The organism is Acinetobacter wuhouensis (assembly GCF_001696605.3).
GTDB classification, from domain to species: Bacteria; Pseudomonadota; Gammaproteobacteria; order Pseudomonadales; family Moraxellaceae; genus Acinetobacter; species Acinetobacter wuhouensis.
Genome location: NZ_CP031716.1, coordinates 1,730,144 through 1,787,814 on the forward strand (window position 1 = coordinate 1,730,144; position 57,671 = coordinate 1,787,814).

A 57,671-nucleotide genomic window follows, 5' to 3' on the forward strand; every position below is an offset into this window, starting at 1 on the left:
GCTTTAGGTCTTCCTGCTTCTACTTTATTCCGTGCACCAGTTCAACCTGCTGCAACTGGTAAAGGCTTCACTCAAGCTCAAAAAATGGTTGGTCGCGCTTGTGGTCTTCCTGAAGGTCAAGGTGTACTTCCAGGTACTTACTGTGAACCTAAAATGACGACTGTTGGTTCGCAAGATACAACTGGTCCGATGACTCGTGACGAATTGAAAGACTTAGCTTGCTTAGGCTTCTCTGCTGACTTAGTTATGCAATCTTTCTGTCATACAGCTGCGTATCCAAAACCAGTTGACGTTCAAATGCAACACTCGCTTCCTGATTTCATCATGAACCGTGGTGGTGTATCACTACGTCCAGGTGACGGTATTATCCACTCTTGGTTAAACCGTATGCTTCTTCCAGATACAGTTGGTACTGGTGGTGACTCACATACTCGTTTCCCAATCGGTATTTCATTCCCAGCAGGTTCTGGTCTTGTAGCGTTCGCTGCTGCAACTGGTGTTATGCCACTTGATATGCCTGAATCTATTCTTGTTAAGTTCAAGGGTAAAATGCAACCTGGTATCACTTTACGTGACCTTGTACATGCAATCCCTTATGTTGCGATCCAACAAGGTGACTTAACTGTAGAGAAGAAAGGTAAGAAAAACATCTTCTCTGGTCGTATCCTTGAGATCGACTTAACAGAAATGGAAACTGACTTAACTGTTGAGCAAGCATTCGAACTTTCTGATGCTTCTGCTGAACGTTCTGCTGCTGGTTGTTCTATCACTCTTTCTGAAGAGAAAGTTGCTGAATACCTTAAATCAAACATTACTATGTTGAAATGGATGATTTCTGAAGGTTATGGCGATGCGCGTACTATGGCTCGTCGTGTTGAGAACATGGAAAAATGGTTGGCGAATCCATCACTTCTTAAAGCTGATGCAGATGCTGAATACACTAAAGTGTATGAAATCGACCTTGCGACAATCACTGAGCCAGTTCTTTGCTGTCCAAACGATCCAGATGATGCGAAATTGTTATCTGACGTTCAAGGCGTGAAAATTGACGAAGTATTCGTTGGTTCTTGTATGACTAACATCGGTCACTTCCGTGCTGCTGGTAAATTACTTGATAAAGTACCTGGTGGTTCATTGTCTACTCGTTTATGGTTGGCTCCACCAACTCGTATGGACGAGCGTCAATTGATGGAAGAAGGTTTCTATAACATTTATGGTAAAGCTGGCGCGCGTACTGAAATGCCAGGTTGTTCATTATGTATGGGTAACCAAGCACGTGTAGCTCCGAACACGACTTGTGTGTCGACTTCTACTCGTAACTTCCCGAACCGTTTAGGTCAAGGTGCGAACGTTTACTTAGCTTCTGCTGAACTTGCTTCTGTTGCTGCTGTACTTGGTAAATTACCAACTCCAGAAGAATATCAACAGTATGCAGCTCAAATTGACAGCATGTCTGCTGACATCTATCAATACTTAAGCTTCGACAAAATGGAAACGTATACTGACGCTTCTAAAGAAGTTGATACTAAGAAAATTGCTGCTGCTCAATTGTCTTAATTGATTAAGTAGTTAAAATAAGGGCTGATTATTCAGCCCTTATTTTTATGCAAAATTATTATGAAAAAAAATTTGAATCTCTCGTATTTGAGTTTGATTCTGTGGTAGCAAAAGAAAAAATTGTAGAAGAGCTTTTATATAAAAGTTCACAGCCAAAATTTGAAAATTATAAAAATAAATTTGATATGTTTTGGCAATCAAATTTTATAAACTTACTTACAGAAGATAATGTAAGGCATGAAAATTATATTCTCGCATTAAGCCAATATATACGGTTTGGCATTACTGATAAAAATATTTGTATAAATTATTTAAAACGAAATATTCAAAGTTTTATTTTATCGGTGCGTTATTCTGGGTTAATCCTTCGATCAGATCATAATTCGTGGTGTGTTCTAAATGAAATTGAACAAGAAATAGAAAATGAAATACTACATGCTTTTTTTCAGACAGTACAATATTTACAATCACAATATAAGCATCGACTAGAAATTTATGAAGATATAAAAAATAAGCTTAATATAGGTCAAGTCACTGCTATGGTTTTTGGCAGTTTATATGCTTATGAGTATTTGATACCTAATCAAGATTATTTTGATTATTTACCTTATCAGTTTGACATAATCGAAAAAAATTCAGCGGAAACAGTTTGGAAAGCTTTTGATGAGATTGTTAAAACATCTAAAAAAAATACTAGAAGATTAACTGAACAATCAATCGCTTTAGCTTTAAAAAATAAATTAATGCCTTTTTTGATTGATGAGGGTATGACCTTACTGCTTCAAGAGCAATATGAACTTTATAAAAAACTTGTGGCTATTAAAATTGAGATTATTAATTATAAAAGAAATGTACTAGAGTCGTTTTGTTTTGATAAGCAGGTAAATTACAAGCTAAACAATTCAGAACTGATTTATACAAATACAGAAGAGAATAAGGATAATTGGTCAGAGAAAAATGCGTTATTAATAAACTATTGGTTTAGTGTTGGTGCTGAAAAATTACTAAATTCTGATGCAATATACAGCATTATAAATACGGGTGATAATTTAGAGGCTAATGCAGTTGCACTATCAAAAGCGTTTGGTATACAAGAGCAGTTATCTAAAGTTTATGGGGTCTCACAATTCAGTATTAATAATCAAAAGCTCGATGCTTATGAAACAATGATCACCATGACTTTGTCACAAGCTCATTATTTAAAAGATCATATAGAAAAATTTATGTGTTTTTCACCTAATGCAAAAAGTAATTTGCATGCATTAGCACAGATGACTATGCATGGTTTTGCGATAGGTGAAAACAGAATGCCTTTCACATTTGCGAAACGTGAAGATAAAATTAAAAGAATGTCTTCTTGGGTAAAAGGAAGTTCAAATACTGTCAAAAAAAAGAAAATGGCTCAAATCTTAACTTTTTGGAGTTGTGATTTATATCATGAGAATGATATTTCTACCTTTCAACAAAAGCCATTCTATAAAATTGATGATTTTATTTTTCAATTTCCTTGGTTAACAGCATTTCAAAATGTGAACACAATGATGATTAACTATATTCGTAAACTTCATAAAAATCGTTCAGAGCTTAGAAGTGAAACTGATAATATTGAATTAAATCTGGCTGATAAATTTAAAAATGCTGGATTTCAAGTGTTTTGCCAATATCAGCCTCAAGATAGAGAGGTTGGTGAGATTGATCTTATAGCGCTATACGATAACAATGTGATTGTGGCAGAGGTTAAATCGACATACATTAAAAGCAGTATTCAAGAAATTTACGAATATAGAAACTTCACTTTAAATAAGGCAGCTTATCAACTATCAAAAAAAGTAGCCTACGTCAGAAATGAATTTTTAAATCAATATTTTGAAAATGTAGACGACGTAAAAATTCACTCTTGGATTATAGATACAACTTTAGAATTTGATCATCAGTATTTAGGTAATCATCTTAAAATATCTATGGATGAAATAATTATATCCTTAAATGGAAAAGTTGATTTTATGGATTCGATTGTAGATGGTTTATTGGATGAAGAGGGAGTTGTAAATAATATTGATCCACTTAAGTTTATTGATGATATTGAGAATGATAAATTTTGGACACATCAAATTGGTAATTATGATGGTTTTATGAATCGGATGTTGAGCAAATTGAATGTCTAAACAATCCCGCTTCCTCTGTATAGGAGGCTTCCTCAACGGAACTCAAGTCAAAGACCAAGGCGACAGTTTTGTCTGTATCAAAAACGGCAAACATGTGACGTATTTCAAAAAAGCAATATTCAACCAAGATTCTTATATCTGTGAAACAATCAGTAATTCAGATGTTATAAATTGGGTTTATGACATAAAGCTAGAAAGAGAAAGATGAGCAAATGCTTGTCTTTTTCATTATTTATAAGGTGATGTTTATAGATTTAAGCAATTAAACTCATTAAATCTTTGTTGTAAAACAGTCGTCATACGCTCAACCAATGAGTCAATCAAACCGTTACGATCCCATGCATAAATCGAGATTGAGATGGGATTAACAGAACCAAACTGTGTATATTGACGGACACGATAATTCTTTGTTGTTGCAATAGGTAAAAGAGATAAACCTAAACCTGCTTCAACACTAACTAATATATTGGAGATACTATTACCAGTAAAAGCAATGTACCAGTTTTGCTGTTCACGTTCCAAAAACTCAAACATCTCATCCCGATACAATCCACCTTGAGGAAAAGCCACAAGGGCAAGGGGATTTTGCCAGTTTTCGCCATGATCAATACTTTCAAACCATGCCAAAGGCTCTGGAAATGTCGCACGATAATCTGCACTGGCAGCAGATTCCTTAACAATCACAATATCAAACTGACCATTACGATAATTCTCCATTAACTCACGACTTAGCCCTGATGTAACTTCAAGATGCACATTCGGATTGACTTCAGTAAAACTCGCTAAGATCAGCGCCATTTCACTATTCATAATATCCTCAGGCAAACCAATACGAATAGGAATCGTACCTGTAGGATCATCTAAAATTTGTTGAGCTTCTTGCTGTAGAGCCAAAATTCGTCGTGCATAACGAATAAGCTGTTCACCTGATGCGGTCAGTTGTAAGGGACGAGATTGACGATCAATTAACGGTTTTCCAACAACATCTTCAAGACGCGCCAGTTGTTGACTGATCGTAGATTGGGTTATGTGCAGGCGTTCAGCAGCCAAAGTAAAACTGCCTGCATCGACAATGCTGACAAAAGCGCGAAGAAGACGTGGATCAAACATGAAAAGCCACCATTCTATAAAAAGATAAACAGGCAAATGTGCATCAGATACTATTTAATATCTTAATGCATTTGATTAAATAATTTAATTTCTAAATAGTCATTTATTTGGCTATCCTGAGTCATATTCACTGAAATTCAAATATTTTGATGCGCGCTGAGTGCTGTTTATAAGGAAGATGATGCAATGTATAAATCATGGATAATCACGCTATGTGCTGTTGCAGTGAGCGCATGTGGTCATGCAACTTCAGGAGCTTCAATGCAAACAGAAACTTTACATCAAGCAGCAGAAACGAATAATGTTGCAAAAATTTCACAATTATTGTCAGAAAAAGCACCGATTGACGCACGTGATTTATCAGGCGCAACCGCATTATTGGTTGCTACACATGAAAATAATGTTGATGTGGCAAAAGCATTGATTGAAGCAGGAGCAGATGTGAATGCTAAAGATCTTATTCAGGATAGTCCTTATCTCTATGCAGGCGCGCGAGGTCATTTGGAAATTTTAAAAATGACCTTGCAACATGGCGCAGACTTGAAAAGTACCAATCGTTATGGCGGTACGGCACTGATTCCGGCAGCTGAACGTGGGCATGTGGAAACGGTACGCACTTTAATTCAGGCGGGCGTGGATGTGAACCATATCAATAATCTTGGTTGGACTGCCTTAATGGAAGCGGTGGTTTTGGGGGACGGTAGCCAAAAGTATTTAGATATTATCAATCTGCTAATTCAAGCAGGGGCAGATGTGAATATTCCTGATCGTGAGGGAGTGACTGCATTACAACATGCGCAAGCACGTCATTATTCTGCTATTGAAAAAGCATTGTTGAATGCAGGTGCAAAATAGTTTAAGTGGAGTGTAACTGTGAAAAATATAGAAAATTTTCTTAAGCAAGCGATTGAATTGGCTTATCAAAACTGTGAAGTCGGTGGACGTCCATTTGGGGCAGTCTTGGTCAAAGATGACAATGTGATTGCAACAGGTGTCAATCAGATTATAACTACAAATGATCCTACAGCACATGCTGAACTTTTGGCTGTCCGTGCAGCAAGTCAGCAGTTGGGTACTGCCAATTTAGCAGGTTGTTCGGTTTTCGCCAGTGGTCAGCCATGTCCAATGTGTATGGCTGCGATGCGTATGGCAGGCGTGGAAGCAGTTTACTATGCACATTCCAATGAAGATGGAGAAGCATTTGGTTTGTCTACTGCGGGGATTTATGCAGATCTTGCCAAGCCTTTTGCTGAACAAAGTATGAATATTCAATATATTCCTGTACGGATTGAGCATAAGCCAGATTTATATGCATTTTGGAAAGCATCTACGCAATGAAATTTAAGCTGGATAAAAGCTGAACGATATAAAGGTTCAATAATCATCGTAGCAGAACCTAAATGCAATCAACTGAAATAAATGTAGAACTATGAAATTCCTCAATCATCGCAGCATGTTAGTCATCACAGTGGCTTTGGTCGGCTTAAATCTGCGCCCATTTATGACCAGTATCGGTCCTGTAATACATCAAATTCGCCACAGTACAGGATTAAGTTTACAAGGTGTTGCTTTACTAACTTTAGTGCCGATGTTGCTGATGGGAATCATCGCATTTATTGCACCCGCCATACAAAATTTATTGGGTGAACGAAAAGCGATTCTCAGTGCATTGATACTGATTGCTTTAGGCTGTGCTTTACGTTTTGTTGTGCCTAATGGTGCGGTATTAATTTTAACTGCGGCTATCATCGGATTTGGTGTTGCCGTGATTCAGGCAATCTTTCCGAGTTTAATCAAACGAGAATTTATTCAGCACTTAAGCCCGATGATGGGATTATATTCCGCCATGCTCATGGGTGGAGGGGCATTGGGTGCTTTGCTTGCACCTGCTGTTGCTGAAAGTCGTGGTGACTGGAAAATGGGATTGGCAATTTTCATCATCCCTGCAATGATTGCTTTGTTTTTTGCCTATGGCTTTATTCAACCAAATTCAACAGCAACCAAAGCTATGCCTAAGGTTAGGATTTTGCTCAAACAGCCACGAACATGGTTATTGATCAGTTGTTTTGGTTTAATCAATGGGGGATATTCTTCAATTGTGGCATGGCTCGCACCTGCATTTCAGGATTTGGGTTGGAGCACTACGGCCAGTGGGCATTTAATGGCAGTGCTTACTTTAAGTCAAGCTGCGGCAGCATTACTTTTACCTTATTTATCTCGTCATGATAAAGACCGTCGTAGCTGGCTTGCTTTGACTTTGGTTTTACAATTGGCTGGTTTTGCTGGTTTTGCTGGTTTTGCTGGTTTTGCTGGTTTTGCTGGTTTTGCTGGTTTTGCTGGTTTTGCTGGTTTTGCTGGTTTGGCATTGCGACCTGAATGGATGCCGTATTTATGGGCAGTGACATTAGGCGCGGGTTTAGGTGGTTGCTTTGCATTGTTGATGGTGGTGGTTTTAGATCATTTGCCTGATCCTACACATGCAGGTCAATTATCTGCTTTAATGCAAGGTGGTGGTTTTATTCTGGCTGCGATGGCACCTTGGTTGCTGGCAGTTTTCCATAGTTTAACGGGTACGTATGTGATGGGTTGGATTTGGCATTTCTCTATGGTGATTGTAGTGGGTGTATTGATGATCAGGTTGAATCCGCAACATTATGATAAAGTAATACGCTTAAACTAAGTGCTGATAGTTGAGCTTCTACATGCCTTCACAATCCCGATTCCTCTGTATAGGGGGCTTCCTCAACGGAACACAAGTCAAAGATCAAGGCGATAGCTTTGTCTGTATTGAAAATGGCAAACAAATCACTTATTTCAAAAAAGAAATTTTCAATCAAGATGCTTGGGATCATGATTACTATGTCTGTGAAACAACCAGTGATTTAGACGCTAAAAAATGGGTTTTTGACATCGAATAATTGTTCTTGTTAAAGCGAAATATTGAATTGTAAAAGCAAATTTTAGCCATTAAAAAGCCCCATATTTCAGGGGCTAGTCGTATCACTCGCGTGATACTCATATAAGGCTCATCTCATACTGGATCTATTAGAACACAAAACGTAAAATTTATCATTCTAAAGTTAAAACAAAAAGCATATAGATTAAAAAAAAGCCATGTAGTAACATTACTACATTAAACTAATTTATGAAAAAAAGGAGACTCCAAATGCAAATAAGTAGTCGAGAGTTTAATCATGATATAGGTAAGGCAAAAAAGTCGAGTCTTGAAAACCCAGTGATTATCACAGAACGTGGTAAACCATCACACGTGTTACTGAGTTATCGTGACTATGAAAAACTCATTATGAAACAATCTAGTATGGCTGATTTGTTAAGCTCTGATGATAATATAGAGATAGAGTTTAAAAAACTTAATGTACAAGCTAAAGCTGTGGAGTTGGATTGATGCTACTCCTTGATACCAATGTTATTTCTGAGTTTAGAAAAATATCCAAAGGTAAAGCAGATCCTCATTTTGTGGCTTGGCAGAGAGAGATACTCCCAAGCTTATTTTATATCTCAGCAATAAGTATAATGGAGATAGAATTAGGAATTCTCAAAATACAAAGAAAGGATCATACTCAAGGTGAAGTTTTGCGTAAATGGTTAGAATATAAAGTGATTCCTGCATTTGACTCGCGCATTTTAAATATTGATGTGAGTGTAGCACGTGTGTGTGCAAATTTGCATGTACCAGACCCACGTTCAGAGCGAGATGCTTTAATCGCAGCAACTGCCATAACAAATGGAATGAGTCTAGTCACAAGAAATACTAAAGATTTTAAGGATATGGGGCTTAATCTTATAAATCCTTGGGAATAATTTAAATCATTCAATCATCATCAAATCGGATTTATTCTCAAGCTTCAAAGGACGCAAAGCAAAAATAGAACGAGTATGACGTATGCCTTTCATTGAATATAAATTTTTACGCAAAAAACGTTCATAATGTTCAGCATTCTTCACAGCGACCTTGACTAAATAATCATAATCTCCCGTCACCAAATGTGCCTCGACTACTTCAGGCATCTGACTCAATGCATCACTAAATTGTTCTAAAATTTCATCATCATGCCGTTCAAGTGTGATTTCAATAAAGAATAATTCATTGATCCCAATTGCTTTGGCATTAATATTTGCTGTATAGCCTTCGATGACATTCATCGACTCAAGGCGCTTCACACGTGTCCAACATGGAGAAGATGACAGCCCAACAATCTCTGCAAGTTGAGCGACTGTTAAACGACCATCCTGACGAAGTGCCGATAAAATTTTTCGATCAATGCGATCTAAAGTGTACTGACTATCATTCATGAGCTATACCACAGAAAATATTTTCGTGAATAATCCTAAAAAAGAAAAATCATTCCGAAAAGAATCAAGAATTAGGTGAAATACGGGAAACATTCTAGTCAGAGACAAGCTAAAATAAACATATTAAATCAAAGACATTTGGGAGACTGGCTTTGATTTTGCAGTGTGTATCTTTAAGGGAAGGGTGCCTTTAACGATACACACTGTATACCTATTTTAGAACTCAAACTTTATTCATTAAACTTTTTACTGAAGATTTACAGCAAACTTAAACATGAAATTAAGTATTTTGATTCACCTGTTTTGATTTTAACCAATAAGCAAAAGTTAAACACAGCAACCAAAAAGGGATTAAAATCACTGCGATTCGCATATCAGGTGTCATCCACATCACCATTAAAATGCACAACATAAAAATAACACAAATATAATTGGTGGTTGGATAAGCAATAGCAGGAAATAACGTCACTTTCTTTACGTCTTGCATCCGTTGTTTAAATTTTAAATGCGTTAGTGCCAACATCATCCAATTGATTACGATCGCTGATACAACCAAACTCATCAATAATTTAAACGCTTTTTCAGGAAATACGTAATTCAAAACGACGCAAATCAAAGTCACCAAAGCAGAAGTCAAAATCGCAGCGTATGGAATACCACGTCGATTAATCTTGCGTAAGAATTTTGGTGCATTGCCTTGTTCCGCAAGCCCAAGCAACATACGACTAGTACCATAACTGGTGCCGTTATAAACCGAAATCGCCGCAGTCAATACTACAAAGTTTAAAATGGTGGCAACGCCCTGACTACCGAGGGAATCAAAAATTAATACAAAAGGGCTACCACCTTCCGCAATTTGGTTCCAAGGATATAATGATAATAAGACCACAATAGTGAGCACATAGAACAATAAAACACGATAAACAATCTGGTTCACTGCTTTGGGAATAGTTTGAGTTGGATCTTTGGTTTCTGCTGCAGCGATGCCGACCAATTCAATTCCTCCAAAAGAGAACATGATGATCGCCATTGCCATGATCAAACCCGTCAAGCCATTCGGGAAAAATCCACCCAAAGCCCATAAATTGGAAATAGAAGCAGTTTCACCTGCATGACCACTTGCCAATAACCATGCGCCAAAGCCAATCATGCCAATGATTGCAGCAATTTTGATGATCGAAAATAAGAACTCCATTTCACCAAAAACTTTGACATGGAGTAAATTAATCACATTGATCAAAATAAAAAAGCCAAGTGCGGACACCCAAGTCGGAATTTCTGGCCACCAGTACTGTACATATAAACCGATTGCACTGAGTTCAGCCATACAGACCAAAACATTGAGTACCCAATAGTTCCAACCTGACATAAAGCCTGCAAACGGATTCCAGTATTTATAAGCAAAATAACTAAAAGAGCCACTGACAGGTTCTTCAACCACCATTTCACCGAGTTGACGCATCATAAAAAATGCAATTAAACCTGCAATGGCATAGCCTAAAATAACTGATGGGCCAGCAAGTTTGATGGTTTGTGAAATACCTAAAAATAGCCCAGTTCCGATAGAGCCACCCAATGCAATCAATTGTATATGGCGGTTACTCAAACCATGTTTGAGTTGGCTCGAATTTTGTGCAGACATAAATGATCCATTTATGTGATAGTCGCTGAGTAGTTCAGCGATAGAGAAAATGTAAGGGGCTTACTATAATAAAAATTTATACATAAATAAAATTTAATTTATAATTGATGGGTTATTAAGCAACTTGCGCTCATTTAATGAGAATATGCTTAAAATAATTTCACTAAAAATTGTCAAGTTGGATTCTTGCGTATTAACATGAACTACACTCCAATATAAGTACAAGACATGAGAATTAGCGCTTGGTACAGCCTTAGAAAGTTTGTTTATAACAATTTACATAATGATGATTACGAAACTCAATTTAGCCGTTCGATCAATTTCTTATTAATTTTTCTCATTATTGGCAATGTGATTGCAGTACTTTTAGAGTCGATCAATGACGTTTATAAGGTATATAAAATTTATTTTGATACCTTTGAAAATATTTCAATTGTGGTTTTTACTTTGGAATATATCTTGCGCTTTTGGAGTGTCGTTGAAAAAGATCCTTTTGAAACCGAATGGAGACAACGCTGGAAATATGTGATCAGTGGCGCAGCAATCATTGATCTATTGGCAATTTTACCAGCATATATCAATTTCTTTGTTCATATCGATTTACGGTTCCTACGAATCTTAAGATTATTACGTCTATTAAAATTAACCCGCTACTTTGTCTCATTACAAATTCTTCTGCGGGTCATTGAACGCGAAAAAGGTTCGTTTCAAGCGGTCATTTTTATTTTACTGATCATGATTGTTATGGCTGCTGCAGGAATATATGTGGTAGAAAGCCGAGTACAACCTGAAGTATTTAGTTCAATTCCTGCCTCGATGTGGTGGGCAGTAGTGACATTGACGACTGTCGGTTATGGAGATGTCACGCCAATTACACCTTTAGGGCGCTTTTTAGGTGCTTTAATTACGATATTAGGTGTTGGTCTGGCTGCATTACCCGCAGGTATTTTGGCTAACGGTTTAGCCAATGAGCTTGAACTTAGAAAACAACAGCTTGAATTAAAATTTAGAGATTTATTAGAAAGTTGTGAAATTGACATTATTGATGATGAAGAAAAAATAGAAAACATTCGTAAAGAGGTCGGTTTATCCACTGAACAGACTCAAGATATTGTTTTGCAGTTGATTCGAGAACGTAAAGAAGACGCTTTGGAAAGGGAAAAGAATAAGTATTGTTTTTGTCCGCACTGTGGGCATAAATTGCCAGAATGATCGTAATTAAATCATTATGATAAGGCTAAAAGGGAAGTAAGATGAGTTACGATATACAGTTATTTCATATCCAGACGATGCACAACTATGAAAACTCGAATGATGAAGAATTTTTTGAGCATGTGGAAAATTTTACAGCATTTTCGCAGGATCAATTTGACGTTTTAAAAGCAAGTTTACTGAACTATGATTATGAGGTTATACGCATCGATGATGATGCATTGCATTTTAAAAAGTCTGATGATGAAAGTTCTGCGGTGGCATATCTAACACGATATGCGATTTATTTTTCCGCAAGTTTTAATCAAGAAGACAGTTTTGAAATCTCAATGACAGCCTCTGATTTTACTGATACAGGTGAGTTTGCAAAGTATGATCCGCAATTGGGAGAATGGGAATTTTGAATCTATGATGAAGTGATGTATAAGCATTTGACTCATTATAAAAACATAAATTTCAGATACAAATAGGCTAAATGGATACAGTTTTAAATCAGGTTTTATAAGTTGATTTTACTTATTTTATGGAGTTGTTGTATTCAAGTGGTACTGAATAAATCTAGTGAAATTACACTTATCTAGCTGAAAAATTATTCAAATTTGAATTAAATATATGCATAAATTCGAATAAATGGATAAATCATGACATTTGAAATAGATGCATTCGGTACAATTGTAATTGCTGTTTTTGTTTTATTTATCGGGCGCTTTTTAGTTCAAAATATTCCCTTTTTACGCAATTATAATATTCCTGAGCCTGTTGTAGGTGGTTTGATCGCTGCACTTTGCTCCTATTTAGCTTATAAATTTTTGAATATTAGTGCGACTTTTAATGCTGATATTCAAAAAGCACTGATGTTAATGTTCTTCACTTCAATTGGTTTGAGTGCAAGCTTTATCAAACTCAAAGAAGGTGGAAAGTCTTTGGTGATTTTCCTATTTTGTGTGGCAGGTTTTGTCTTGGTACAAAATGCTGTAGGCATGAGTTTGGCAAAAGTGCTGGGACTAGATCCTTTAATCGGTCTCATTGTCGGTTCTATTACTTTGACGGGCGGGCATGGAACCGCAGGTGCTTGGGGTACCATTCTTGAAAATGAGCATGGTATTCATGGTGCTGTTGTCTTGGGCATGGCGAGTGCAACCTTTGGTTTGATTATTGGTGGTGTGATTGGTGGTCCAGTTGCTAAATTTCTAATTAAAAGACATAAGCTTGCGACTGAGATTGGTGATGTAGATCATGATGATACGCCTGCGGCAGAAGGAAGTGCAGCATTTGAATATCCACATAAAACACGTTTGATCACCTCAAGTAATGCCATCACGACGTTAGGGATGTTTGCACTGTGTATCTTTGTTGCCAATTGGATGACAACAGTCAGTAAAGGGCAGTGGTTTGAATTACCGACATTTGTTTGGGCATTGGCATGTGGCGTATTACTTAGAAACTTCTTAGAACACGTTGTAAAAGTGAAAATCTTTGATCGAGCAATCGATGTTTTTGGAAATGCTGCATTGTCCCTCTATTTGGCAATGGCGTTGTTATCTCTACAGCTTTGGTTATTAGCTGATTTGGCAGGACCATTGGTGATTATTCTATTGCTTCAAATGGTGACGTTGGCACTGTATACCAGTATCGTGACTTTTAAAGTGATGGGAAGTAATTATGATGCAGCAGTTTTGGCAGCTGGACATTGCGGTTTCGGAATGGGAGCAACGCCAACAGCAATCGCGAATATTCAGGCTGTGACCAATACTTATGGTCCATCACATAAAGCCTTTTTAATCATTCCTTTATGTGGTGCATTTTTTATTGACATCATCAATGCAGTGGTAATCCAAACGATTATTAAGTTTTTTTGATGTGTGAAGATTGAATTTCACTAGACCATCAATTCTTTGTGTCTAGTTCATCATTTTAGCTTTATCAGTAAAGCCTCTATTCGATAGAGGCTTTATGCTGTCTAGATATCAGATGTTAACAAGTTGTGATCGTTATGGTGAATTAAATTCATTTATTTTTTAATTTAGCATATTAATATTCAACTATAATGAAATTCACTCATGTTTTGATATAATGAATTTTATTCATTTTATATTTTGTTTGAGCCTCGCCCTCAAAGCATAGCTTCTCGTCTTGTGCTCGGGTAAAGCGTTGCTTTTAATGAAAGGATTGTTGTTTAAATCCTTTATGTAATTTTTTAATTTATGTTTTGCTTAAGCCTCGCCCTCGAAGCATAGCTTCTCGTCTTGTGCTCGGGTAAAGCGTTGCTTTTGATGAAAGGATTGTTGTTTAAATCCTTTATGTAATTTTTTAATTTATGTTTTGCTTAAGCCTCGCCACTCGAAGCATAGCTTCTCGTCTTGCGCTCGGGTAAAGCTATTTATTTTAAGTCCTTCGCACTTTCAGCACAGCTGAAAGTCTTGCACAAGGACAAAACGTTGTTTTGTTGAGACCTTGTTCATGCTTGAGATTCGTCATTTAAAAACATTAACTGCATTGCGTGAGCATGGTTCATTGGTTGCTGCTGCAAATGATCTATGTCTAACACCATCTGCAATTTCTCATCAACTCAAAGAGTTAGATCATTGGTATGGTGTAGAGGTGGTGAATCGTCGTAGTCGCCCTGTGACATTTTCCAATGTGGGACAACGGTTGTTGAAACTCGCAGATGATGTTTTGCCACAAATTCAAATTGCACAAACCGACATTACCCGTATTGTGCATGGGCAAACTGGAAGAATTATTTTCTCTTCAGAGTGTCACAGTTGTTTCGATTGGCTGATGCCTTTGTTGAATCAATATCGTCAACAATACCCAGATGTTGATCTTGATTTTGCTTCAGGTTTTGAGGCAAATCCGCATGAGCTTTTACAAAATGCTGAATTCGATTTGCTTATTACTGCGGATCCAATCGCATTAAAAGGGATTGAATATTTCCCAATCTTTGAATATGAATCACGTTTAGTTTTGTCCAATACTCATCCATTGGTACGTGTTGAAAAGATTACTGTACAAGCATTGGCGGAAGAAACTTTGATTACTTATCCTGTCGATAAGCATCGTTTGGATATTATGGCGAAGCTCTTTATTCCTGCGAATATTTTGCCTAAACAAATTCGTACAACGGATTTAACTCAGATGCTTATTCAGCTTGTAGCAAGTGGACGTGGTATAGCTGCACTTCCAGATTGGGTGGTAAATGAGTACGAACAAAAGGGTTGGGTAACTTCTAAACGTTTAGATTGTGTGGCGGAAAATGGTTTACGCCGTACTTTGTATGCAGGTTATCGTACTGATGAAAAAGAGAAAAGTTACTTCGAAGGCTTTTTAAAGCAGTTGGCGAAGTTTTCACAACAGCGCAATCGATACTATTAATTCATTGAAGTCTTGGTTTCTTTTCATGGGTAGAAGAACATCAGCCCATGAATTTTTATTCATTCACATATTGAGGATGATCAGTTGACCGTGAAGCTTGTCACCGAGTTGGGCTACATTCTATGGCAGTCGTGCCATTGATTCATTTGGATGAACCGATTGGTGTTTTGAAAATTTATTCTGAACAAGTCAATGCATTTAAAGACAGTGATATTCATTTATTGGGCTTGATGTCTGAACTGATCGCTGCCGCAATGTATCATGCAACTAAATTTGGTGCGCAAGAACTGTATAAATTAGCAACACAAGATCATTTAACAGGATTGGCAAATCGAGCATTATTCCTTGATTGTTTAAGACAAGGCGTAGAAAAAGCCAAACGTTCTGGAAAAAATCTGGGTATTTTGATGATTGATATGGATGGTTTAAAGCCGATTAATGATCATTATGGACACCGTCTTGGGGATGAAGCTTTAAAAGAAATTGCCAAACGAATTGATGGTTCGACACGTAAAGAAGATTTAGTGGCTCGTTTAGGGGGTGATGAGTTTGCTGTGATTTTAACTTCTGTTGCAGATCAAGAGCTTGCGAAAAATGCGATGAATAGGATTGTTGAGGCATGTGGATTACCTTTTGTTTTTGAAAATATTAAGCTGAATATGGGCGCGAGTGTTGGTTTGGCACTATTCCCAGAAAATGCCATAGAATTGAATCAGTTAATTGAATTTGCAGACTTGAAAATGTATGAGAATAAAAGAGCAAGAAAGGCTGTAATATTGAAAGAATAGTTTTGATGTATCAATTTCTCAATGGTGATTTTCAAGCAGTAGATATGCTGAAAAGCCTTGTATGACGAGATTCATTTGTGATCTAAATAGGGTACAGCTACGCCCAAATTTACGGACATTAGAAAAACAAATATTTAAACAGAATAGTTACGTTGTTTTATCGACATTTGCTCATATTCATGGCTTAATCTTTGTTCAAGGAAATAAGGTGTATTAAAAATAGATAGGATAAAAATACGAATTCGGCACTTTAGTCTAATTTCGGCATTTTGAAATTTTTATACACTGTAAAAAGCTTTCCAAGTTGATGATATTGTCGCATTTTTGATCATTATTTTTTAAGATAATGTGTATATTTATTTTAATGAAAATGATCACTATTTAGGAATGTGATAATACTATTCAGCATGGTTTAAATCGGTATACTAGAAACTCTTGTTATAAAAAGTAGCAATATCAGGAAAGACAATGACTGCACGTATTCAAAAAGGCAAGTTAGCGATTGCTAAAGAACTTTACGATTTCATCGAAAATGAAGCACTACCAGGTTCTGGTTTAGACAGTGAAACTTACTGGAAAAACTTTGAGCAAGTCGTTGTTGATCTTAGTCCTAAGAACAAAGCGCTTCTAGCAAAGCGTGACGACCTTCAGGCTAAAATTGATGAATGGCACCGCAACAACAAATTTGAACTCGAAGCTTATAAAGCTTTCCTTACCGAAATTGGCTACTTATTACCAGAAGTAGAAGATTTCCAAATCAGCACAGAAAATGTAGATGAAGAGATCGCATTATTGGCTGGTGCGCAGTTGGTAGTACCTGTGCGTAATGCACGTTACTGCTTAAACGCTGCTAACGCTCGTTGGGGTTCTTTATACGACGCACTTTACGGTTTTGATGTGATCCCTGAAGATGGTGGCGCTGAAAAAGGTAAGGGCTATAACCCAGTTCGTGGCGACAAAGTAATTGCATTTGCTAAGAATTTCTTAAATGAAACTTTCCCATTGGCAAATGGTTCGCATGCTGATGCAACTAAATATGCTGTTGAAGGCAAAAAATTAGTTGTTAGCCTAAAAGATGGTTCAACAACGACACTTGCTAAAGAAGCTCAGTTTGTTGGCTTTAATGGCGACGAAGCTGCTCCAGTAGAAATCGTACTTTTAAATAACGGTTTACACGTAATCATCGAAGTTGATGCTACAAGCCCAATCGGCAAAGCTGATGCGGCTGGCGTAAAAGACCTTGTTCTTGAAGCTGCTGTAACTACGATTCAAGATTTGGAAGACTCAATCGCTGCTGTTGATGCAGAAGAGAAAGTTGAAGGCTACCGTAACTGGTTGGGCTTAATGAAAGGTACGCTTGAAGAGTCTATCGAGAAAAATGGTAAAACCATTACTCGTACACTGAATAAAGACCGTACACACAAAAACCTGATCGGTGGTGAAACTAAACTTCACGGTCGTTCATTGATGTTGCTTCGTAACGTAGGTCACTTGATGACAAACCCTGCGATCCTTGTAGATGGTGCTGAAATCTACGAAGGTATCATGGATGCGTTGATCACTCCGTTGCTTACATTTGCAGACATCAAAGGCGAAAACGAGAACAAGAACTCACGTAAAGGTTCTATGTACATCGTGAAGCCAAAAATGCATGGTCCTGAAGAAGTTGCATTTGCAGTTGAATTGTTTGAACGTTCAGAACAAGCGTTAGGCTTACCTGCAAAAACTTTAAAAATCGGCATCATGGATGAAGAGCGTCGTACTTCTGTGAACTTGAAAAACTGTATCGCACAAGCGAAAGATCGTACGATCTTCATCAATACAGGTTTCATGGATCGTACAGGTGATGAAATTCATACATTCATGGAAGCTGGTCCATTCGTTCGTAAAGGCGAAGTAAAAGCTCAAATCTGGTTCCCAGCGTACGAAAACCGTAACGTGATGGTTGGTTTACAGTCTGGTTTACGTGGTAAAGCACAGATCGGTAAAGGCATGTGGCCTAAACCAGACATGCTGTTAGACATGTACAAAACCAAGATTGAACATCCAGAAGCGGGCGCAAGCTGTGCATGGGTTCCATCTCCGTCAGGTGCTGTAATTCACGCGATTCATTACCACCAATGCAACGTGTCTGCACGTCAGCTTGAGTTGTTAAAAACTGATGCATTGCCATTAGATGACTTATTAACTCCTCCTTTGGCAACAGATACGAATTGGACTGCAGAAGAGAAAACCAAAGAACTTGAAAATAACTTACAAGGTATCTTGGGTTATGTGGTTCGTTGGGTTGACTTGGGCGTAGGTTGTTCTAAAGTTCCAGACATCAACAACGTTGGTTTGATGGAAGACCGTGCAACTTTACGTATTTCTTCACAACACGTTGCCAACTGGTTACGTCACGGTATTGTGACTAAAGAGCAAGTTGAAGAAGTGATGCAACGCATGGCGAAAATTGTGGATGAGCAAAATGCGAATGATCCAGAATATACAGCTATGGCGCCAGGTTTTGATGGCTATGCTTACCAAGCAGCGTATGACTTAGTATTTAAAGGTGGTGAACAGCCATCAGGTTATACTGAGCCATTGCTACACGCTTATCGTTTAAAATTAAAAGGTTATACAGGTGACTAACTTCATTCTTTAGAATGATTTATTCAACTGAATAATATTTAAAAAACCAGTTATTTCGATAGCTGGTTTTTTGTTGGGATTTTATGATTAAACAGTGTAATGGCAAAATTTCATTTATAATTATAGTTAATTTAAGAAAATAAGAATTTAAATATGAAAGTTAAAAACTTAAGCTTAATCAAAATTTCGACGATGTCGATATTGAGCTTGTCTGCGATCGCATGCAGTTCAACTGAACCGCAGCAGAGCAGTCAAAGTAAATATGCACCGCCTCCAAAGCAACAAGCACAGACAAAAATTTTGGAAGCGAATGAGCAAAAGTCACCAGTAGAGCATCCTTTTGATCCAAAAGATTGTCCCGCGTGTGGTATGGGGTAAATAAGTAATGAAACCGTTACTCGGTTTGTCTATTTTTCCCCAATTGAGTTTTTTGAACACATGTTTATCATTATTTGAACAAGAGAAAGTTGAGGTTTTGGAGTGGTCATTCGATCATTGCCATTATGAGAATAGACCTGAGTGGTTTAATTTATTGCTCAAAGATTATAGCGAAGCAGGGCGTTTGCTTGCACATGGTGTGCATTATTCGGCATTTACTGCGCAGATGAATGAATTGCACGATGAGTGGTTAGCATTGTGGGAACAGGAACAACAACAGCTTAAATATGTACACGTTTCAGAACATATTGGTTATAAATCACAACTTAAACAGAACTCAGGATTTCCATTACCTTTAGATTATCACTTGGTCGATGTTCAAGACTTTCAACAACAGGTGGTGGCTCTTCAATCTGCTTCAAAAATACCTTTAGGCTTTGAAATTTTGGCTTTGTCTTTGAGTTATCAGCAAGTTGTTGAGCAAGCAAAGTTTGTTACAGGATTGTGCCAAAAATTTAATACTTTTATCGTTTTGGATTTGCATAATCTTTATTGTCAAGCATTCAATTTTAATCTTGAGATCGATGCTTTAATCGCACTTTATCCTATTGAATATATTCGAGAGATTCATATCTCTGGGGGAAGTTTTAGTTATAGTGACTTAGCTGATAAACAGGTTCGCCGTGATACGCATGATGGTGCTATTCCCAAAGCATTATTTAAGGTATTACAAGATTGGCTACCACGTTTTAAACATTGCCAATATATTATTTTTGAGCAATTGCCAGAAAGTCTGAAAACTACTCAAGCGCAACAACAATTTATCTCTGACTATGATCAGTTAATGCGTGTTCGTGATCAATTTTCTGTTGAAGCACTTGAGCAGCCTAATAAGCTATTACATGTGGAAAACCGTTCATTACCCCCACATGAGTTGTTTAACGATAGAGAAACTTTATTTGAGGAACAGTACTTATTGGCGAATGCATTGATGCAAGTAAAAACTCCACAAGATTTACAAGTAATGACGTTCAAATACTTTAATCATCAGGATTGGTCACTGGCGATGATTGAAACTGCAATAAAGCTCAGTCAACGTTGGAATGTAAATAGTGAGTAACGTAGTTGATACTCAATAGGTGAGAATTCTTTGTTAAAATCAAAAAGGTTAATAATTTAGTTGAATCAAAATGACATCAGTACTTAAGTTAGATGCATTAAAAAATGCGGAAGTCTGCAATACACCATATCCATATTTTATTGTAGAAAATTCAATCGTAGAAAGTGAAGTACAAGCCGTCGTCGCAGATTTTCCTAAGCTGACCCAAGGGGGAAGCTACAACTTGGAAGATGTTGAAATTAAGCCTAATTTCGATCGTTTATTGAAATCTGTAGATACGCCTGAGTTTCGCCAAATCTTAACTGATAAGTTTGGTGTCAACGTCATGGAACATCCGATGATGATCACTTTGCGTGGTTTTTCACGTCAAAAAGATGGTCGTATTCACAGTGACTCAAAAAGTAAATTACTCACTATTTTGATTTATTTAAATGAATCATGGGATGCTGAAACAGGTCGTTTACGTATTTTGAATGATAACCAAGACATCAATAATTATGTCGCTGAAATCAATGCGGGACCAGGTTCACTAGTTGCATTCAAAGTGACAGATAATGGTTGGCATGGTTATATTCCATATGAAGGGCAGCGCCAGTCGATTCAAATTAACTTTTTAACCAGTGAAAAAGCCAATGCAAAACATAAGTTTTTCCATGGTTTGAGTGCTAAAGTAAAGAAAATTTTTGGTTAATCTAGTTTTACAAATAGATTCAAAATCAAAGCAAGTTTCGACTTGCTTTTTTTTAAACACAAAATTTTATAACGATGGTATTAAATCATGTGTGCCAATTTCAAAGCAATTACACATCAACAGGCGCTACAACTAGGCTTGCCAAATATTGTCTTTGAATATGACGATGAAATTTTTCCGAGTTTTCAAACTCCTTTGCTATTTAAGTCTCAAAAAGGACTTGAATGGCGTTCAGTCAATTTTGGTTTAGTACCGAAATGGTCTGAAGATATGGAAATTGCAAAACATACCTATAATGCTAGAAATGAGACGCTTTTAGAAAAGCGAAGTTTTGCAGAAGCCTTTACTAAGTGCCAATTTGGTGTGATCCCAGTATCTGAGTTTTATGAGTCTAAATATATCAATGGCAAACCACAACGTTGGGCGGTGCGACGTAAAGATGGTCAGGCTTTCTATATTGCAGCTCTATATGAAGTTACGCGTTTAAAAGATGGCGAGATTGTTCGTTCGGCAACGATGATTTCTATGGATGCTCATCAACATGAGATGATGAAAGAATTTCATGAACCACGAACTGATAAGCGATCAGTCGTTGTCATACCACATCATCGTTTAGATGAGTGGTTAAGCTTAAAGCAGGTTGATATTTCAAGCTTTATTGAGGGTTTTCCTGTGGATGAGTTTGAATCTCTATATTGCCCGAAACAACATCACGATAAAAACTCCCCACAGATGGATATGTTTGATTGAAATCAAAATTTCTATCAAATCAATGTGAAACTAATAATTAATGAGATAAGTTTTTGAAAATGATTTTTAAACTTTCCATCATTTTCTCGATTTGAAGTGGTGTTAGCCCTTCAAACGATTGTTCCAGTATAACACCCATTAAGTCATTAATTTTTTGAGTCATTTGGACACCTTTTTCTGTTAAATGTACACGTGTGATACGTGCGTCATTCTCACAAGAATAGGTATCAACAAAACCTTCTTCTTTTAAACGATAAACAATTTTAGTTGTCGTCGACATTTTTGAAACAATCATATCAGAAAGTTCGGATACACTCGCATTGGGTTTAGCTTCTAAAGATACCAATAGGCGACGACGAGAATTATCTACACCATATTTTTTCAGTACATGATCAAGGTTTAGAACATATTGTGCATGAACTTGTGTAATCCAATAATAAGGAAATTCTTCGATATTAAAATTTTCAGCGTTCGGTAAAAATTTTGAATATTTCTTAGTCATTCGGGAGTCCCTGAATTTTTGTAATTATGGCCAAATATTAATTCTAATAATATTTTATTTTTATTACATGAATCAATATGTGATGTATCACTTAATGAAAATAACCAAGGAAAATCGATGGGGTATAATTTTCCATGAAATTAGCTGAGTTCAATTATTAAAAATTATACAAAGCCAAATGTTTCGATAAGTATGGCTAAACAAAGCGTAAAATTTGCCACTTGATATGAAAGGCAATAGGTCGCTTTAAACATCCAAAAGTTGTTCGAACGGTTGTATGCTCAAGAACTATGGGGTAAATAAGTTCTTGTTTGTTAGTCCTGTATTGTCTATATGTTATATGATTAAAAAGATCGAGTAAACAAGCTTTTAATGTGTATATTATAGATCCACGCTGTTGAAAGCTAATTCTTTAAAGACACACTATTTTTTGTTAAAAAGTGATAAATGCTATATTCAAAAAAAAGTTGCCAAATGTTGTTTATGTTTTTGATTTCACAAGATGTAGTAAGTTTATTTAAACTATTGGTGTATTTTTCCTAAATTAATTAAATGTAGAAATTTTATTAAAGTTCATTGAATTTGTGTAAGTTGAATGGTTAAGCTTTCAGTGTAAATTAAATTGATTCAAATATTCGTTTCTATACTTTAAAGCAAAAATATGAAAAAAATGTAATTTTTTTAGAAAAAATAATTACAAAAGGACAATATTGTGCATAATTAAATTAATTTAGTTGAAAAGGTATCATTATTCATGGACCCGTCGCCGTGTAGGTTTAGTTTTCATTTTTCTCGTTTATATTTTTATAATAATAAGCAGGAGATCTAATAATGGAATTTTTATTAGACCCTGGAATTTGGGTTGGTCTTTTAACCTTAATTGTTTTAGAAATTGTACTGGGTATCGATAACCTAGTTTTCATTGCTATTCTTGCAGATAAACTTCCTCCAGAACAACGTGATAAAGCACGTGTTATCGGCTTATCTTTAGCTTTGGTAATGCGTTTAGGCTTATTATTCGCTATCTCTTGGTTAGTTACACTCACAAAACCGCTAATCAGTATATTTGACTGGACTTTTTCAGGGCGAGATCTCATTCTCTTATTCGGTGGTCTGTTCTTGGTCTATAAGGCTGTAACAGAACTGCATGAAAAGATGGAAGGTAAGCCTGAAGTCAAAGTCACCAGTAATGTGGTGTATGCAGGCTTTGCTGCGGTTGTTGCGCAAATCGTCATTCTCGATGCAGTTTTCTCTTTAGATTCGGTCATTACTGCGATTGGTATGGTAGATAACATCTATGTGATGATGGTTGCAATGATTGTGGCGATGGTGGTCATGCTAATTGCATCAAAGCCGTTAACCGCATTTGTAAACCGACACCCAACTGTGGTGATTTTGTGCTTAAGCTTCTTATTGTTAATCGGTATCAGCTTAATTGCAGAAGGTTTTCAGTTTCATATTCCTAAAGGCTATATCTATTCTGGTATTGGTGTTGCGATTGCAATTGAGGCATTCAATCAGTTTGGTCAGCGTAATGCAGCAAAACATGAGTCGAAAATTCCATTACGTCATCGTACAGCGGATTCTATTTTAAGATTGATGGGGGGAAAAATAGAAACCGCCGATTCTCAGTCGATTGCAGCACAAGAAGCTTTTGCTGATGAAGAACGCTATATGATTGGTGGTGTTTTAACGCTTGCTGAGCGTTCAGTTGCTTCGATCATGACACCTAGAAGTCAGATTTCATGGGTCAATTTAGATGATGATCCTGAAAGTATTCGTCAACAAATTTTGGCAGTACCTCATAGTTTGTTTCCTGTTTGTCGTGGTCAGTTAGACAAGGTTGTAACAATCATTCGTGCAAAAGAGTTGATTGATGCACTAGATGAGCCAGAGCTTTTACAGACTTTATTGAAGCGTAATCGTCCAATTTTCATTTTTGAAAAGATGAAAGTAATTGATGCGATTCAGACCTTGCGGAATTCAAAGGGTTCTTTGGTTCTAGTAAGCAATGAGTTTGGTAATATTCAGGGTTTGATTTCGCCACATGATGTGTTTGAAGCAATTGCGGGGGAGTTCCCAGATGCTGATGAACAATTGGACTTGGTGAAATTGGATGAGCTGACATGGAAAGCTTCGGGTATGCTGGATTTGTATCAGTTGGAACTTGAACTTGGCATGTTAGATTTAATTCAAGATGATTCTGAATACTTCAGTGTAGCAGGATTAATTTTGGACAAAACTCAAGGTGAAGTTAAAGTGGGCACACAAATCGAGCAAGTCGGAATTTGGTTCGAAGTGCTTGAAATGGATGGAAACCGCATTAAAACGGTGAAAATTACTCGACCCGAATATTTGAGTTAATCTACGATCTATTTGAACTTTAACAGTATCATTAAAAATGCCTCTATGAATAGAGGCATTTTTTTTGAATAAAAAGAGCATTTAAATAGGATTACTTATTTAAATGCTAAAAGTAAACTTTAAAATTATTGAATTGTTTGTGTGATTTTAGACCATAAATTTTGATGAGACTTTTTAAACATCAGCATATGACCGATGGCTTTATGACCATGTTCTTGAGGACTTAGCTCAATCATATCGGTTTGTGCATTTGGGTAAAGGCGAAGCAAATCTTTGACATTGGCTTGAGTTGCAATCTCATCATCAGATGACCAATACACAGTAATTGGACATTGAATTTCACTGTGATAATCATCAAAAATGGTTTTACCAATGGCATTGATTACATAGCCGGGTTTGCTACAGAATTGTGCCCATTGTTTTGCAACATTTTTAGGTAAGTTTTCCCCCATGCCTAAAAAATTCGTTGCGCCATAGCCTTTGATTAAACTTGATACAGGGAAGATGAGGTTAAACATCACTGGTGCCATACGTTTAGTACGACCTTTTAGCCCTTTAACATGCCCTGTAGAGCCTGAAATGGAAATCACTTGTGCAACTTTGTCATAGTTTGGAACAATACCAAGTAACTGCCCACCAGCGCTATGACCAAGAAGTGTAATTTTTTTTTGTTGTGTCTTATTTAAAAGCAAATCAATCGCAGCAGGAATATCTAATTGCCCCCAGTCTTGGATACTGGCATTCGATTCTCGAAGAGGACCATGCAGTGACTGACCAATTCCACGGAAATCGAACACCATTACGTTGAAACCTTGTTCGGATAACCATTCACTAAAGTTATGGTAAAAACCTTGGGTAATCCCTGTAGCGGGGCAAATTAAAATAGGCAGTTGTTCAGTTGATTGTTTTGACTGATAAAAACGACCACTTAAGCTATAGCCATCGGTGCAAGTAATCGTTACATTCTCAAAAGTACTCATCATGATTCTATCGTTATGTTTACAAGTTTACTTTACACGAGTTCCAAAAAGAAACTTGATTAAAAAGTGACTTATAAGTCAAAGAGGCAAAGTGATAGGTTTCTATTTAGAGAAAGGATCAATGAAATGGATTTAATGAGCTTTACACTCGCAGTTAAATTAGCATTGCTATTCAGTGGGATATTTTTATTTGTTGGCATGTTGACTGGTGTTTGGAAGTATGTGCAGATTAGTCAATCAGAATTGGCACGGGCACATTATTATGTTGATATTGCACATCGGAGTAGTCTGCTTTATGCACCAGCCACTTTGATTCTTGCTGTAATGGCATATTTTTCAATTTGGTCAGAGAAGGTAAACTTATTTTTTATCATCACGAACTTAATTTTCTTTAGTTTTTCAATCGCGAGTTATGTATTACATGGTTGGTTGAAGGATACAAGTAATCAATTCAAGCAACCGCATCAATTGGGAAAAATACAATTACCCAAAATTATTTTACGAATCGCAATGATTTTATTGGTGATCGGTGAAATTGGTGCAACGGCTGGTCTATTGCTGGGAATGTATATAGGGTTATTTTGATCAAGCTTTATATTTTTAGTTCTAAATGAATTCTTATTTTTCTTTAAAGATGGATGCTTAGCATCCATCTTTTATTCTGTTATTTTCGCAAGTTTGCGAGATTTATGATCAACAACATCCCAGACATAGAAGGCTGCAGATACCACGAGGGCATACGCAAAGAATTCTGGCTTTAAATTGCCTTGAATCAACCCATGAATTAATAATGTCACTAATAGCGCAATTGTTGTGCTCAGATATGTGACCAACTTTGTATTTGCCTTCAACGAATTAATGAAGACTTGCTTGTTGAAATGTAATGATAACATCTCCATCCCTCCTGTCTGCTCGACAAAACCTAATTGTTTTAGTCAGATTTGAGTAATAGTTGTACCATATCCTATGAATATTTCAAGCCTAAATACTTCTATATTGTTAAATAATTATGACATATTTATGACAAATGATAATTATTTTTATAAAAAATAGAAATACTATTAATTTTTTTGTGAAATATTACTTTTATTGGAATTTAGTGTGATGTATTTATCATAATAAAATACAGTAACTTAACGCCAATGAAAAGTTTTTTCGACTAAAGTTTATGAAAAATATGCAAATTTATTGCCATATTGGATTTGCTTAATACTGCTTTTAATAAAAAAATTAAATTTTGATCGTTTGCCTGTTTTTTAGTCAATTTATTTTTAGTAATCATGCTGTTTGGGAAACTTTGATGGGGAAATGAATAGCGATTCATGTCATATTTTCAAGAAAAACTGATAATTTGGTTAAATCAGATAGTAAACGAGGCTTAGTTGCGCTTTCGGCGTGTGGGTAAATGAAAGGCTGATATCAAACTGGTAAATCATCGAGCAAAAGTGTAGCCAATAGATGGCATGACAGCTTCGTTGTAAATTAATTGTGTCGTAAACAATAACAGCCTGTTGGGTAAACATGACAATTATTGATCACAGTCAAAATGAGATTTGGGTAAAATCAAATTTTAAGGACGATGGTTAAAAATGGTTATTTTTTAACTTTATCAATTACGACACAAATGATTAGAACGATTATTGATGGAATGAACCATGCCAAATTTTGTTCATTTAAAGGTAAATTTTGAATAAATAAAGGCAAGCTATCATTAAAACTTGTTACTTTGATTCCTTCGATAATACCAAATAAAAAGGCAACCGCAGTCACAGGTGCAATCACAACAGATGGATTGTTAAACTTCTTCCAGAAGAAACTGAGAATAATCACTACGATTGCAGGTGGGTAAATTGCGCTTAAAACAGGTACGGAGAAAGCAATAAGCTTTGTTAATCCTAAGTTTGAAATTACTAATGAGAATAAAACCAAGATCACCACTAAAATTTTATATGGGATTTTAGTCAACTCTGAGAAGTATTCAGCACATGCACATGTTAGTCCGATCGCAGTGACCATACATGCAAGTGAGATCAAGACGGTAAGAAATAAAGAACCTAAGTCACCAAAAGCATGTTGTACATAAGCATGTAAAATTACAGCGCCATTCTCTGCATTCGGTGCAGCATCGTGGCTACCTAATCCGAGTTTAAATAGGCTGATATAGACGAGGCTGAGTAAAACACCTGAAATCAGGCTGGCAATCACAGCATATTTGGTCACAAGTTTTTTATCAGTCACACCACGAGAGTGAATCGCATGAATGATGACAATACCGAAAACCAATGCGCCTAAAGTGTCCATGGTTAAATAACCACTGACAAAGCCTTCAGATACAGGGCTTGAGACATAGTTTTTCACAGCAGGTGAAATTGAACCTGTTGGAATAATAAATGCCGCGATCCCTAAAATTGCCAATGCAATGATTTTTAAAGGTGCGAGAATATGACCAACACTGTCCAATAATTTATTTGGATAGAGTGAAACTAGCGTCACAAAAGCAAAATAGATGACACTATAGATAAAAAGTGATGTTCCGCCATTACCAAAGTACGATGAGAAACCAATTTCATAGGAAACAGTCGCTGTACGCGGTGTCGCAAAGAGCGGTCCGACTGAAAGGTAACATACGATGGTGAGGATTAAACTTGCAACTTTACCGAGGGGTGAACTTAAAATTGCAATGGAACCTTCAGTTTTAGAAAGTGCCATAATGGTGAGTACAGGAAGACCAACAGCAGTGATTAAGAAGCCGATTGCTGCAAGCCATACATTTTCACCAGCTTGTTGAGCAACAATGGGTGGAAAGATAATATTGCCAGCGCCTACAAATAAGGCAAAGGTCATGAACCCTAAAGCAATAATATCCTTTGTACGGAGATTAGTCATAAAAAGAGAAAGGTTAAACACACAAAAAAGTAATTTTAGTTGAAATAGGGAGTATTTTGTATTTTATTTTATAGATAGCATTCCTAGATTTTATAAATTTTAACCAATTAGGCTTATTTGTTAAATTTATGTAGGTGATATACCTATAAATTTTCAATGATTGATAATTCTATAGCTCAGTAAAAAAATTAGATGCTGATAAATAGTTTTCGTAAAACCCACATGTTTTAATGTTTTGTAAAAGAGAAACCCTTTAGATTTCGATAAGTGAATAAGAAAAAGTCCTAAAAATTTTAAAAAGGCATATAATACCGATTCACATTTGCGGACAGATATTATGAAAGCTTCAACAGTCACCATTAAAACTGAACAAGACATTGAAAAATTGAGAGTGTCAGGGCGTTTAGCGGCTCAGGTTTTAGAAATGATCGGTGAATATGTGAAGCCAGGTGTGACGACAGAATATTTAGATGATATTTGTAATGATTTTATTGTAAATACACTTAAAGTCATTCCTGCGAATGTTGGTTATTATGGTTATACCAAAACCACGTGTATTTCTCCAAATGAAGTGGTTTGTCATGGTATTCCGTCGAATAAAATTATTATAAATGATGGTGATATTATCAATATCGATGTTGCGATTATCAAAGATGGTTATTTTGGTGATACCAGTCGTATGTACTATGTTGGTCAAATCAAACCTGAAGCGAAAAGGCTGGTTGAAACTACCTATGAAGCAATGGTTGCAGGGATTCATACTGTAAAACCTGGAGCGACATTGGGTGATATTGGACATGCGATTCAAAAAGTGGCACAGCGTGAAGGTTATACAATCGTACGTGAATACTGTGGTCATGGGATTGGTAAGGTCTATCATGAGCAACCTAATGTGTTGCATTATGGTCAAGCGGGGCAGGGTTTAGTCCTGAAAAAAGGTATGGTGTTTACTATCGAACCTATGGTGAATGCAGGGAAAGCCAGCGTTAAAGAGTTAAAAGATGGTTGGACTGTCGTGACTACTGATAAATCTTTATCTGCGCAATGGGAGCATATGGTTGCTGTCACTGAAACTGGTTTTGAGTTGTTAACACCGTGGCCAGAGGGCACCGGTATTTATCCTGAAATTTAGCTTAAGACTAAAGTCTAGATATTTGGGTGTAATTCAGCATTAATTTATTTTTTGTATTTTAATTCTGATGATTTTGTCACTATTTTGTTGTTTTTGTTGATAAATATTTCATTATTAATAGTTTTAAAGTATTAAATTATCGTTTTTTAGTATTTGTTTATATGTTAATCAACGATTATTATAATAGTCAGATTCTATAGCTGTAGTTTCTATTTATGTTGTTTTAAGTTTTCAAGCTTACCCATCCTAGGGTAAGCTTTTTTTTGTCTAAAATTTAGTGCTTCTGATTCCTTTACTACGTATTTAATATGTTTCTATATATTTTCAGTAGTTTCTTCATTTATTTATATACAAATAAAGAAGAAGATAAGTGCAATTGAACGGTATATTTCTCATGACTTATCTTCGTATTTAGAATAGGTTACTTCTTTGTTCTGAAATTCAAAATAATTGAGACAACAAATCCAAACAGCAATCCCCAGAAAGCAGAACCGATTCCAAAAAATTGTACGCCAGAAGCGCAGAATAAGAAGGTCAATAAAGCAGCTTCACGGTCTTTCACTTCATGAAATGCAATTGCGATGTTATGACTAATTGTTCCAAACAATGCAATCCCAGCTAAGGCAACAATGAATAAATGTGGGAAAGACATGAGTAAGCTAGTAAGTGTGGCTGCAAATAAGCCCATTAAAATATAGAAAAAACCACAGCTCATGCCTGCGATATAGCGTTTACTCGGATCAGGATGGACTTGATCATCTAGACTAACGGCTGCACTAATTGCAGCAATATTCACAGTATAGCAACCGAATGGCGCAAGTAAGGTTTGCGCTGTTCCAGTCCAACCAATCAAATGATTAACATGTGGTTGATAACCATAACTTTTAATCATGGCGATACCAGGTAAGTATTGTGATGCCATGTTGATGACAAATAAAGGCAATGCTAAACCAAGGATTGCAGACCATGTAAACTCAGGTTTCATCCATACAGGATGTGCAAGCCCCCAATGCAATGTTGGGACATGAAATTCCATAAATAATGGACAAATTAATATCCCTGCAATCACAGTAATGACAATGCAATAACGTGCCCAAAGGCGCTTGGTGACAATATAAATAGCCAATAAGCTTAAAATAAAACCCCAATCATTTTGCATACTGGCAAACAGTGCAATACCAAATTTAAGTAGAACACCTGCAAGCATGGCACTGGTTAAACTTTGCGGAATGTAGGCAAGGATTTTTTCAAAGATACCTAAAAAACCAAGTATTGCAGTGAGTAAGCCACAGATAAGAAAAGCACCAATTGCTTCATATAATGTATATCCACTTGCTGTTGCGATGATCAGCGCAAGTGCCGCAGTCGACCATGAGGTCGCTACTGGATATTTAAATTTCCAAGAGAGCAACAGACCTGATAGTCCAATGCCTAAACCAAGTGCCCAAAACCAAGAGGTAATTTGTTCGGGGTTTGCACCGAGCAGTTGCGCTGCTTGGATCACAAGCACTGCGGAAACACTGATGCCAATAAGAAAGGTGATAAAGCCTGCAAATACTGCGGGTATCGAAAAATCTTGGAGAAACTTTTGCATAATCCTTTGCTTTGTAATTTACTGATTGGTTGAAAATGCAAGTATCATACCTGAATCAATTTGGTGCATATAGATTTGATCGGAATTTAATATTAAATCAGTGAATGATTATAAAAATAATTCAACTTATTCTCAGGCAGAGAGAATAAGATGCTGATTATATTTTTAAGGTCATGAGTGAAGTCGTATAGCTTATTTTTTCAAAAAATAGATGTTGTTACATCGTAGATAAGGCGAGTTTTAAACCAAAGCCACAAAATAAAAGTCCAACTGCGGCAACACAGCTGGCCGCTACTCGGTAACGTGCATTAAAGAATGAAGCGAGTTTAACCCCTGAAAAAATTAATATAGTCAAATAGCTCATACTAATAATTTGCAAGATTACTGAAAGTGCTGCGAAGCTTAAGGCAGGGTAAGGGTAGTCTGGATCTACAAATTGAACGAAGAATGAAAGGTAAAATAAGATTGCTTTGGGATTGAGCAAGCTAATGGTCAGAGCCGTACGAAATGGATGGAATTGCTCTGTAGCAGATGTATCACTATTGGCTTGAATGTTTTGTGGTTTGCTAAACCATGTTTTGAAACTCGCAATCAGTAAACGTATGCCTAAATACGATAAGTAACTTGCACCAACAATTTTAAGAACCACAAATAACCACGGAAAAGCATGTAGCAGTGATGCCGCACCTAAAACGGTACACAGGATGAGAATTAGATCGCCTGTAAAAACGCCTAAAGCACCGATATAGCCTGTTTTGATGCCAAAACGTGAGGCGATAGACATCACATAAAGCGAGTTCGGACCTGGTAAAATGACAATAAAAATAGTCCCTAAGATATATGTCACTATGTCAGTAATACCAAACACGAGATTCTCACTGTTTAAGAAAGCGAAACAAAAAGCCGAGCTATTATAATAACAAACTCGGCTTCATTTTTGTGAGCAATTTTGGTGCATTTTTTAATGATTGTTCAAAATTTTGAGCAATCTGCTGAATTGCTTAATCAACAAAATCTGCTTCTAAACCAAATGACTGACGCAATAATAACGCAAGTTGTTCACGTGCTTTAATAAATCCATCAATACCACTTTGTAGTAATTGGAATGCCATTAAATCGGCTTCTAATTGCTGTTTAAATTCAGCTTCAGAGATTTCTTGATGTGGATGTTCTTGGTGTGCATGCGCATGATTAGCACTTAATTGAGATTCAACAACACGTTGATCTTCACCTAATTTTTCAAGCAAATTTGGTGCAACTGTTAATAAGTCACAACCCGCTAAACCGAGGACTTGATCTACGCTACGGAAGCTTGCACCCATCACTTCAGTTTTGATGTCATGTTGCTTGTAGTAATGATAAATTTGTTTTACCGAAAGTACACCAGGATCTTTGTCGATTGGATAGCTGTCTACATTCTCAGCTTTTTTATACCAATCTAAAATACGACCTACAAATGGTGAAATTAAAGTGACTTTTGCATCCGCACACGCATTGGCTTGGTGCAGACCGAATAGCAAGGTCAAATTACAATGAATGCCTTCAGCTTCAAGTGCTTTTGCAGCTTGAATCCCTTCCCAAGTAGAGGCGATTTTAATTAAGATACGATCTTGATTGATACCATAATTTTTATATAAGGCTAAAAGCTCTTTGGCTTTAGCAATGGTTTCTTCGGTATTGTAAGACAGTGCCGCATCGACTTCGGTTGAAACACGACCTTCAATCAAATTTAATATTTCTACGCCTAACTTAACAGTAAGAATGTCAATAGTACGTTCTACAAGCGCATCGGTTTGATAACCTTCTTGTTTAGCTTGGCTATAAGCATCTTCAATTAAAGTACGGCTTTCAGGCTGTTGTGCTGCAGCAGTAATTAAAGATGGATTTGTTGTTGCATCCAAAGGACGGAATTGTTGAATTGCGGTTAAATCACCTGTATCAGCAACAATAGTGGTTAAGCGTTTTAATTGATCTAATGCAGATTGTGTCATTGCCGGTTATTTCTTAGTTAAAATATTTGTGATTTTATTTATAACACAATGCCATTTCAGCAAAAGAGTAAAATGTGCTGAAACACACATTATTTTGTATGAATTCGTTGATTTCTGATGTGATTAATCAAAAAACGAGCAGCTGAACCTAAATTACTTTCGCGACTCCAGACTAAATCGACGTAATACTCAAATTTTGGTGTGAAATCGAGCAAGTCCAAAATTTTCAAATTATGTTTAAGTTGAGGGTTTTCATTGAACATCTGTAAGGGAAGTACGCCCCAGCCAAGTTCTTTCTGAATGAGTGAACAAGCAGAGTGGTGGTTATCAGTCCGCCAATAATTTTTAGAATAGAGCAGTTCGGGCTTAATGGTTCGGTCACGGCTGGCAACGACAATTTGACGTGCTTGTAAAATTTGTTCAAATGTCACTTGTGAATGAACAGATAAGGGATGCTTGATTGCAGCAACAGGTACAAGGACTTCTTTTTTAAACTCAACAAATTGTTCACGGCTTTCGAGAATTTCACGTTCAAACATGAGTGCCAATTGCGCAGTTTGATTCATTAACATTTTCAAAGCATCTTCTTGTGGCGCTGAGAAGATATTGATTTGTAAGCTTGGAAAATGTTCGGCAAGGATTGCGATGTATTCTGTCCAATCGGTGTGTAATAGCTCTGAAACTACCACAATATTCAAATTTGACTCCAAGCCTTCACTGAGCGCAATGGCTTGTTGCTTCCATTGATTCATTTCAATTAAAAGTTGTTCTGTTTTTTCATATAAGCGCTGTGCTTGTGGTGTAGGGACAGGTTCACGTCCTACACGATTAAAGAGTTTTAAGTTTAAATCAATTTCTAAATTGGCGATGGACATGCTGACTGCGGAAGGAACTTTACCGAGTTGTCGTGCAGCCGCAGAAAATGAACCTGTTTCTATCACGGTTTTAAATATAGTGAGTTGTTCTTGGTTAATGTTCATGATTTTCATCGCTCAAATCTGTATTTGAAGAAGCACATTTAAAACAATCTTTCAAAAAAATTGAAAGAATCTAACTCGATTGATCAATTTTATAAAAGTATGATGCATTTGTCGAATCAATGAAGAGTGTTTTAAAAATGGTGATTTCCAAAAGAAGGATTGTTCATGCGTTGAGCTATGAGATCATCCTATTGGTGATCATAGCGATTGCATTAAGTTTTATTTTTGAAGTTCCAATGGAAGTTACAGGTACTTTAGGTATTGCTATGGCAGTAACTTCAGTGGTTTGGAATATGGTTTTCAATCATTTTTTTGAAAAATATGAACAACATAAAAAATTACAACGTACGATCCGTGTACGTATCTTGCATGCCATTGGTTTTGAAGGTGGTTTGATGTTAGCAACCATCCCAATGGTAGCGTATGCGATGGATATGACGATTTTACAAGCGATTTTATTAGACTTGGGAATGACCAGTTGTATTCTCGTTTATACCTTTATTTTCCAATGGTGTTATGATTTGGTTGAAGATCGTATGGGAATTAAGCCTTTACATACCTAATTCTGATATAAGCCTTTTAGAAATGATTTAGAATAATTAAGCCAATACTGATGTATTGGCTTTTTTTATTTTCTGATTAAATTTATACATTTACAAGTAAAAACAACTTTAAACAAAGTTTTGCAAAACTATCGCTAAATTCATTTGTATTAAACGATGCAGCGCTTAAAATGGAATATTCATTAACGATGTCATTTGTTTGAGGGAAGTATGGTGCAAACAGTGCAAAATCAACTGCCAAATAGACACCAGTTTGCCGCCCAAGAATTGCTTCAAGTTTCTGAAACTTTACAAAAAATTTACCTTGATCAGCTAGATTACTTGGTCAGTGTAACTGTTGATAATTTTTTTCAATTTGATGCACAAAATCATACTTTTAGTGTGGCAAATGATTTCCTAAAAATTCATATTAATGAAGACTCTGGCGTAGTTTTTAAATCACACATACAGCATTTACATACAACTGCTGAAAAGCCACTGAATGTTGATCGTTTGATTAAATATGTCATTGAAGATGTTCATTTTTATCTGCATAAATACCAAGAAATACATCCCACAGATTTAAAAACCAAAACCCAAATTATTCGTCAAACTTTGATTGAACATGTGTTTGAATGGGTTGATGGTGAGAATAGAGTAGAGCAGTATCTTTATAATATTCAAGAAGATGAAGCCAATAAAATTGATCAACTCTTGATAAAATATGAATATTTTGATCATCCTTATGTGTCAGATTTTGCTAAATATGGCAAGGCGATTCCGTTAAGTGCTGAAATTAATATCAAACATTTGGTCTTGATTAACTCTGTACTGGGACAAGAGTTTCTACCTGTAAATGAATTGGTACAGAAGTTCTATCAATTCTTATTTTGTTTTGAGCAATGTATTCCACTACATTTATTTAGAATTTTTCAATTGCTCTATCCAAACTCTGTACAGCTACAGGATGTTATTCGTGATTTTGAAAGTATCAAACTATTGTCAACGCATGCTCAAGAGCAACCACATTTAATTGCATACGCGGGGCGTATGAAACGTGGTTTTTGGCAATATCAGGGTTTACTGCATAAACAACGTTTTTTAAATAATCAGGATGACTATTGGGAATTGGATGATGCTATTCGTCTACCCATTTTTACACTCAAACGTAGTGTGAATTGGTTATTTAAGCAAGATGCAATGGTCAATGATTGGGTGGCAAAGCAGCTAGACGATGTTAATGTTAGAATTACTGTCACTGCTCTGAGCTTTATTGATACTTCAAAAATTAATCCGGTTGTTTTACTCGCCGTGCTTAAATATTTTAAAAACGTCGCTGCACGATTGTTTTTAATTGAATGTTATGAATATGCAATTACAAATGAATGGCAAAATGATGTTAAAAATACGCGCTATTCATTTTTAAACAATAATCTAAGCCCTAATTCGAATCGGAAAATGATTTCACATTCTTTTTTATATATAGAAGAATGGTTAGATTTTTCAGGTTTGATGTTGGGTGAGCAACCTCAGCAGTATAAAAAATTATTTATTAAAATTAATCGTGTGATACAGGCATATATGCATTTTCTGCAAAATATTGAACATGCTTTACCACAGGATTTAGTTAAATATATGGATCTGCATTTACAGCAATATCCACAATTTTTTATTGATCTGCAAAAGCACAATATCAAGGTTGAAGACTTCAGAAAATCATTCAAACATATCAGTCATGATCAACGATCGAATCATAGTATTTTCGATAGTTATGTTTTGGACTATGTCATTCATTTATTTAATTATCATGATCCAATACATCGCAATGTCACTTGGCACAGTTTATATCAGCAAGCCAAAAAGTGGCATGAACATAATCATTTTGTAGATACGATGTCTAAGTTAAGAGAAAAGATACCTATTGATTCATGGGATCGTGTTGCACCGATGCAAAAGATTTATTTTGAAGATTGGTGTTATGAAGAACTCAATAGTTTAAAGCGCATTATTCAAGAATCTGTGGTGTTTAAACATTGTTTGGCAATGTCTTATAGCCAACGTATTGCAGAACGTGAGTATGTGGCTTTTCACATGACCCATATTGATGATCCTACACAGGAAATGACTTTAGGTTGTTTTTATAAATTAGGTCGCTTGGAGTTTGATCAATTGCGTTTGCCGAGTAATCAAATCCCAGAACAGCAATTTCATGTTAAGGCAATGGCGTTTATCCAAGATGTGAATCAACATTTGAAGTGGAAAAGTAGCATTCAGCCCAATGAGGAATTGGGGAATTTATAATTTTATTTTCCCAAAGATTGTAATTTCATGATGACTTAATTCAATCAGCTTTGTTCATTTGGCTTAACTTTTCTGCCAAAAATCGTTAGGCTATAGCCGTCACATTCCCAATCGGTAATTCAAGGCTGTTATGAAACAAGAAACTGCACTCAAACTCATGAAAGCGGGTGAAAATGTCTTTTTGACTGGCTCGGCAGGTGCAGGTAAAACATATACGCTAAATCAATACATCAATTATTTAAAAGCACGTAAAGTTCCTGTGGCGATTACCGCTTCAACAGGGATTGCTGCAACACACATGAATGGCATGACCATTCATACATGGGCAGGGATTGGGATTAAAGATACGCTTTCCGATGATGATCTAAAACGGATGAAAGAGCGTAAATATTTAAAAGAGCATTTGGAAAATGCCCAAGTGCTGATTATTGATGAAATATCCATGTTGCACGCCAAACAACTGAATTTGGTCAATCAAGTTTTAAAATATTTTAAAGAGTCTGATGACGCATTTGGTGGCATCCAAGTCATCGCTGCGGGTGACTTCTTTCAGTTACCACCTGTAGGACGTAATGGTGAAAAGAATCGTGATAAATTTTGTTTTATGTCAGATGCTTGGGTCGAAGCTAAATTTCGTGTCTGCTATTTAAGTGAACAACACCGCCAAGATGATTCTGCGCTGAACGATATTCTTAATGCTATTCGTTCGCAAAGCATTCAGCAACAACATATTCAAGCTTTACAAAATACGCGAAATCAAGATATTGGTGAGACATTCACACGTTTATATACCCACAATATGGATGTAGACAGTATCAATTTTCAACATCTCAATGCGATTGAAGGTACAGATCATCAATTCGTTGCGGTGACCGATGGTAATGAAAAGTTGATTGAAACATTGAAATCATCTGTTCGTGCACCTGAAGAGTTAACGTTGAAGAAACATGCCAAAGTGATGTTTGTGAAGAACAACTTTGATATGGGCTATATCAATGGAAGTTTGGGTGAAGTCATTGGTTTTGAAGAAGATGATGAATTAGGCATGTTGCCTAAAGTTAAAATGACGGATGGTACAACACTTTTAGTCGCACCTGAAACGTGGTCAGTGGATAATGAAGGTGGTAAAACCATCGCCAGTTTGCAGCAAGTTCCATTGCGTTTGGCTTGGGCGATCACCATTCACAAATCTCAAGGCATGACACTTGAAGCTGCTGAAATTAACCTGAGCCATACCTTTGAAAAAGGACAGGGTTATGTGGCTTTATCACGCTTAAAGTCAATCAATGGTTTACGTCTACTTGGTTTTAATGATCAAGCTTTGGAGTTAGATAGTTTAGCGATCAAAGCGGATCGTCGCTTTCAGGAATTGTCAGATGAAGCGGTTGAACATTACCTCGATGCTGATTTAACAAGACAACACAATGCTTTTATTCGTCACTGTGGTGGCACGTTGAATCCCACAGAAATTGAGCGCAATGAGAAGAAACTTGCACGCAGTGGTGGTAAAACTAATTATGCATCGGCAACTTTGGATGAAACCCGTGAGTTGTTTGAAAGTGGTTATGAAATTCAAGATATTGCAGTGGAGCGTGGTTTAACCCCTGCAACGATTATCAATCATTTGGCACGGTTACATCGTGAGCAAGGTTTGGATATTTCAGTCGCTAATCCAGGTGAAGAAGTCGTTGAAAAAGTCCGTGTCATTTATAAAAAGCTAATGAAACGGCAAGATCCAAGTCATTTTAATGATGATGGAGCGATTAAGTTACGTCCAATCGTTGATTTGACCAGTCCGAAAATGGGTTATGATCAAGTTCGTTTAGCATTGTTATTTATTGAATAATGTCTTCAAGCTAAGTTTAAAAAGGAATTCGGTGATTGTATGCCACAAATGTTTATTGATTATTCTGACAATATTCAGGATTTAAGCAAGAAAGAATTAATGTTGGGTCTAAATCATGCGTTGTTTGACACAGGTTTAGTCGCTGAACCGCATGATATCAAAACGCGTATTCAAGAAGTTTCAGATTATTTAATTGGTTTTGGAAATAACGAACATGCATTTATTTTTGTACGTTTACAAGGTCTGAGTGGTCGTACTGAAGAACAAAAAAATGTGATGACTGAAAGTTTATCGCAATGTTTACAGTCTTTTAATGCTTATTCTGCGAATGGTTTAGAGGTTCAACTTTGTGTTGAGTTTGCTGAAATGCCAAGAGAGATTTATAAGAAAGTATTTGTGAAAAAATGATTTAACGCGGTTGCCTAATTTTGTATGATTGGGCAACTTTTGATTGATATAAAAAATAAAATGACAAGAAAAATTACAGCATTACTGATTCTAAATCTAACAATCCTGCTCACTGCCTGTGATCGTTCGCAGCAAGCTGATTTAAATTCTAAAAATCATCAAAAGTCCGAGATTCAAACAGAAAAATCATGCCTAGAACCGAAAGATTTATTGGAAAAGTTATATCAATCAAATTTGAATCCACTGTCTGCAACTGAAAGCGAGTTAAAGCAATATTTTGATAATAAACTTGCGAACAAATTTATTGCTGAACAAAAATGTGCAGAGAAAGGAGGTATTTGTGATATAGATTTTAATATTCTATACGATTCTCAAGATCCAGAGGATCTAGGCTACCAGACAGAAGAGACGAAAAATCCTTTTGAATATTTTGTATGGATCGGCGGGCAAGAGGGGCAAAGGATTATATTTAGTTTTGATCAATTGAGTAAGGATTCAGATAGCTGTCCGAGAATTACCAATATTTCATACTCTCATGGTGATCTTTTAGGGACAATGGCTTTTGATCCTATAGATACTCAAAAGCCCAATCAATAAGAATTAAAGCCCTAAAACCTCAATATCACCATATTCCCAAATTTTATCCGCACTCAATGTATAAATTTCATCTAAAAAAGCCACATTAAAACTACCGAGAGTTTGCGCTTTTTCAAAAGCCAATTTACCTGCAATCGCAAAGTGAATATGTGCTGAAATCGTTGCAATCGTTGGATTCGCAACAGCACAATAAGCTGCGATTAAAGCACCGAGCGCACAGCCTGTTGCTGTGACTTTCGGTTGCAGAAAACTACCGCCATTGACCTGAATCACAGCATTGAGTTCTTTCGATAAAATAAAATCTGATTCACCTGAAATAGCCACACATTCACTATGCGCGAGTAATGGCAAAGCCTGCAAATAAACTTCATTACTTGAAACAGTGCTATCTACACCTTTAGATTCAACTTGATTGCCTGCAAGTGTACTGATTTCAGATGCATTGCCACGAATCACAGTTGGATTGAGTAAAATCAACTGATCGACCATTTCACTACGCCATTTTAAAAATGCGCCATAACCTACAGGATCAAGTACCCAAGGTGTATTTTTAGCAGAAACAGTCTGTGCAGAAATTTGCATGGCTTGCATTTGTTCAGACGTTGGCGTACCTAAATTAATACTTAAAGCTGCTGCAATTGAAGCAAAACTTTCCGCTTCAAACGGATTATCAATCATTGCAGGTGAAGCACCCGCTGCAAGTAAAACATTGGCGGCATAATTGGCAGCCACACTGTTGGTAATACAATGCACCAAAGGCTGTTGAGTTTGAAGCTCCGTCCAAGCATCAACCACTTTTTGTAAAATTACATCAGTTTGATTATTGAGCTGATCTGCATCATTGAGCGAAAGCGTTTCAGGATGATTCATAACAGTACCTTACTGAGTAAAATAGTGATCTTGATGTTTACAACTACGACACAACAAGGTTACATAATTCTGCGCATCATATTCAACGGTTAATTCACTTGAACCACAATACATACAACGCTTTTGAGAATAAAAATTCAAACGCGCTTCAATCTTTTTCCAAGACTTCCAAACAGGTTGGAAGAAGATACTTTCATCGTAACCTAAAAAGCGATAGAACAATATTTCACTCATTTTACTGAATGGAATATTGGGCGGACGAGGGAGCGTAGAGGTTTCCCATTTTTCAGCAATAGCACGTTCACGATATTGCTGAACGGTTTTCTTTAAAATATTGGTATTGATAAAGTTTTCATTACGAACTTGCAAAGCTTTTTTCTGATACAGATATTCAAGTGCTGTTTGGATCAGATAGAAGATTTGCCCAACTGCAAGTGAATCCATCAAACGATAACAAAAGGTTTGGAAATTTTTATTGCCAGAAATTTGAATGCCCCAAGTTCGGCAGTAATACTGTGCAAATTGTACAATTTCCTGATACAGCACCACATACAAAGTATTTTTAACTTCTTCTGAGGTTTTAAATGGTACACCTTGAGTTAAATTTTCATAGAACCAATGACGAAGCTGTGTGGTAATGCTAAATAGACTGGGCTCAGAATAACCATCTAAACGTACATTGATGTAATACTGATGTGCATTGTCACTAAATTCTTTCGCCACCAAAACATTGTCTTTGATCAATTGATTGAGTAATTGGCTTTGAAAATAATAATTCGGGGTAATTGGATGATACTTAATGATTTCCCAATCTATAAATTCTTTATGGTTGGTATTTTCATGAACTTGATTGTCCAAAATACTCAATAAAAATAATTTATGTAGAAAACTGAGTTGGTCTAAACCCAATTCAAAATCATCTTTTTTTGCCAGTTTACGCGTTTCTTGTAGACGCGTTTCTTTGATCAGTTTACGGCGTTTATTTTGACAAGTTTCACAGTGGCAATTGCGTTGTTGATTGACAAAAACTTGATGCTGACAGTGACTGCATTGATGAAAACTTACTTCTTTTTCAAATTCTTCAGCTTCGACAAAATACATGCTCGCCTGACACAATGGACAGAAGGTACTTTCATCAAGCTGTTTTTGCAGAATTTGGAGCATAGTCGATTACAAAAATGAGGATATTTTGATTATACACATCTTCATGGGGACTGGACGATTTAGTGATTTAAATAAAACGAGCGACCATTTTGATCGCTCGTTATTGATTCGGTAAGTATTCGATTTAAAATTAATAGCTTGCAGGGCAAGGCAACTCATCATCTTCAAAATGGTTCATTTTGGCTTGGAGTAATGCTTTGGCTTTTTTACGGGATGCTTTGTGCTGTCCGAGTACATCAAACTGCTTCAAAATAGCACTCACTTCTTTAGCTTCGAGTGGAATACCTTCACAGGTCATAAACATGGCAATGACTTGGTGATCTAATTTTGCATCATGGAGCATTTGCATCGTCTTGATATTTTCACTACGAACAATATGTTCTTTAAAAATCATGTTGCACCTCATTTGTGGTTGAGTCTTTTTATTGTGCGTTATACACACATTTAAACAAGCAAGAACTGTGCGCAAAATGTAGTCAGTTTGAAACCAATGTAATGTTGAGCAATCTAGATTGATTTAAATTATCTCGCACCTACGGGCTGATATAAGCCATCACCTTTACCAATTTGAGATTGGTAGATTGGAATCCATGGCGCGTAGACTATGTTTTGTTTCCATTCATTCAATACGATAAATCCATTACGTGCAATCGCGATACGGTCTTGTAAATTTGCAAGATTGGTTGCACTGACTGGCGCACGTATAATCAGATAAGGTGTGAAGATGAGTTTAAATTTATTCACGCCAATGAAGATATCGCCACGTAAACCTAAATTTTCTAAACTCAGCGTAAGCATAAAATCATTAATTTTGGAAAAATCACGCATCAAAGGTTTATCCCACATCGGTTGTAAGATTTTTTCTTGTTCATGAATACCAAAACTAATCGCAGCATCAGTGGCTAATTTTTTAAACTTAGTGGAATTGACACCTGAACGTAAGGCTTCATCATCGGCAATTTTTTGGAGTTGAAAGGCTTGGCTTAGGTTTGCCCCATATGCACTGAGTTCTTGTGCAAGACGTGTTGAATCATAGTGTTGATGCATAACACTTAATCCACCAATATCTGCCATGACGCTTGATTGTCCTTGAATTAACTCATTATTTGCTTGGCTGATCGTTGCTTGTAAGGTTGGAATACTCATACCAGCAATCACGATATTTTTACCATCTGTCACATTGAGCGGATCAAGTGCATTGGATAATGAATAGGTCAGTGCATAGTTTGAGCGAACATCATTCGCCACAAAAACCCCAAGATTTGCCCAAAAGAATTTCGGATTGTTACGACTGAGGGCATCGTAGTACATCAAAATAAAGGCATTGGTTGCGAGTAAAACTTTTTGCGGTGATTGTTGACCGTAGGTATTGATTGCTAATTGTCTGACTGTAGCAAACTGCTGATGGATCTTGGTACGGATATTTTCATACTGTTGTGGAACAGAACGAATCGTAGGGTCATAAAGTGCAGTTTGATTATTGGCAATATTATATAATTGTTGATAAAGGTTCTTTTCAGCACTATTCAGATTACGTTGTGCCAAATTAGTCTTTAAGTTGAGGGTAATCTTTGCTAATTGTGCTGCATTGACTTGTGTGACATTACTGCTAGCTGCGTACGATGGTATTGAAATGCTGATTGCTGATATAGATGACATACCAAGCGTACATGCGACTAATAGTGACTTGAGAGTTGAGCTATGTTTTGTTTTCATTGCGATGATGACCTTATATTATTTTCGTTTATTTGAAAGCGCAAACAAATGCTGCGAGCTATTTATAATCAATCAAAAAATGCTTTGTAATGGGTAAAAATAACAAGATGACGAATGACACAGTGATTTTGCAAATAAATGTAAAATGGTTGAGTAAATTCCCTCATTTTTCTGATTCAAATAAAATCTCAACGCATTGTCATAAAACTGTCATCACTACATTGCATAGTGCAATAAATTTTTAATATTTTTGAAATAAGAGTAAAACAACATGGCATTGAAATACGGAATTGCTGCTTTGGGTTTAATGTTAAGTGGTTCAGTTTTTGCAGCAGCGACGATATCTGCGCCAGAAGAAATTGTGGTTTTAGCGGTCAATGATCAGGAAGTAAATTCGGGTCTTTTACGTAAGAAAAATGAATATAAAGTAGATGCAGGACAAGTCGCAGTAAGTGTTCGCTATCAGCAGTATTTTGAACATTTGAGTGGTGAACACGATATTATCAAATCAGGCGTCGTCACAATTACAGCGCCAGATTTGAAAGATGGACAGGCGTATAAACTCGCTCTAGTCAATGTTCCAAAACGCTTTGAAGATGCCAAGAAATATGCTGAACAACCAACGATTGCAATTTACGACAATAATAATCGTTTGGTGGTACAGCAAACGGGTGCAAATACAGAAGCAAAGCCTTGGTTAGGTTCAGGTGTATTTGGCAAAGTGATTGACTTAACTTCAAGTAAAAAAGCGCCAACAAATCAGCCTGCGGCAGTCTATGCGACACCTTATGCTGTTGCTGTTTCAGCGCCAGTTGTGAGTTCTGTTGTTAAAACAAATAATGTTGTTACAAGTTCAAATTCAGCAGATCAGCAATTGATTCAAATTTGGCAGAAAGCCTCTAAAGCTGAACGTCAAAAATTTATGTCTTGGCTCGCTGAGCAGTAATTTATTAATACTAAACTAAGCAAGGCGGTATTTAAGGCACTTGCTAGATAAAAACCGCAATACGATTCATCGTATTGCGGTTTTTTTCATCTATATATTCACTTTTGCTAAACTATTTATTTTGCTGCAACAGGTGCGATCACTTCGTGTTTTGATGTTGTACGTTCAGGTGCTTTATGAATCATGGTATATGCATAGTCTACGCCCATACCGTATGCACCAGAATGTTCGCGGACAATATCCATCACTTGATCATAAGTATCACGTTTTGCCCAGTCACGTTGCCATTCAAGCAAAACTTGCTGCCAAGTTACAGGAATAACGCCTGCTTGAATCATACGTTGCATCGCATAATCATGTGCTTCTTTGGTTGTACCACCTGACGCATCTGCAACCATGTAGATTTCATAATCTGTATCATGTAGTGCACTTAAAGCAAAAGTTAGGTTACACACTTCAGTCCAAAGACCTGAAACAATAATTTTTTTACGGTTATTCTTCGCCAATGAATCACGGACTTTTTGGTCGTCCCAAGAGTTCATTGAAGTACGCTCTAAGAGTGGTAGATCTGGAAAAACATCTAAAAGTTCAGGATAGGTATGTCCTGAGAAGCTGTCTGTTTCTACCGTCGTAATTGTGGTTGGAATATTAAAAACTTTTGCTGCTTTCGCTAAACCCACAGTATTATTTTTCAATGTTTGACGGTCAATCGACTGCACACCAAACGCCATTTGTGGTTGATGATCAATGAAAATGATCTGTGAGTTTTCAGGTGTTAATACTTCTAAAATAGACTTGTTCATGTTTTACATCCTTAAGTTAGTTCGTTCTGTTTACTAAGATATTGAAAAAATAAATGACAAACAGCATTATTTATAGAACGATATTTTATTAATTTTGAAACACTATTGATATTTTATGTGAAATAAATTGCATATTCACCAAATATTCATATACATAGTGAAGTGTGGAATAAGCAAGCTAAATATTTTCCTCCTATCCTTGAAAACCTAAATTTTTATAAAATCGTGTGGTATGAATGTGTCCTGATGATTTTATTTGCGGATAAATTTATGTTATTCATGGTTGAAATTTCAAAACGAAAATCTGATGAATCAAAAACTTGAATTTAGAATCGCGCAAATATTTGATATTCCGAAACTCGTCGAATTGGTTAATTCAGCATATCGACACAAAGATGGCAATAGTTGGACGAGTGAAGCAGATATTGTTTCTGGTGATCGAATTAATTATCAGCAATTGGAACAGTCTTTATTTCAGAAAAATTTTAAGTTATTTGTAGCTGAGTTAGATGGGAAGTTGGTGGCATGTATTGGACTGACTTTTAATCAGGATAATGTTGAAGTGGGGACTTTTTGTATTGCACCTGAATATCAAAATCAGGGAATAGGGAAGCAAGTACTAGATTTTGCTGAAAAATATGTTGTTGATTTAAAATTGCCAAATTTAAATGATTTTGTCATGTGGGTGTTGAGTGTACGGCATGAACTGATTGCGTATTATGAGCGCCGTGGTTATGTACAATCAGGTGTCATTGATGAATATCCGATGGATGCAGGTGTAGGGAAACCTATAGTGGATTTGCATTTGGTGGAGATGAGGAAGGATTTAAATCATATATTCTGATTTATGAATAAATACACTAATGTTAACTTTTTAAATCATTGAAATAAAAAGGATATAATCTAAATTAATTTTCGACTAAGAAAACAAACTAAGTTATGTCAATTCACGAATTTATGATTTCTATTTACTTAATCATAGAAGAAAGTAAATGTTGAGTTTTAAAGCTATGGAATATCGGGTCAAATTTCTTTATAACGAAAAAAATGTTGAAGAATCACTTTTTGTTGAAGTAAATGGTTTGATTTTAAATATTTTTTGTAGTGAATATAACTATATTTTTAAACCACTTGAAGTCTATGAGGTAGAGTTGGAATTTCAAATTTTTAATGAATATCAAATTGCTGAATCTAACTTACAACCACAATTTAGAAGAATTGATCAGTCATTCTCTTATGAAATGATCGGGTTATTAGAAAATGGAGTGGTAACCGTCGGTGATTTTAAAATATTTGATGAAATTCTACTAAGTGACTATAGTTATTTAGATGGAAAAAATATCAGTTGGATTGTGGATAGAATTGATTTATCGGTAAGTTAATCATAAAAAACCCTGAAATTTCAGGGTTTTTTACAAGCTTTAAATCAGGTCAAGAACCATGTGTAGTAGCCCCACAACATGAGTGGCCATGCCACATAAGGGCTAAACAACCATTTCCAAACCCAAAACTTTGGCAGAAATCCTACACCGTGTATAAAACCACCTGAAATGCCGATCATAACCATCATTAGGGCACTATGATTATAGTGACCATTGGCATCGAGCATAGCACCAGGGTGAAGCAATAATACACCTGCAAGTGGCAATGCCATCAAAAACGAAATGGCCATTGCAAATTTATAAGGCTTCTTTTCTTCTGTTGTCATTGCGATTTCTGTCATTTTTTATTCCTCATCCAAATCTTGATGATGTTCGATGTAAAGTGCACTTAAAACACCTGCAAAACATGCCATCAAAATCCCAAGAATCCAAGCGAAATACCACATAGCTTATTCTCCAATATTCCTATGACACAGCCTTAGTATAGGCTGTGTGAGTTGTCTTGTACGTGTTTATTAGTGATAACGCCCCACATTTTGTAGTAACACCAAGTGGTGTAGCACAAGATCAGTGGAACGAAGATGCACGCAGCAACAGTCATTACAGAAAGTGTTTTTTGACTAGATACAGCATCCCACATAGTCAAGCTCGCAACAGGGTTGAGGCTTGAAGGCATAAGGAATGGGAACAGTGCAAAACCTGCAGTCAGAATCGCACCAGTCACCATCAATGTAGTTCCTGTAAATGCAATACCAGCTTTTGCTTTACCTGCACCAGCAATCACGATCAACGCACCAAGAATAGCAACAATTGGAGCAAGCATAGTAATTGGATAAGCAGAATAGTTATTCATCCAACCATGGTTACCCGTAGTTAACACTTCTTTTGCCAATGGATTCGCAGCAGCATTGGTATCAAACGGTTGTACCAATGTATAACCTTCAATACCGCCGAAGTATAACCATGCACCAGCACCGAGGAAGCATACAAGGAATACGATACCCATGATTTGTGTAGCTTTTGCAGAGCGAGCACGCAAGTCACCATCAGTACGTAACATTAACCATGCACCGCCGTGTGCGCAAAGCATAGACAAGCTTACGATACCGCAGACTAAAGCAAATGGATTCAATAGGGCAAAGAAGCTACCAGTGTAATGTGAACGTACAGTCTCATCTAAAGTAAATGGTACGCCAAGGAACATATTACCGAATGCAACACCAAATACCAGTGCAGGAACAGCACCACCTACACATAGACCCCAATCCCAAGAATTACGCCATTTGGTATTCTCAAGTTTAGAACGGTAGTCAAAGCCTACAGGTCTGAGGAACAGGGCAAACAAGACCAGTAACAGCGCCCAGTACATCCCTGAGAATGCTGTTGCATACACCATTGGCCAAGCAGCAAATAACGCACCACCTGCTGTAATGAACCAAACTTGGTTGCCGTCCCAGTGTGGGGCAATCGTATTGATTGCCGCACGACGTTCGTCATCTGTTTTACCTACAAATGGCATGATCGCCATAGAGCCCATATCGAAGCCATCTGTGAGGGCAAAGCCGATCAATAAGACACCAACGAGAACCCACCAGATAATTTTGAGCAGTTCATATTCGATCATGATTGAGCTCCTTCAACTTGAGAATTTTGTGCATTTTGAGCTGCTTCAAGTTTCTCGAAGTGATATTTACCAGTATGTAAAGAACTTGGACCAAGACGTGAGAATTTGATCATTAAGTACATTTCGATAATTAACAACACTGTATAGAACGCCGCCAATGCAATGATAGAACCCCATACATCACCAGTGCTTAAGCTAGAAGCAGATAGGTGAGTTGGTAATACTTCACCGATCGTCCAAGGTTGACGACCACCTTCAGCCACATACCAACCTGTTTGCGCAGCAATCCACGGAAGCGGTAAAGCGAATAGTGCAAACTTCAATAACCAAGGTTTTGATTCTGCATTACGTTTAGCTACTGCATAAGTTGCAAGGATGAAGAGAAGTAACATCAAGAAGCCAGAAGCAACCATCGCACGGAATGACCAGAATAGACTCGCTACATGAGGAATCGTGTCTTTAGTTGCTGCTTTGATGTGTTCTTCAGACGCATCAGTGACATTTTCAGTATATTTTTTAAGAAGTAAGCCATAACCTAAATCTTTTTGGTTTTCTTTGAAAGAAGACATAAGTTCAGGAGAGCGATCACCAGCACGTAATTTTTCAAGTTCACTATAAGCCACCATACCATTACGGATACGGATTTCATGTTGAACCATCAAATCTTTAAGACCAGTCACTTCTTTATCTGTTGAACGTGTTGCAATCAGACCCATTGCATACGGGATTTTGATTGCATAATCAGTACGCTGTTCTTCTTGGTTTGGAATACCAAATACTGTGAATGGCGCAGGCGCAGGGTGAGTTTCCCACTCTGATTCGATTGCAGCCAATTTAGTTTTTTGCACATCACCAAGTTCATAACCTGATTCATCACCAAGCAAGATTACAGATAATGTAGAGGCTAAACCGAAGATTGCAGCAATTGCGAATGAACGACGTGCAAATGGTAAGTCACGTTTTTTCAGCATGTAGTAACTAGAAATAGCCAATACGAAGATTGCACCAGTGACATAACCTGCAGAAACAGTGTGTACGAATTTAACCTGAGCAACTGGGTTGAAAATCAAGGCACCGAAGTCAACCAACTCCATACGCATCGTTTCATAGTTGAACTCAGCACCGACAGGGTTTTGCATCCAACCATTGGCAACCAAAATCCACAAAGCGGACATGTTCGAGCCAAGTGCTACGAGCCAAGTGACACCTAAGTGTTGAACTTTAGAAAGGCGATCCCAGCCAAAGAAGAATAAACCAATAAAAGTAGATTCAAGGAAGAAAGCCATTAATCCTTCAATGGCAAGTGGCGCACCGAAAATATCACCAACATAGTGAGAGTAGTACGCCCAGTTTGTACCAAACTGGAATTCCATGGTTAAACCAGTGGTTACACCTAAGGCAAAGTTAATACCAAACAACTTGCCCCAGAACTTGGTCATGTCTTTATAAATTTCTTTACCAGAAATCACATAAGTGGTTTCCATAATGGCAAGAAGAAAAGCCATACCGAGAGTAAGAGGTACAAATATAAAGTGATACATCGCGGTCATTGCAAATTGGAACCGCGAAAGATCGACCACGCTTTCAGAAATCATCAACGTGTCTCCTTGATTTGGGAAGGACTGCCGGCAATACGCTCAGCAACTTGGTTATCAAAATCTTTGGGAATCGTCGGCGCATCAAACCAGATGTGTTTGATTGTCATTAAAAGAACAATCTTAATTATTAAAATGACTGCTATTTCTCTAACAAGACGACGATTTAAATCGAGGGATTTTAAGCTCATGATTTAAGCCTATTATTTAATTACTTCTATATTATTAAACAAATCACAACAAAAAATAAATAGATAAAACAATTAAAATAAAAATATATTATTAAGTATTTTAAAAACAATTATTTACATTGGTTGTTTGTTAAAAAATATACTAAAAATTTATCATTATAAAGTTGATTAAAATAGTTAGAATTAATAAAAATAAAACCAACTAAAATAGTATTGTTTAGTTTTTTTAAACCAACTAAATTGGTTTGAATTAATTTTTAAGTTGTTAAGTGTGATTTGTTTTGCAAAATAAACCAAGTTAAATAGTTGGTTTAATATAGGCTTTATTCATACTAAATATAATAGAAGTTAAATTTATAATTGCTGTGGTTTATTGATGAGAAATGCAGATAAGAAACTTTTAAAAGTTGATTGATTATAAATAGCCTAAGCAAAATAAGCCTATGATATTTTTAAAATTTAAGAACTTGCTGTGATGCAAGATAAACAGGTTTAGAATTGATCAGCACTAAATAAATCATTGCAAATCGAGATTTTTTTTGCGATATAGTGTGATTTTCGAAATCGAATTAAAATAATTTGAGATTGGAATTCTAGTTCGCCAAACTCAGGTTCAACCTGAACATAGTGTAATTGTCCAAACTCATCACGGACACGCGCTTGAGCAGAAAATCCAGGGCGTGCGTTACCACTAGAAACGGTTGCTAAACGTCCAAGTAAATTAACTTTATTTTCAGTGATTTTGGGTTTGATGACTTGATCCAAACAATGGATCATAAACACAGTAAAAAAGATGCCAATAATAAAAGCGGGGAGGACGACATAGTACCAGGGGGCAAACATTTGTTTGCTCGCAAAGATAGTCAGCTGTAAAAAATAACCTGCAAAACTAAAATTAAGCAATAGAAAAACAAAGATGAGGACTTTGGAAAATTTTACTTGTAATAGATGGGAGTTGATCAACCATTCTGGGGAGATTCGTTTTAAAAATGAGCTTGGTCGTAAACCAATGTAGTTGCCAAAAGTTTCTGCCATGCTGAGCAAAATCAATGCCAGTACACTGAAATGAAATGGCATCAAATCAGCTTCCAAGAAAAAATTCAGCATGGCAGTTTGCATATTATTCGCCTTCGATGTAAATACCACCATCAGAATGAACGGTAATGTTTACTTTTTCGAGTTTGTCGCCTAAGCATGGCCCAGAAATGCATTCACCCGTTTCAACATCAAACAATGCGCCGTGTGTTGAGCATTGAATATATTCGCCATCTTGATCTAGAAACTGATTTTCCAAAAACTCAAGTTCAGTTTGCAAGTGCGGGCAGACATTTTGATAGGCATAGAATGCACCATCACGTTGAGTGATGAAAATCGTATCACCTGTCATGGTATCGAAGGCACGTGCTTTACGTTCTTCGATTTCTTCTGTCATTGCAATTTTTTCAGACATTTATGCACATTCCTTTTTGAAAGTTTCGAGTAGATTGGCATAATCGGCGACATCTAAACGAGGACCAAATTGAGAAACGACTTCACTTGAAATAAGAATAGCAAGTTGGGCAGCAGTTTGTAAATTTTCACCATTATTCAAGGCATACAAGAAAGCACCTGCAAAAGCATCGCCCGCACCGTTGGCATCGACAGCAGCGACTTTGCGACCTTGAACGTGGAAATGGTTGTTTTGATTAGAAACTAAAGCACCTTTTTCACTCAGGGTAATGACAACTTCATTGCTCAGTTGTTTTAATTTTTCCAATGCAGCTTCTACAGAATCAGTTTCTGTATACATCATGGCTTCTTGTTCATTACAGAAGATGAGATCTACGCCATCATCCAGTAATTCATTTAAACCCTGACGTGCATATTGCACCATGGCAGGATCAGATAAAGTTAATGCGATTTTAACATTGTGTTCACGCGCGATTTGACGTGCTTGTTTTACTGCTAAACGTGCTGAATCACTTGTAGACAAATAACCTTCGATATACAGCCATTTTGCAGTTTTAAGTGGTTCAAAATCCATTTGCATATCAGACAACTCAGCTGTAATACCGAGATAGGTATGCATGGTGCGTTCTGAGTCTTCACTGACAAGAACCATACAGGTACCGGTTACACCATCACTGATTGATTTTGCAGAGGTTTGAATGCCAGCTTCATTTAAACCGTCCAGATAGATTTTACCTAATTCATCATTACCTACACGACATGCATAGAAAGCTGAAGCACCGAGTGCACCAAATGCAACTGCCGTATTGGCAGCCGAACCACCAGAAGCCTGGCCTTTATAATTTTGGCTTGCTTGTAAGTTGTTATAAAGTTTTACTTGTGTTTCACCATCAGTCAGTTGCATAGTGCCTTTTTGCAAATTTTGTTCAGCTAAAAAGTCATCTGATACTTTAAATTCTTGGTCAATTAGTGCATTACCAATTGCAAAAAGGTCAACTGTCGCCATGTTTGTCTTCACATCAATGTTAAAAACACAAAGTTTACACGAATGCTCTGCTTTACAGTAGTTTGTTGAAAAAAATTCAATTACATTTGTTGTAGAACAATTTTGGGGAAAATAGATTAGGTATTATGGAAATTTTAATTCAACAAGCAGAACAGTTACCTGAGAATATTCAAGATTTAGTGATTGCCTCAAAAAAAGAAGGTTTTGAAATGATTCAACGCTTAGTTGATGAATATGAACAAGGCACGAATCGTTTTGATCGCAAGGGTGAATTTCTATTAACTGCCTATGTCGACAATAAATTAGTCGGTTGTGGCGGTTTAAATATTCAATTTAGTGAAGATGCTGAAACCAATCAAAACCCAAGTACGCAACGTAAGATTGGACGTGTACGTCGTTTTTATGTTTTACCTGAATATCGCCGTGAAGGAGTGGCAAAGCGTCTATTACAAGAGTTAGAGAAAAGAGCCAAGCCACAATTTTCAGCTTTGTGTCTACATACAGACATTAATCACGCTGTTCAGTTTTATACCAAACAGAATTACGTCTTTGTAGAGCATCACCCAAGTTATAACTATTTTAAATACTTGGTTTAGTGTCGTAACGCAGAGGATTTTCTTGGATGTCTGAATTGAAAATATCTACGCCAATTGTGGGCGTAGGTGTGATGGTGATTGATTGTGAAAATCGCGTGCTACTCGGTCATCGTATTAAAACAGGTGAAACGCCATCATGGTGTTTCGCAGGTGGGAAAATTGAAGCACATGAAAGTTTAGAGGAATCAGCTTCAAGAGAGTTATTTGAAGAAACCAATTTAAAGATCGATCCGTCACAGTTAAAGCCATTTGTTGTGATGTTAAATCATAAGAACCCTCGAGTGAATATGACAACGGGGCTGTTTGTTCAATTCACTTCGGCTGATATTAAAAAGCATTTAAAAGTCACAGAACCGCATATTTTTGAATCTTGGAAGTGGTTTGGTTTAGATGAGCTGCCAGTGAATTTATTTGCTGAAACGGAAGTCATGCTTCAGTTTTGGAAGAAGCAAAATATAAATTCTAATTTTTCAGTTTATCCAATTACCTTGTAAAATAGCCTAAGTAGTTCTTATTTTGACGAGATTTCATTCGCATTCTATTCCTAAAATATATGTGAATTATTTGTGAATGTGGTCACGTTTTAATTTTACTTTAAGTCTGGCTCGCGAATATATCATCATTGAAATGAATGCTGATTTAACTGATGAAGCAAAATGATTTAAATGAATTGATGTCTAAAGTACCTCAAGTAACTTTGTTGTTTTGGATCACTAAAATATTTGCCACGACATTTGGCGAAACAGCAGGTGATGCTGTATCAATGTCACTGAATTTGGGCTACCTACTCAGTACTTTTATTTTTGCCTTTGTATTTATTGCTTTTGTCTTTTTTCAGATTCGTGCCAAAAGCTATCATTCGTATTTGTATTGGTTCACGATTATTGCCAGTACCACAGTGGGGACAACACTGGCTGATTTTGTAGATCGTTCTTTGGGCATAGGTTATCTAGGAGGCAGTACTTTATTACTGAGTCTTGTACTCTTATCGCTTTATAGTTGGTATAAAGTTGAGGGTTCTATTTCTCCACATATACAGCAACCTCGTGCAGAGCTCTTTTATTGGATCACCATTACATTCTCACAAACACTCGGTACAGCATTGGGAGATTGGTCATCGGATACAGCAGGGTTGGGCTATACGGGTGGAATAATGCTGTATGTGGTGCTGTTGTTGATCGTAATTGGACTGTATTTATTTACTAAAACATCAAGAGTAATACTGTTTTGGACGGCTTTTGTATTGACACGACCTTTGGGTGCGGTGGTGGGCGATTTCTTGGACAAACCGATTGATCATGGTGGTTTAGCATTGAGTCGATTTGCTGCTTCAGCCGTTTTGATGGTCGCGATTTTGCTCTGTATTTTTATTGCCAATCGAATGAATGGGCAAAAACGTTTAGAAAGTAAGATGAGTTAAATTTTAACATGCTGTAAGAACCTCGTTTGATAGTGATGGTCACTAATTTTGACCATCACTTTTTTTATTGCCAAATTTTTGTTGAGCAGTTATTCAAGTTACAAAATTGAGTTTTATCATTGCCATGAGCATGCTAAAGATGAACTTTTCATAAATAAAAGAATCTACACATGACAAATCAGGATGAAATTTTAGCGCGTTTGAGTGAAGATGAATTATTTGAAGTTGCTGAATATGGTATTCAAGCTCGGATTGAGCTGCGACTAGGAGGCAAAGTGAATGATGATCCACAGTTTTTGTATGATGCCTTGGATGCCATCGAAGACATGGATGTCGAACAGTTAAAAGCATGTATTCGTGAACATACAGCAAAATTTGATCAAGAAAAGTAATCGATTGATCTTGGATAAGCTTGATTTGACTCAAACACATAAATTTGAACAATTGTTCTACATTATCAATCGCTAAATCCAACTGTTTAGATCTGAATTAATGATAGGAATAAATCGCATTTATCTGAGTTTGCGTTATACTTGAAGATAGTTATAAATATTGAATATTTGGAGATCGCATGACTGTAGATGTCACTGAAACCTTAGCCCAAACTGTACATCCTGCGTTTCAGCTGGTACGTCAACACCATGTAGATGCTTTAGACATTTTAGTGTCTGAATATAAACATAAAGTGACTGGTGCAATGCACTACCATTTAGCAACTGATCATGATGAAAATGTCTTTTTAGTTGCATTCCGCACTCAGCCGATGGATTCCAAAGGTGAGGCACACATTCTTGAACATACAGCACTATGTGGTTCAGAAAAATTCCCAGTACGTGACCCATTCTTTCTGATGATTCGTCGTTCATTAAATACATTTATGAATGCGTTTACTGCGGCAGATTGGACAGCGTATCCATTTGCAACACAAAATAAGAAAGATTTCCAAAACTTACTTGAAGTCTATATGGATGCAGCCTTTGCAGCTAATTTGAATCCTTTGGATTTTGCCCAAGAAGGTATTCGTATTGAGCTTGAAAATGGTGAACCTGTTTATAAAGGTGTGGTTTTCAATGAAATGAAAGGGGCAATGAGTTCTCCTTCAGATCAGCTTTATCATCAATTGGCACATCATTTATTCCCGAAAACCACTTATCACTACAATTCAGGTGGTGACCCTAAAGATATTCCAGACTTAACTTACGATGAGTTAGTGGCTTTCTATAAATCACATTATCATCCAAGTAATGCAATTTTTATGACTTTTGGTGATGAGCCTGCATATAAATTGCAAGAACAGTTTGAAAAATTAGCACTGTCTAAGTTTGGCAAAGGCGAAACCATTTATTCCAAAGAAGAGCAACGTTTAACAGCACCAATCGAAGTTGAAGAAACTTATGCAGTCGATGCGGAAGATCTAAAAGATAAAACTTATCATATTCTTTCTTGGTTATTGCCAAAAACGAGTGATGTCAAATTACGTTTAGGCATGCGTTTGGTTGAAGGTATTTTGCTGGAAAACTCAGCTTCACCATTACGTCATTATTTAGAAACATGTGGTTATGCGCAGTCTACAGGTCCAATCATGGGTGTCGATGATTCGAACTACGAAATGACATTCTATTGTGGTGTGCAAGGTTCAAATCCTGAACATGCTGAAACGTTTAAAAATGGCGTACTCAATATTCTCAAAGATGTAGCATCTAAACCTGTAGACCAAGAGATGGTGGATGCGATTTTACATCAAATCGAATTACATCAACGCGAGATTGGCGGTGATGGTACACCTTATGGCTTAACTTTGATTCTGAATGGTTTAGGCAGTGCAATTCATCACAATGATCCAATTGAAACTTGGGATGTGGACACAGCGATTGCCAATGTCAAAGAAGAACTCAGAGATCCAATGTGGTTGTCGAATTTGATTCAAACGCATTTATTGGATAATCCACATCGTGTACAAATGACATTGGTACCAGATGCGACCAAGTCTGCCAAAGAAGCTGAAGATGAAAAAGCACGTTTGGCGAAGATTGGTGCAACTTTAACTGAAGCAGATAAAGCTGAGATTAATGCACAAACTGAAGCCTTAAAAATTCGTCAAGAAACCCCAGATGATTTGAATTTGTTGCCTAAAGTAGGCTTGGAAGATATTCCTGCTGAACTTGCAATTGTGCAAGGGCAACTGCGTGAAGTGATTTCCAATGGTATTGATATGCCATTGAACTTATATCATGCAGGAACCAATGGAATTTACTATCAACAAGTTTTGATTCAAATTCCACAGCAAATTGTTCAATCTCCATACTTCAATTTATTATCAATTTTGATGGGCGAAGTGGGTGCAGGTGAATACGACTATTTAGCATTCCAACAACTGCAAACTGCAGTGAGTGGTGGCTTGGGCATGGGTGCATCACTGCGCTCTAAAACCGATGATAAAGGTCAAATCAGTGCATGGTTAACTTTAACCACTAAATCACTGACTAATAAATTCGATGCGATTCAATTGCTTAAATTGGCTTTTGAAAAACTTCGTTTTGATGAAAAAGACCGTATTATTGAATTATTGCAACAACGTAAAACGCGTTGGGCTTCACGTTTATCGGGTTCTGGTCATAGCTATGCAATGCAAATTGCTTCTCGTAATATGAGTGCATTGGCGAAGCGCGATTATGACAATACTGGTTTAGGTGCTTTAAATTGGTTAGGTGATTTAGTCAGCAAAATCGAGAAAGATGAAGCTGCTTATGATGCTTTGATTGATGAATTAAAAGCGATTCATCGTGGCTTGATGCTTGCACCGAAACAATTCTTATTGGTCTGTGAAGAACATCATTCAGAGCGTTTAGTCGAAGAAGTGCAAAACGTTTGGGATAAATTAGACGTTGATCAATCACCTGTTTATTTAACAGAAGTTGAACCTGAGAGCGGTAACCTAGATCAAGCATGGTTGATCCAAGCCAATGTACAATTCTGTGCATCTGCTTACCAAGCGGTGGATGTTGCACATCCTGATGCTGCACCGTTGATGGTGTTGGCAGGCTATTTGCGTA

Annotated in this window: 58 protein-coding genes and 1 pseudogene (2 of these 59 running past the window's edge); 35 read left to right on the plus strand and 24 right to left on the minus strand. The window is 36.6% G+C overall.

All coding sequences use genetic code 11. The features are described 5' to 3' along the window. The 3 genes in view from BEN71_RS08795 to BEN71_RS08805 are tightly spaced (at most 47 nt apart) and all read left to right on the plus strand, a layout consistent with a single transcriptional unit that may run on beyond the window. Positions 1–1,557, plus strand: partial view of a bifunctional aconitate hydratase 2/2-methylisocitrate dehydratase gene (locus BEN71_RS08795; protein ID WP_068974540.1) — the 3' portion only. The gene continues 1,083 nt to the left of window position 1, outside the view; the window shows 1,557 of its 2,640 coding nt (coding positions 1,084–2,640); its start codon lies beyond the left edge, outside the window; its stop codon occupies positions 1,555–1,557. 47 nt (positions 1,558–1,604) lie between these two features. Beyond that, the gene (locus BEN71_RS08800; RefSeq protein ID WP_068974541.1) at positions 1,605–3,722 is read left to right on the plus strand and encodes a hypothetical protein; all 2,118 of its coding nucleotides are present in this window, start codon (positions 1,605–1,607) and stop codon (positions 3,720–3,722) included. Continuing rightward, positions 3,715–3,930, plus strand: coding sequence for a hypothetical protein (locus tag BEN71_RS08805; protein ID WP_068974542.1), 216 nt, complete (start codon positions 3,715–3,717; stop codon positions 3,928–3,930). Before BEN71_RS08800 ends, BEN71_RS08805 begins: the two co-directional genes overlap by 8 nt. Positions 3,931–3,968: 38 nt before the next feature. Here BEN71_RS08805 and BEN71_RS08810 read toward each other — a convergent pair whose 3' ends face one another. Next, entirely contained in the window at positions 3,969–4,832 is an 864-nt protein-coding gene (locus tag BEN71_RS08810; RefSeq protein WP_068974543.1) for a LysR family transcriptional regulator, read from the minus strand. Between the two features lie 186 nt (positions 4,833–5,018). Here BEN71_RS08810 and BEN71_RS08815 point away from each other — a divergent pair, with 186 nt between their 5' ends. The 6 genes from BEN71_RS08815 to BEN71_RS08840 all read left to right on the plus strand — a co-directional run bounded on the left by BEN71_RS08815 (position 5,019) and on the right by BEN71_RS08840 (position 8,654). After that, complete coding sequence (locus tag BEN71_RS08815) at positions 5,019–5,687, plus strand: ankyrin repeat domain-containing protein (RefSeq protein WP_068974544.1); 669 nt, start codon at positions 5,019–5,021, stop codon at positions 5,685–5,687. An 18-nt stretch (positions 5,688–5,705) separates the two neighbouring features. Continuing rightward, positions 5,706–6,170, plus strand: coding sequence for a nucleoside deaminase (locus tag BEN71_RS08820; protein ID WP_068974545.1), 465 nt, complete (start codon positions 5,706–5,708; stop codon positions 6,168–6,170). A gap of 91 nt (positions 6,171–6,261) precedes the next feature. Further along, positions 6,262–7,512 carry an MFS transporter gene (locus BEN71_RS08825; RefSeq protein WP_117276782.1) on the plus strand — a complete coding sequence of 417 codons (1,251 nt, stop codon included), beginning with the start codon at positions 6,262–6,264 and terminating at the stop codon, positions 7,510–7,512. A 22-nt stretch (positions 7,513–7,534) separates the two neighbouring features. Then, positions 7,535–7,750 (plus strand): hypothetical protein, encoded by a 216-nt coding sequence (locus BEN71_RS08830; RefSeq protein ID WP_068974547.1) that lies wholly within the window; start codon positions 7,535–7,537, stop codon positions 7,748–7,750. A 248-nt stretch (positions 7,751–7,998) separates the two neighbouring features. After that, positions 7,999–8,238 carry a type II toxin-antitoxin system Phd/YefM family antitoxin gene (locus BEN71_RS08835; RefSeq protein WP_068974548.1) on the plus strand — a complete coding sequence of 80 codons (240 nt, stop codon included), beginning with the start codon at positions 7,999–8,001 and terminating at the stop codon, positions 8,236–8,238. After that, positions 8,238–8,654 carry a type II toxin-antitoxin system VapC family toxin gene (locus BEN71_RS08840; protein ID WP_068974549.1) on the plus strand — a complete coding sequence of 139 codons (417 nt, stop codon included), beginning with the start codon at positions 8,238–8,240 and terminating at the stop codon, positions 8,652–8,654. The genes BEN71_RS08835 and BEN71_RS08840 overlap by 1 nt, the downstream gene beginning before the upstream one ends. Before the next feature lie 6 nt (positions 8,655–8,660). Here the strand turns inward: BEN71_RS08840 and BEN71_RS08845 are convergent, their stop codons facing one another. Together BEN71_RS08845 and BEN71_RS08850 are read right to left on the minus strand one after the other, a co-directional pair. After that, complete coding sequence (locus BEN71_RS08845) at positions 8,661–9,146, minus strand: Lrp/AsnC family transcriptional regulator (RefSeq protein ID WP_068974550.1); 486 nt, start codon at positions 9,144–9,146, stop codon at positions 8,661–8,663. 280 nt (positions 9,147–9,426) lie between these two features. Further along, entirely contained in the window at positions 9,427–10,788 is a 1,362-nt protein-coding gene (locus BEN71_RS08850; protein ID WP_068974551.1) for an amino acid permease, read from the minus strand. Between the two features lie 228 nt (positions 10,789–11,016). Between BEN71_RS08850 and BEN71_RS08855 the strand changes: the two genes are divergently transcribed. The 10 genes and pseudogenes from BEN71_RS08855 (at position 11,017) to BEN71_RS08900 (ending at position 21,733) form a co-directional block, all read left to right on the plus strand. Continuing rightward, positions 11,017–12,000 carry an ion transporter gene (locus tag BEN71_RS08855; protein WP_068974552.1) on the plus strand — a complete coding sequence of 328 codons (984 nt, stop codon included), beginning with the start codon at positions 11,017–11,019 and terminating at the stop codon, positions 11,998–12,000. A gap of 41 nt (positions 12,001–12,041) precedes the next feature. Further along, positions 12,042–12,404: a hypothetical protein gene (locus tag BEN71_RS08860; RefSeq protein ID WP_068974553.1), complete on the plus strand. Its 363-nt coding sequence runs from the start codon at positions 12,042–12,044 to the stop codon at positions 12,402–12,404. Between the two features lie 237 nt (positions 12,405–12,641). Then, positions 12,642–13,859, plus strand: a complete 1,218-nt coding sequence (gene gltS / locus BEN71_RS08865; protein ID WP_068974554.1) for a sodium/glutamate symporter — start codon at positions 12,642–12,644, stop codon at positions 13,857–13,859. Between the two features lie 601 nt (positions 13,860–14,460). Then, positions 14,461–15,375 (plus strand): LysR family transcriptional regulator, encoded by a 915-nt coding sequence (locus BEN71_RS08870; RefSeq protein ID WP_068974555.1) that lies wholly within the window; start codon positions 14,461–14,463, stop codon positions 15,373–15,375. Positions 15,376–15,458: 83 nt separating this feature from the next. Then, positions 15,459–16,163: pseudogene (locus BEN71_RS08875) on the plus strand (diguanylate cyclase domain-containing protein); the annotation flags it as partial. A 468-nt stretch (positions 16,164–16,631) separates the two neighbouring features. Next, positions 16,632–18,794: a malate synthase G gene (locus tag BEN71_RS08880; protein ID WP_068974556.1), complete on the plus strand. Its 2,163-nt coding sequence runs from the start codon at positions 16,632–16,634 to the stop codon at positions 18,792–18,794. Positions 18,795–18,947: 153 nt separating this feature from the next. Further along, complete coding sequence (locus tag BEN71_RS08885) at positions 18,948–19,172, plus strand: hypothetical protein (RefSeq protein ID WP_068974557.1); 225 nt, start codon at positions 18,948–18,950, stop codon at positions 19,170–19,172. Positions 19,173–19,179: 7 nt separating this feature from the next. Further along, positions 19,180–20,292: a multinuclear nonheme iron-dependent oxidase gene (locus BEN71_RS08890; protein WP_068974558.1), complete on the plus strand. Its 1,113-nt coding sequence runs from the start codon at positions 19,180–19,182 to the stop codon at positions 20,290–20,292. A gap of 70 nt (positions 20,293–20,362) precedes the next feature. After that, the gene (locus BEN71_RS08895) at positions 20,363–20,983 is read left to right on the plus strand and encodes a 2OG-Fe(II) oxygenase (RefSeq protein WP_068974559.1); all 621 of its coding nucleotides are present in this window, start codon (positions 20,363–20,365) and stop codon (positions 20,981–20,983) included. Between the two features lie 87 nt (positions 20,984–21,070). Continuing rightward, the gene (locus tag BEN71_RS08900; RefSeq protein ID WP_068974560.1) at positions 21,071–21,733 is read left to right on the plus strand and encodes an SOS response-associated peptidase; all 663 of its coding nucleotides are present in this window, start codon (positions 21,071–21,073) and stop codon (positions 21,731–21,733) included. A gap of 37 nt (positions 21,734–21,770) precedes the next feature. Here the strand turns inward: BEN71_RS08900 and BEN71_RS08905 are convergent, their stop codons facing one another. Beyond that, complete coding sequence (locus BEN71_RS08905) at positions 21,771–22,235, minus strand: MarR family winged helix-turn-helix transcriptional regulator (RefSeq protein WP_068974561.1); 465 nt, start codon at positions 22,233–22,235, stop codon at positions 21,771–21,773. Between the two features lie 831 nt (positions 22,236–23,066). Here BEN71_RS08905 and BEN71_RS08910 point away from each other — a divergent pair. After that, entirely contained in the window at positions 23,067–24,599 is a 1,533-nt protein-coding gene (locus tag BEN71_RS08910) for a TerC family protein (RefSeq protein ID WP_068974562.1), read from the plus strand. A gap of 125 nt (positions 24,600–24,724) precedes the next feature. On the opposite strand, the gene BEN71_RS08915 is transcribed toward BEN71_RS08910, so the two are convergent. Next, positions 24,725–25,579 carry an alpha/beta hydrolase family protein gene (locus BEN71_RS08915; RefSeq protein WP_068974563.1) on the minus strand — a complete coding sequence of 285 codons (855 nt, stop codon included), beginning with the start codon at positions 25,577–25,579 and terminating at the stop codon, positions 24,725–24,727. Positions 25,580–25,705: 126 nt separating this feature from the next. Here BEN71_RS08915 and BEN71_RS08920 point away from each other — a divergent pair, with 126 nt between their 5' ends. Further along, positions 25,706–26,164, plus strand: coding sequence for a hypothetical protein (locus tag BEN71_RS08920; RefSeq protein ID WP_068974564.1), 459 nt, complete (start codon positions 25,706–25,708; stop codon positions 26,162–26,164). 71 nt (positions 26,165–26,235) lie between these two features. Here BEN71_RS08920 and BEN71_RS19335 read toward each other — a convergent pair whose 3' ends face one another. Further along, positions 26,236–26,472, minus strand: coding sequence for a hypothetical protein (locus BEN71_RS19335; protein ID WP_068974565.1), 237 nt, complete (start codon positions 26,470–26,472; stop codon positions 26,236–26,238). Positions 26,473–27,172: 700 nt separating this feature from the next. Further along, the gene (gene brnQ, locus BEN71_RS08930; protein WP_068974566.1) at positions 27,173–28,465 is read right to left on the minus strand and encodes a branched-chain amino acid transport system II carrier protein; all 1,293 of its coding nucleotides are present in this window, start codon (positions 28,463–28,465) and stop codon (positions 27,173–27,175) included. Positions 28,466–28,802: 337 nt separating this feature from the next. Here brnQ and map point away from each other — a divergent pair, with 337 nt between their 5' ends. Continuing rightward, on the plus strand, positions 28,803–29,597 hold the full coding sequence (gene map / locus BEN71_RS08935) for a type I methionyl aminopeptidase (protein ID WP_068974567.1): 795 nt from the start codon (positions 28,803–28,805) through the stop codon (positions 29,595–29,597). A gap of 421 nt (positions 29,598–30,018) precedes the next feature. On the opposite strand, the gene BEN71_RS08940 is transcribed toward map, so the two are convergent. The 4 genes from BEN71_RS08940 to aceR form a co-directional block, all read right to left on the minus strand. Beyond that, positions 30,019–31,191 (minus strand): benzoate/H(+) symporter BenE family transporter, encoded by a 1,173-nt coding sequence (locus BEN71_RS08940; RefSeq protein ID WP_068974568.1) that lies wholly within the window; start codon positions 31,189–31,191, stop codon positions 30,019–30,021. Between the two features lie 217 nt (positions 31,192–31,408). Continuing rightward, positions 31,409–32,059, minus strand: coding sequence for a leucine efflux protein LeuE (gene leuE / locus BEN71_RS08945; RefSeq protein ID WP_068974569.1), 651 nt, complete (start codon positions 32,057–32,059; stop codon positions 31,409–31,411). A 133-nt stretch (positions 32,060–32,192) separates the two neighbouring features. Beyond that, positions 32,193–33,182: a transaldolase gene (gene tal, locus BEN71_RS08950; protein ID WP_068974570.1), complete on the minus strand. Its 990-nt coding sequence runs from the start codon at positions 33,180–33,182 to the stop codon at positions 32,193–32,195. An 89-nt stretch (positions 33,183–33,271) separates the two neighbouring features. After that, positions 33,272–34,162, minus strand: coding sequence for an HTH-type transcriptional regulator AceR (gene aceR / locus BEN71_RS08955; protein WP_068974658.1), 891 nt, complete (start codon positions 34,160–34,162; stop codon positions 33,272–33,274). A gap of 137 nt (positions 34,163–34,299) precedes the next feature. On the opposite strand from aceR, the gene aceI reads away from it, so the two are divergent. The 5 genes from aceI to BEN71_RS08980 all read left to right on the plus strand — a co-directional run bounded on the left by aceI (position 34,300) and on the right by BEN71_RS08980 (position 39,856). Further along, positions 34,300–34,725, plus strand: a complete 426-nt coding sequence (aceI, locus tag BEN71_RS08960) for a chlorhexidine efflux PACE transporter AceI (protein WP_068974571.1) — start codon at positions 34,300–34,302, stop codon at positions 34,723–34,725. A gap of 210 nt (positions 34,726–34,935) precedes the next feature. After that, positions 34,936–37,005, plus strand: a complete 2,070-nt coding sequence (locus tag BEN71_RS08965) for a hypothetical protein (RefSeq protein ID WP_068974572.1) — start codon at positions 34,936–34,938, stop codon at positions 37,003–37,005. Between the two features lie 130 nt (positions 37,006–37,135). Continuing rightward, complete coding sequence (locus BEN71_RS08970) at positions 37,136–38,851, plus strand: AAA family ATPase (protein WP_068974573.1); 1,716 nt, start codon at positions 37,136–37,138, stop codon at positions 38,849–38,851. A 39-nt stretch (positions 38,852–38,890) separates the two neighbouring features. Beyond that, positions 38,891–39,259: a 5-carboxymethyl-2-hydroxymuconate Delta-isomerase gene (locus tag BEN71_RS08975; RefSeq protein ID WP_068974574.1), complete on the plus strand. Its 369-nt coding sequence runs from the start codon at positions 38,891–38,893 to the stop codon at positions 39,257–39,259. 24 nt (positions 39,260–39,283) lie between these two features. Then, positions 39,284–39,856 carry a hypothetical protein gene (locus BEN71_RS08980; protein WP_068974575.1) on the plus strand — a complete coding sequence of 191 codons (573 nt, stop codon included), beginning with the start codon at positions 39,284–39,286 and terminating at the stop codon, positions 39,854–39,856. 3 nt (positions 39,857–39,859) lie between these two features. Here the strand turns inward: BEN71_RS08980 and thiM are convergent, their stop codons facing one another. The 4 genes from thiM to BEN71_RS09000 all read right to left on the minus strand — a co-directional run bounded on the left by thiM (position 39,860) and on the right by BEN71_RS09000 (position 43,606). Then, positions 39,860–40,726 (minus strand): hydroxyethylthiazole kinase, encoded by an 867-nt coding sequence (thiM, locus tag BEN71_RS08985; protein WP_068974576.1) that lies wholly within the window; start codon positions 40,724–40,726, stop codon positions 39,860–39,862. A 9-nt stretch (positions 40,727–40,735) separates the two neighbouring features. Next, positions 40,736–41,890, minus strand: a complete 1,155-nt coding sequence (locus tag BEN71_RS08990; RefSeq protein WP_068974577.1) for a hypothetical protein — start codon at positions 41,888–41,890, stop codon at positions 40,736–40,738. A gap of 130 nt (positions 41,891–42,020) precedes the next feature. Next, on the minus strand, positions 42,021–42,284 hold the full coding sequence (locus tag BEN71_RS08995; protein WP_068974578.1) for a hypothetical protein: 264 nt from the start codon (positions 42,282–42,284) through the stop codon (positions 42,021–42,023). 128 nt (positions 42,285–42,412) lie between these two features. Beyond that, positions 42,413–43,606 (minus strand): hypothetical protein, encoded by a 1,194-nt coding sequence (locus BEN71_RS09000; RefSeq protein WP_068974579.1) that lies wholly within the window; start codon positions 43,604–43,606, stop codon positions 42,413–42,415. A 271-nt stretch (positions 43,607–43,877) separates the two neighbouring features. Here BEN71_RS09000 and BEN71_RS09005 point away from each other — a divergent pair, with 271 nt between their 5' ends. After that, positions 43,878–44,552 (plus strand): YccT family protein, encoded by a 675-nt coding sequence (locus BEN71_RS09005; RefSeq protein ID WP_068974580.1) that lies wholly within the window; start codon positions 43,878–43,880, stop codon positions 44,550–44,552. A 116-nt stretch (positions 44,553–44,668) separates the two neighbouring features. Here the strand turns inward: BEN71_RS09005 and BEN71_RS09010 are convergent, their stop codons facing one another. Continuing rightward, positions 44,669–45,355, minus strand: a complete 687-nt coding sequence (locus tag BEN71_RS09010; RefSeq protein ID WP_068974581.1) for a hydrolase — start codon at positions 45,353–45,355, stop codon at positions 44,669–44,671. A gap of 307 nt (positions 45,356–45,662) precedes the next feature. Here BEN71_RS09010 and BEN71_RS09015 point away from each other — a divergent pair, with 307 nt between their 5' ends. Both BEN71_RS09015 and BEN71_RS09020 read left to right on the plus strand, forming a co-directional pair. Next, positions 45,663–46,199, plus strand: coding sequence for a GNAT family N-acetyltransferase (locus BEN71_RS09015; RefSeq protein ID WP_068974582.1), 537 nt, complete (start codon positions 45,663–45,665; stop codon positions 46,197–46,199). Positions 46,200–46,347: 148 nt separating this feature from the next. Further along, the gene (locus tag BEN71_RS09020; RefSeq protein ID WP_068974583.1) at positions 46,348–46,737 is read left to right on the plus strand and encodes a hypothetical protein; all 390 of its coding nucleotides are present in this window, start codon (positions 46,348–46,350) and stop codon (positions 46,735–46,737) included. Positions 46,738–46,781: 44 nt separating this feature from the next. On the opposite strand, the gene BEN71_RS09025 is transcribed toward BEN71_RS09020, so the two are convergent. The 8 genes from BEN71_RS09025 to BEN71_RS09060 all read right to left on the minus strand — a co-directional run bounded on the left by BEN71_RS09025 (position 46,782) and on the right by BEN71_RS09060 (position 52,602). Then, on the minus strand, positions 46,782–47,078 hold the full coding sequence (locus tag BEN71_RS09025; RefSeq protein ID WP_068974584.1) for a cyd operon YbgE family protein: 297 nt from the start codon (positions 47,076–47,078) through the stop codon (positions 46,782–46,784). A gap of 3 nt (positions 47,079–47,081) precedes the next feature. After that, positions 47,082–47,183 carry a cytochrome bd-I oxidase subunit CydX gene (gene cydX / locus BEN71_RS09030; RefSeq protein WP_002120988.1) on the minus strand — a complete coding sequence of 34 codons (102 nt, stop codon included), beginning with the start codon at positions 47,181–47,183 and terminating at the stop codon, positions 47,082–47,084. Between the two features lie 32 nt (positions 47,184–47,215). Continuing rightward, the gene (gene cydB, locus BEN71_RS09035; protein ID WP_068974585.1) at positions 47,216–48,361 is read right to left on the minus strand and encodes a cytochrome d ubiquinol oxidase subunit II; all 1,146 of its coding nucleotides are present in this window, start codon (positions 48,359–48,361) and stop codon (positions 47,216–47,218) included. After that, on the minus strand, positions 48,358–49,956 hold the full coding sequence (locus tag BEN71_RS09040; RefSeq protein WP_068974586.1) for a cytochrome ubiquinol oxidase subunit I: 1,599 nt from the start codon (positions 49,954–49,956) through the stop codon (positions 48,358–48,360). Before BEN71_RS09040 ends, cydB begins: the two co-directional genes overlap by 4 nt. Beyond that, positions 49,956–50,147: a cytochrome oxidase putative small subunit CydP gene (cydP, locus tag BEN71_RS09045; RefSeq protein WP_068974587.1), complete on the minus strand. Its 192-nt coding sequence runs from the start codon at positions 50,145–50,147 to the stop codon at positions 49,956–49,958. Before cydP ends, BEN71_RS09040 begins: the two co-directional genes overlap by 1 nt. 492 nt (positions 50,148–50,639) lie before the next feature. Then, positions 50,640–51,254, minus strand: coding sequence for an OB-fold-containig protein (locus BEN71_RS09050; RefSeq protein WP_068974659.1), 615 nt, complete (start codon positions 51,252–51,254; stop codon positions 50,640–50,642). A 13-nt stretch (positions 51,255–51,267) separates the two neighbouring features. After that, on the minus strand, positions 51,268–51,579 hold the full coding sequence (locus tag BEN71_RS09055) for a Rieske (2Fe-2S) protein (protein WP_165382298.1): 312 nt from the start codon (positions 51,577–51,579) through the stop codon (positions 51,268–51,270). Positions 51,580–51,597: 18 nt separating this feature from the next. Then, positions 51,598–52,602, minus strand: a complete 1,005-nt coding sequence (locus tag BEN71_RS09060) for an adenosine kinase (RefSeq protein ID WP_068974589.1) — start codon at positions 52,600–52,602, stop codon at positions 51,598–51,600. A 125-nt stretch (positions 52,603–52,727) separates the two neighbouring features. Here BEN71_RS09060 and BEN71_RS09065 point away from each other — a divergent pair, with 125 nt between their 5' ends. The 5 genes from BEN71_RS09065 to BEN71_RS09085 all read left to right on the plus strand — a co-directional run. After that, positions 52,728–53,198 carry a GNAT family N-acetyltransferase gene (locus BEN71_RS09065; RefSeq protein WP_068974590.1) on the plus strand — a complete coding sequence of 157 codons (471 nt, stop codon included), beginning with the start codon at positions 52,728–52,730 and terminating at the stop codon, positions 53,196–53,198. Between the two features lie 26 nt (positions 53,199–53,224). Then, the gene (locus tag BEN71_RS09070; protein ID WP_068974591.1) at positions 53,225–53,692 is read left to right on the plus strand and encodes a nucleotide triphosphate diphosphatase NUDT15; all 468 of its coding nucleotides are present in this window, start codon (positions 53,225–53,227) and stop codon (positions 53,690–53,692) included. Positions 53,693–53,844: 152 nt separating this feature from the next. Further along, positions 53,845–54,618, plus strand: coding sequence for a COG4705 family protein (locus BEN71_RS09075; RefSeq protein ID WP_068974592.1), 774 nt, complete (start codon positions 53,845–53,847; stop codon positions 54,616–54,618). A 170-nt stretch (positions 54,619–54,788) separates the two neighbouring features. Next, entirely contained in the window at positions 54,789–55,010 is a 222-nt protein-coding gene (locus BEN71_RS09080; protein ID WP_068974593.1) for a hypothetical protein, read from the plus strand. A gap of 179 nt (positions 55,011–55,189) precedes the next feature. Beyond that, positions 55,190–57,671 carry the 5' portion of an insulinase family protein gene (locus BEN71_RS09085; protein WP_068974594.1) on the plus strand. 458 nt of this gene lie beyond the right edge of the window, so only the first 2,482 of its 2,940 coding nucleotides appear in the window; its start codon is at positions 55,190–55,192; its stop codon lies off the right edge, out of view.

Excerpts from the sequence above, each read along its gene's own strand:
- BEN71_RS08800 (WP_068974541.1), top strand. The coding sequence starts at position 1,605 with ATGCAAAATTATTATGAAAAAAAATTTGAATCTCTCGTATTTGAGTTT.
- BEN71_RS08805 (WP_068974542.1), top strand. The coding sequence starts at position 3,715 with ATGTCTAAACAATCCCGCTTCCTCTGTATAGGAGGCTTCCTCAACGGA.
- BEN71_RS08810 (WP_068974543.1), bottom strand. The coding sequence starts at position 4,832 with ATGTTTGATCCACGTCTTCTTCGCGCTTTTGTCAGCATTGTCGATGCA.
- BEN71_RS08815 (WP_068974544.1), top strand. The coding sequence starts at position 5,019 with ATGTATAAATCATGGATAATCACGCTATGTGCTGTTGCAGTGAGCGCA.
- BEN71_RS08825 (WP_117276782.1), top strand. The coding sequence starts at position 6,262 with ATGAAATTCCTCAATCATCGCAGCATGTTAGTCATCACAGTGGCTTTG.
- BEN71_RS08830 (WP_068974547.1), top strand. The coding sequence starts at position 7,535 with ATGCCTTCACAATCCCGATTCCTCTGTATAGGGGGCTTCCTCAACGGA.
- BEN71_RS08835 (WP_068974548.1), top strand. The coding sequence starts at position 7,999 with ATGCAAATAAGTAGTCGAGAGTTTAATCATGATATAGGTAAGGCAAAA.
- BEN71_RS08840 (WP_068974549.1), top strand. The coding sequence starts at position 8,238 with ATGCTACTCCTTGATACCAATGTTATTTCTGAGTTTAGAAAAATATCC.
- BEN71_RS08845 (WP_068974550.1), bottom strand. The coding sequence starts at position 9,146 with ATGAATGATAGTCAGTACACTTTAGATCGCATTGATCGAAAAATTTTA.
- BEN71_RS08850 (WP_068974551.1), bottom strand. The coding sequence starts at position 10,788 with ATGTCTGCACAAAATTCGAGCCAACTCAAACATGGTTTGAGTAACCGC.
- BEN71_RS08855 (WP_068974552.1), top strand. The coding sequence starts at position 11,017 with ATGAGAATTAGCGCTTGGTACAGCCTTAGAAAGTTTGTTTATAACAAT.
- BEN71_RS08860 (WP_068974553.1), top strand. The coding sequence starts at position 12,042 with ATGAGTTACGATATACAGTTATTTCATATCCAGACGATGCACAACTAT.
- gltS (WP_068974554.1), top strand. The coding sequence starts at position 12,642 with ATGACATTTGAAATAGATGCATTCGGTACAATTGTAATTGCTGTTTTT.
- BEN71_RS08870 (WP_068974555.1), top strand. The coding sequence starts at position 14,461 with ATGCTTGAGATTCGTCATTTAAAAACATTAACTGCATTGCGTGAGCAT.
- BEN71_RS08880 (WP_068974556.1), top strand. The coding sequence starts at position 16,632 with ATGACTGCACGTATTCAAAAAGGCAAGTTAGCGATTGCTAAAGAACTT.
- BEN71_RS08885 (WP_068974557.1), top strand. The coding sequence starts at position 18,948 with ATGAAAGTTAAAAACTTAAGCTTAATCAAAATTTCGACGATGTCGATA.
- BEN71_RS08890 (WP_068974558.1), top strand. The coding sequence starts at position 19,180 with ATGAAACCGTTACTCGGTTTGTCTATTTTTCCCCAATTGAGTTTTTTG.
- BEN71_RS08895 (WP_068974559.1), top strand. The coding sequence starts at position 20,363 with ATGACATCAGTACTTAAGTTAGATGCATTAAAAAATGCGGAAGTCTGC.
- BEN71_RS08900 (WP_068974560.1), top strand. The coding sequence starts at position 21,071 with ATGTGTGCCAATTTCAAAGCAATTACACATCAACAGGCGCTACAACTA.
- BEN71_RS08905 (WP_068974561.1), bottom strand. The coding sequence starts at position 22,235 with ATGACTAAGAAATATTCAAAATTTTTACCGAACGCTGAAAATTTTAAT.
- BEN71_RS08910 (WP_068974562.1), top strand. The coding sequence starts at position 23,067 with ATGGAATTTTTATTAGACCCTGGAATTTGGGTTGGTCTTTTAACCTTA.
- BEN71_RS08915 (WP_068974563.1), bottom strand. The coding sequence starts at position 25,579 with ATGAGTACTTTTGAGAATGTAACGATTACTTGCACCGATGGCTATAGC.
- BEN71_RS08920 (WP_068974564.1), top strand. The coding sequence starts at position 25,706 with ATGGATTTAATGAGCTTTACACTCGCAGTTAAATTAGCATTGCTATTC.
- BEN71_RS19335 (WP_068974565.1), bottom strand. The coding sequence starts at position 26,472 with ATGTTATCATTACATTTCAACAAGCAAGTCTTCATTAATTCGTTGAAG.
- brnQ (WP_068974566.1), bottom strand. The coding sequence starts at position 28,465 with ATGACTAATCTCCGTACAAAGGATATTATTGCTTTAGGGTTCATGACC.
- map (WP_068974567.1), top strand. The coding sequence starts at position 28,803 with ATGAAAGCTTCAACAGTCACCATTAAAACTGAACAAGACATTGAAAAA.
- BEN71_RS08940 (WP_068974568.1), bottom strand. The coding sequence starts at position 31,191 with ATGCAAAAGTTTCTCCAAGATTTTTCGATACCCGCAGTATTTGCAGGC.
- tal (WP_068974570.1), bottom strand. The coding sequence starts at position 33,182 with ATGACACAATCTGCATTAGATCAATTAAAACGCTTAACCACTATTGTT.
- aceR (WP_068974658.1), bottom strand. The coding sequence starts at position 34,162 with ATGAACATTAACCAAGAACAACTCACTATATTTAAAACCGTGATAGAA.
- aceI (WP_068974571.1), top strand. The coding sequence starts at position 34,300 with ATGGTGATTTCCAAAAGAAGGATTGTTCATGCGTTGAGCTATGAGATC.
- BEN71_RS08965 (WP_068974572.1), top strand. The coding sequence starts at position 34,936 with ATGGTGCAAACAGTGCAAAATCAACTGCCAAATAGACACCAGTTTGCC.
- BEN71_RS08970 (WP_068974573.1), top strand. The coding sequence starts at position 37,136 with ATGAAACAAGAAACTGCACTCAAACTCATGAAAGCGGGTGAAAATGTC.
- BEN71_RS08975 (WP_068974574.1), top strand. The coding sequence starts at position 38,891 with ATGCCACAAATGTTTATTGATTATTCTGACAATATTCAGGATTTAAGC.
- BEN71_RS08980 (WP_068974575.1), top strand. The coding sequence starts at position 39,284 with ATGATTGGGCAACTTTTGATTGATATAAAAAATAAAATGACAAGAAAA.
- thiM (WP_068974576.1), bottom strand. The coding sequence starts at position 40,726 with ATGAATCATCCTGAAACGCTTTCGCTCAATGATGCAGATCAGCTCAAT.
- BEN71_RS08990 (WP_068974577.1), bottom strand. The coding sequence starts at position 41,890 with ATGCTCCAAATTCTGCAAAAACAGCTTGATGAAAGTACCTTCTGTCCA.
- BEN71_RS08995 (WP_068974578.1), bottom strand. The coding sequence starts at position 42,284 with ATGATTTTTAAAGAACATATTGTTCGTAGTGAAAATATCAAGACGATG.
- BEN71_RS09000 (WP_068974579.1), bottom strand. The coding sequence starts at position 43,606 with ATGAAAACAAAACATAGCTCAACTCTCAAGTCACTATTAGTCGCATGT.
- BEN71_RS09005 (WP_068974580.1), top strand. The coding sequence starts at position 43,878 with ATGGCATTGAAATACGGAATTGCTGCTTTGGGTTTAATGTTAAGTGGT.
- BEN71_RS09010 (WP_068974581.1), bottom strand. The coding sequence starts at position 45,355 with ATGAACAAGTCTATTTTAGAAGTATTAACACCTGAAAACTCACAGATC.
- BEN71_RS09015 (WP_068974582.1), top strand. The coding sequence starts at position 45,663 with ATGAATCAAAAACTTGAATTTAGAATCGCGCAAATATTTGATATTCCG.
- BEN71_RS09020 (WP_068974583.1), top strand. The coding sequence starts at position 46,348 with ATGTTGAGTTTTAAAGCTATGGAATATCGGGTCAAATTTCTTTATAAC.
- BEN71_RS09025 (WP_068974584.1), bottom strand. The coding sequence starts at position 47,078 with ATGACAGAAATCGCAATGACAACAGAAGAAAAGAAGCCTTATAAATTT.
- cydX (WP_002120988.1), bottom strand. The coding sequence starts at position 47,183 with ATGTGGTATTTCGCTTGGATTCTTGGGATTTTGATGGCATGTTTTGCA.
- cydB (WP_068974585.1), bottom strand. The coding sequence starts at position 48,361 with ATGATCGAATATGAACTGCTCAAAATTATCTGGTGGGTTCTCGTTGGT.
- BEN71_RS09040 (WP_068974586.1), bottom strand. The coding sequence starts at position 49,956 with ATGATTTCTGAAAGCGTGGTCGATCTTTCGCGGTTCCAATTTGCAATG.
- cydP (WP_068974587.1), bottom strand. The coding sequence starts at position 50,147 with ATGAGCTTAAAATCCCTCGATTTAAATCGTCGTCTTGTTAGAGAAATA.
- BEN71_RS09050 (WP_068974659.1), bottom strand. The coding sequence starts at position 51,254 with ATGCTGAATTTTTTCTTGGAAGCTGATTTGATGCCATTTCATTTCAGT.
- BEN71_RS09055 (WP_165382298.1), bottom strand. The coding sequence starts at position 51,579 with ATGACAGAAGAAATCGAAGAACGTAAAGCACGTGCCTTCGATACCATG.
- BEN71_RS09060 (WP_068974589.1), bottom strand. The coding sequence starts at position 52,602 with ATGGCGACAGTTGACCTTTTTGCAATTGGTAATGCACTAATTGACCAA.
- BEN71_RS09065 (WP_068974590.1), top strand. The coding sequence starts at position 52,728 with ATGGAAATTTTAATTCAACAAGCAGAACAGTTACCTGAGAATATTCAA.
- BEN71_RS09070 (WP_068974591.1), top strand. The coding sequence starts at position 53,225 with ATGTCTGAATTGAAAATATCTACGCCAATTGTGGGCGTAGGTGTGATG.
- BEN71_RS09075 (WP_068974592.1), top strand. The coding sequence starts at position 53,845 with ATGAAGCAAAATGATTTAAATGAATTGATGTCTAAAGTACCTCAAGTA.
- BEN71_RS09080 (WP_068974593.1), top strand. The coding sequence starts at position 54,789 with ATGACAAATCAGGATGAAATTTTAGCGCGTTTGAGTGAAGATGAATTA.